The 42,215-nt window shown below is 40.7% G+C and carries 46 protein-coding genes; 27 read left to right on the plus strand and 19 right to left on the minus strand.

All coding sequences use genetic code 11. The features are described 5' to 3' along the window. The coding region (locus AZH43_RS14680) for a citrate/2-methylcitrate synthase (protein ID WP_319822709.1) at positions 1 to 295 on the plus strand (295 nt) is incomplete at its 5' end. Positions 296 to 360: 65 nt separating this feature from the next. Here AZH43_RS14680 and AZH43_RS14685 read toward each other — a convergent pair. Continuing rightward, positions 361 to 981 (minus strand): aminotransferase, encoded by a 621-nt coding sequence (locus AZH43_RS14685; protein WP_067671037.1) that lies wholly within the window; start codon positions 979 to 981, stop codon positions 361 to 363. A 96-nt stretch (positions 982 to 1,077) separates the two neighbouring features. Then, the gene (locus AZH43_RS14690; protein ID WP_067671176.1) at positions 1,078 to 1,563 is read right to left on the minus strand and encodes a CinA family protein; all 486 of its coding nucleotides are present in this window, start codon (positions 1,561 to 1,563) and stop codon (positions 1,078 to 1,080) included. A gap of 248 nt (positions 1,564 to 1,811) precedes the next feature. On the opposite strand from AZH43_RS14690, the gene AZH43_RS14695 reads away from it, so the two are divergent. The 7 genes from AZH43_RS14695 (at position 1,812) to AZH43_RS14720 (ending at position 6,395) form a co-directional block, all read left to right on the plus strand. Continuing rightward, positions 1,812 to 2,045 carry a hypothetical protein gene (locus tag AZH43_RS14695; protein WP_067671039.1) on the plus strand — a complete coding sequence of 78 codons (234 nt, stop codon included), beginning with the start codon at positions 1,812 to 1,814 and terminating at the stop codon, positions 2,043 to 2,045. A 310-nt stretch (positions 2,046 to 2,355) separates the two neighbouring features. Then, positions 2,356 to 2,469, plus strand: coding sequence for a hypothetical protein (locus AZH43_RS18385; protein ID WP_106386947.1), 114 nt, complete (start codon positions 2,356 to 2,358; stop codon positions 2,467 to 2,469). A 312-nt stretch (positions 2,470 to 2,781) separates the two neighbouring features. Further along, entirely contained in the window at positions 2,782 to 3,009 is a 228-nt protein-coding gene (locus AZH43_RS14700; RefSeq protein WP_067671042.1) for a hypothetical protein, read from the plus strand. Positions 3,010 to 3,284: 275 nt separating this feature from the next. Further along, positions 3,285 to 3,722: a putative hemolysin gene (locus AZH43_RS14705; RefSeq protein ID WP_067671044.1), complete on the plus strand. Its 438-nt coding sequence runs from the start codon at positions 3,285 to 3,287 to the stop codon at positions 3,720 to 3,722. A 253-nt stretch (positions 3,723 to 3,975) separates the two neighbouring features. Further along, on the plus strand, positions 3,976 to 5,748 hold the full coding sequence (locus AZH43_RS14710; RefSeq protein WP_227509823.1) for an amidohydrolase: 1,773 nt from the start codon (positions 3,976 to 3,978) through the stop codon (positions 5,746 to 5,748). A gap of 92 nt (positions 5,749 to 5,840) precedes the next feature. Beyond that, entirely contained in the window at positions 5,841 to 6,026 is a 186-nt protein-coding gene (locus tag AZH43_RS14715) for a hypothetical protein (RefSeq protein WP_067671046.1), read from the plus strand. Between the two features lie 144 nt (positions 6,027 to 6,170). Then, complete coding sequence (locus tag AZH43_RS14720) at positions 6,171 to 6,395, plus strand: hypothetical protein (protein WP_067671048.1); 225 nt, start codon at positions 6,171 to 6,173, stop codon at positions 6,393 to 6,395. Positions 6,396 to 6,446: 51 nt separating this feature from the next. Here the strand turns inward: AZH43_RS14720 and AZH43_RS14725 are convergent, their stop codons facing one another. Further along, positions 6,447 to 7,886 (minus strand): cryptochrome/photolyase family protein, encoded by a 1,440-nt coding sequence (locus AZH43_RS14725; protein WP_067671051.1) that lies wholly within the window; start codon positions 7,884 to 7,886, stop codon positions 6,447 to 6,449. A 150-nt stretch (positions 7,887 to 8,036) separates the two neighbouring features. Between AZH43_RS14725 and AZH43_RS14730 the strand changes: the two genes are divergently transcribed. Then, positions 8,037 to 8,405, plus strand: coding sequence for a NirD/YgiW/YdeI family stress tolerance protein (locus AZH43_RS14730; protein ID WP_067671054.1), 369 nt, complete (start codon positions 8,037 to 8,039; stop codon positions 8,403 to 8,405). Between the two features lie 109 nt (positions 8,406 to 8,514). Here the strand turns inward: AZH43_RS14730 and AZH43_RS14735 are convergent, their stop codons facing one another. After that, the gene (locus AZH43_RS14735) at positions 8,515 to 8,952 is read right to left on the minus strand and encodes a DUF2147 domain-containing protein (protein ID WP_406564629.1); all 438 of its coding nucleotides are present in this window, start codon (positions 8,950 to 8,952) and stop codon (positions 8,515 to 8,517) included. A 282-nt stretch (positions 8,953 to 9,234) separates the two neighbouring features. Continuing rightward, complete coding sequence (locus AZH43_RS14740) at positions 9,235 to 9,888, minus strand: TetR/AcrR family transcriptional regulator (protein ID WP_067671057.1); 654 nt, start codon at positions 9,886 to 9,888, stop codon at positions 9,235 to 9,237. A 130-nt stretch (positions 9,889 to 10,018) separates the two neighbouring features. Here AZH43_RS14740 and AZH43_RS14745 point away from each other — a divergent pair, with 130 nt between their 5' ends. Genes AZH43_RS14745 through AZH43_RS14760 form a run of 4 tightly spaced genes read left to right on the plus strand, consistent with a single transcriptional unit; the run spans position 10,019 to position 15,070 of the window. Next, positions 10,019 to 11,035 (plus strand): HlyD family efflux transporter periplasmic adaptor subunit, encoded by a 1,017-nt coding sequence (locus AZH43_RS14745; protein WP_067671059.1) that lies wholly within the window; start codon positions 10,019 to 10,021, stop codon positions 11,033 to 11,035. A 1-nt stretch (position 11,036) separates the two neighbouring features. Next, entirely contained in the window at positions 11,037 to 12,827 is a 1,791-nt protein-coding gene (locus tag AZH43_RS14750) for an ATP-binding cassette domain-containing protein (protein WP_067671062.1), read from the plus strand. Continuing rightward, positions 12,824 to 13,948: an ABC transporter permease gene (locus AZH43_RS14755; protein ID WP_067671069.1), complete on the plus strand. Its 1,125-nt coding sequence runs from the start codon at positions 12,824 to 12,826 to the stop codon at positions 13,946 to 13,948. Before AZH43_RS14750 ends, AZH43_RS14755 begins: the two co-directional genes overlap by 4 nt. A 6-nt stretch (positions 13,949 to 13,954) precedes the next feature. Beyond that, the gene (locus AZH43_RS14760) at positions 13,955 to 15,070 is read left to right on the plus strand and encodes an ABC transporter permease (protein ID WP_406564628.1); all 1,116 of its coding nucleotides are present in this window, start codon (positions 13,955 to 13,957) and stop codon (positions 15,068 to 15,070) included. A 265-nt stretch (positions 15,071 to 15,335) separates the two neighbouring features. Here the strand turns inward: AZH43_RS14760 and yddG are convergent, their stop codons facing one another. After that, positions 15,336 to 16,253, minus strand: coding sequence for an aromatic amino acid DMT transporter YddG (gene yddG / locus AZH43_RS14765; protein ID WP_067671075.1), 918 nt, complete (start codon positions 16,251 to 16,253; stop codon positions 15,336 to 15,338). Between the two features lie 414 nt (positions 16,254 to 16,667). Here yddG and AZH43_RS14770 point away from each other — a divergent pair, with 414 nt between their 5' ends. Next, on the plus strand, positions 16,668 to 18,368 hold the full coding sequence (locus AZH43_RS14770; RefSeq protein WP_067671082.1) for an NAD-dependent malic enzyme: 1,701 nt from the start codon (positions 16,668 to 16,670) through the stop codon (positions 18,366 to 18,368). A gap of 412 nt (positions 18,369 to 18,780) precedes the next feature. On the opposite strand, the gene AZH43_RS14775 is transcribed toward AZH43_RS14770, so the two are convergent. From AZH43_RS14775 to AZH43_RS14795, 5 genes are all read right to left on the minus strand, one after another. Continuing rightward, positions 18,781 to 20,343, minus strand: coding sequence for a sensor domain-containing diguanylate cyclase (locus AZH43_RS14775; protein ID WP_067671085.1), 1,563 nt, complete (start codon positions 20,341 to 20,343; stop codon positions 18,781 to 18,783). Positions 20,344 to 20,742: 399 nt separating this feature from the next. Then, positions 20,743 to 21,075: a hypothetical protein gene (locus tag AZH43_RS14780; protein WP_067671088.1), complete on the minus strand. Its 333-nt coding sequence runs from the start codon at positions 21,073 to 21,075 to the stop codon at positions 20,743 to 20,745. 138 nt (positions 21,076 to 21,213) lie between these two features. Then, positions 21,214 to 22,476 carry a mechanosensitive ion channel family protein gene (locus AZH43_RS14785; protein WP_067671091.1) on the minus strand — a complete coding sequence of 421 codons (1,263 nt, stop codon included), beginning with the start codon at positions 22,474 to 22,476 and terminating at the stop codon, positions 21,214 to 21,216. 328 nt (positions 22,477 to 22,804) lie between these two features. Beyond that, on the minus strand, positions 22,805 to 23,038 hold the full coding sequence (locus tag AZH43_RS14790; RefSeq protein WP_067671094.1) for a DUF2171 domain-containing protein: 234 nt from the start codon (positions 23,036 to 23,038) through the stop codon (positions 22,805 to 22,807). Positions 23,039 to 23,281: 243 nt separating this feature from the next. Further along, on the minus strand, positions 23,282 to 23,812 hold the full coding sequence (locus AZH43_RS14795) for a carbonic anhydrase (RefSeq protein ID WP_081406835.1): 531 nt from the start codon (positions 23,810 to 23,812) through the stop codon (positions 23,282 to 23,284). Positions 23,813 to 24,552: 740 nt separating this feature from the next. Between AZH43_RS14795 and AZH43_RS14800 the strand changes: the two genes are divergently transcribed. The 3 genes from AZH43_RS14800 to AZH43_RS14810 all read left to right on the plus strand — a co-directional run bounded on the left by AZH43_RS14800 (position 24,553) and on the right by AZH43_RS14810 (position 27,968). Continuing rightward, positions 24,553 to 25,137, plus strand: coding sequence for a TetR/AcrR family transcriptional regulator (locus AZH43_RS14800; protein WP_067671101.1), 585 nt, complete (start codon positions 24,553 to 24,555; stop codon positions 25,135 to 25,137). Between the two features lie 108 nt (positions 25,138 to 25,245). After that, the gene (locus tag AZH43_RS14805) at positions 25,246 to 26,439 is read left to right on the plus strand and encodes an MFS transporter (protein WP_067671104.1); all 1,194 of its coding nucleotides are present in this window, start codon (positions 25,246 to 25,248) and stop codon (positions 26,437 to 26,439) included. A gap of 368 nt (positions 26,440 to 26,807) precedes the next feature. Next, positions 26,808 to 27,968: an MFS transporter gene (locus tag AZH43_RS14810; RefSeq protein ID WP_067671107.1), complete on the plus strand. Its 1,161-nt coding sequence runs from the start codon at positions 26,808 to 26,810 to the stop codon at positions 27,966 to 27,968. A 1-nt stretch (position 27,969) separates the two neighbouring features. On the opposite strand, the gene AZH43_RS14815 is transcribed toward AZH43_RS14810, so the two are convergent. Beyond that, the gene (locus AZH43_RS14815; protein ID WP_067671117.1) at positions 27,970 to 29,376 is read right to left on the minus strand and encodes a sensor domain-containing diguanylate cyclase; all 1,407 of its coding nucleotides are present in this window, start codon (positions 29,374 to 29,376) and stop codon (positions 27,970 to 27,972) included. Between the two features lie 308 nt (positions 29,377 to 29,684). On the opposite strand from AZH43_RS14815, the gene AZH43_RS14820 reads away from it, so the two are divergent. After that, positions 29,685 to 30,173: a hypothetical protein gene (locus AZH43_RS14820; RefSeq protein ID WP_067671120.1), complete on the plus strand. Its 489-nt coding sequence runs from the start codon at positions 29,685 to 29,687 to the stop codon at positions 30,171 to 30,173. A gap of 61 nt (positions 30,174 to 30,234) precedes the next feature. On the opposite strand, the gene accC is transcribed toward AZH43_RS14820, so the two are convergent. The 4 genes from accC to AZH43_RS14840 form a co-directional block, all read right to left on the minus strand. Continuing rightward, entirely contained in the window at positions 30,235 to 31,599 is a 1,365-nt protein-coding gene (gene accC / locus AZH43_RS14825) for an acetyl-CoA carboxylase biotin carboxylase subunit (RefSeq protein WP_067671123.1), read from the minus strand. A gap of 17 nt (positions 31,600 to 31,616) precedes the next feature. Beyond that, positions 31,617 to 32,036 carry an acetyl-CoA carboxylase biotin carboxyl carrier protein gene (accB, locus tag AZH43_RS14830; RefSeq protein WP_067671126.1) on the minus strand — a complete coding sequence of 140 codons (420 nt, stop codon included), beginning with the start codon at positions 32,034 to 32,036 and terminating at the stop codon, positions 31,617 to 31,619. A gap of 18 nt (positions 32,037 to 32,054) precedes the next feature. Continuing rightward, positions 32,055 to 32,510 (minus strand): type II 3-dehydroquinate dehydratase, encoded by a 456-nt coding sequence (aroQ, locus tag AZH43_RS14835; protein ID WP_067671129.1) that lies wholly within the window; start codon positions 32,508 to 32,510, stop codon positions 32,055 to 32,057. Between the two features lie 261 nt (positions 32,511 to 32,771). Beyond that, positions 32,772 to 34,058, minus strand: a complete 1,287-nt coding sequence (locus AZH43_RS14840) for a Y-family DNA polymerase (protein ID WP_067671132.1) — start codon at positions 34,056 to 34,058, stop codon at positions 32,772 to 32,774. A 287-nt stretch (positions 34,059 to 34,345) separates the two neighbouring features. Here AZH43_RS14840 and AZH43_RS14845 point away from each other — a divergent pair, with 287 nt between their 5' ends. From AZH43_RS14845 to AZH43_RS14890, 9 genes are all read left to right on the plus strand, one after another. Continuing rightward, positions 34,346 to 34,813, plus strand: a complete 468-nt coding sequence (locus AZH43_RS14845) for a hypothetical protein (RefSeq protein ID WP_227509824.1) — start codon at positions 34,346 to 34,348, stop codon at positions 34,811 to 34,813. A gap of 293 nt (positions 34,814 to 35,106) precedes the next feature. Continuing rightward, complete coding sequence (locus AZH43_RS14855) at positions 35,107 to 35,448, plus strand: immunity protein Imm33 domain-containing protein (protein ID WP_067671140.1); 342 nt, start codon at positions 35,107 to 35,109, stop codon at positions 35,446 to 35,448. After that, the gene (locus AZH43_RS14860) at positions 35,438 to 35,794 is read left to right on the plus strand and encodes a hypothetical protein (RefSeq protein WP_081406834.1); all 357 of its coding nucleotides are present in this window, start codon (positions 35,438 to 35,440) and stop codon (positions 35,792 to 35,794) included. The genes AZH43_RS14855 and AZH43_RS14860 overlap by 11 nt, the downstream gene beginning before the upstream one ends. Positions 35,795 to 36,172: 378 nt before the next feature. Beyond that, positions 36,173 to 36,433 (plus strand): hypothetical protein, encoded by a 261-nt coding sequence (locus tag AZH43_RS14865; protein ID WP_067671147.1) that lies wholly within the window; start codon positions 36,173 to 36,175, stop codon positions 36,431 to 36,433. A 3-nt stretch (positions 36,434 to 36,436) separates the two neighbouring features. Next, the gene (locus tag AZH43_RS14870; RefSeq protein ID WP_067671150.1) at positions 36,437 to 37,189 is read left to right on the plus strand and encodes a zeta toxin family protein; all 753 of its coding nucleotides are present in this window, start codon (positions 36,437 to 36,439) and stop codon (positions 37,187 to 37,189) included. A gap of 354 nt (positions 37,190 to 37,543) precedes the next feature. Next, positions 37,544 to 37,963, plus strand: a complete 420-nt coding sequence (locus AZH43_RS14875) for a YeeE/YedE family protein (protein WP_067671153.1) — start codon at positions 37,544 to 37,546, stop codon at positions 37,961 to 37,963. Then, the gene (locus tag AZH43_RS14880; RefSeq protein ID WP_067671156.1) at positions 37,960 to 38,379 is read left to right on the plus strand and encodes a DUF6691 family protein; all 420 of its coding nucleotides are present in this window, start codon (positions 37,960 to 37,962) and stop codon (positions 38,377 to 38,379) included. Before AZH43_RS14875 ends, AZH43_RS14880 begins: the two co-directional genes overlap by 4 nt. Positions 38,380 to 38,381: 2 nt before the next feature. After that, complete coding sequence (locus AZH43_RS14885) at positions 38,382 to 39,254, plus strand: MBL fold metallo-hydrolase (RefSeq protein ID WP_067671159.1); 873 nt, start codon at positions 38,382 to 38,384, stop codon at positions 39,252 to 39,254. A 155-nt stretch (positions 39,255 to 39,409) separates the two neighbouring features. Then, positions 39,410 to 40,174 carry an alpha/beta fold hydrolase gene (locus AZH43_RS14890; protein WP_067671162.1) on the plus strand — a complete coding sequence of 255 codons (765 nt, stop codon included), beginning with the start codon at positions 39,410 to 39,412 and terminating at the stop codon, positions 40,172 to 40,174. A gap of 15 nt (positions 40,175 to 40,189) precedes the next feature. On the opposite strand, the gene AZH43_RS14895 is transcribed toward AZH43_RS14890, so the two are convergent. The 3 genes from AZH43_RS14895 to AZH43_RS14905 all read right to left on the minus strand — a co-directional run. Then, positions 40,190 to 41,167, minus strand: coding sequence for a M15 family metallopeptidase (locus tag AZH43_RS14895; RefSeq protein ID WP_067671165.1), 978 nt, complete (start codon positions 41,165 to 41,167; stop codon positions 40,190 to 40,192). Then, positions 41,164 to 41,766, minus strand: coding sequence for a hypothetical protein (locus tag AZH43_RS14900; RefSeq protein ID WP_067671168.1), 603 nt, complete (start codon positions 41,764 to 41,766; stop codon positions 41,164 to 41,166). The genes AZH43_RS14895 and AZH43_RS14900 overlap by 4 nt, the downstream gene beginning before the upstream one ends. A gap of 26 nt (positions 41,767 to 41,792) precedes the next feature. Then, positions 41,793 to 42,215: DotU family type IV/VI secretion system protein (locus tag AZH43_RS14905; RefSeq protein ID WP_171254480.1), on the minus strand; the 423-nt coding region annotated here is incomplete at its 5' end.

A 42,215-nucleotide genomic window follows, 5' to 3' on the forward strand; every position in this document is an offset into this window, starting at 1 on the left:
TGTGCTCTTCCGATCTGATACGGTACTTTATCCGGTATCTGTACGCTGTGAAGAAGTGATGTGGCGCGAGAAGAAATTATTCTGCAATGCAGACTTCTTCCATGCCTCGGCATATCACTTCATGGATATTGCGACSAARCTGTTCACGCCAATCTTCGTAATGAGCCGTGTTACGGGCTGGGCCGCGCATGTGATGGAGCAGCGCGCAGACAACCGGATCATCCGCCCGAGCGCGGACTATACCGGCCCGGAACTGCGTAAAGTGGTGCCGATTGCAGAGCGTTCAGCTGCCTAAACCATAGCTGTTGAATAATCAAAAATAAAAGCCTCTTCGGAGGCTTTTTCTGATAAATAGCTTGTTTATTTACTTAACAATACTGGGTCTTCAATATTGTAGCCAGTTTCAAAAGGAATGCCTAAATATTGCACTGCAACTAAAATATAAGGCTGTTTTGGCACTTTATATATTTTTGAAATTTTAAGCCCTTCTTTGTAGCTTACTGCTGTCTGCACATTGCTTTTAAATTTCAGGCTCTTGACTTGATATTGGTAAGTCCATTTATCAATCGATTCATGCGGGTCATACCATGCATTGGCTGTGCCATTAATTGTTGTGATTAATTGGATATCCGCATTGCTGTTGTGTATTGGGGTAAGTTTAATCAATCGGGTTTTAATTTTTGCAATCTCTTTATTAAATTGAGTGCTGTCTTGATCGTAATCTATGCGTTTGGTTTTTGGGTTGATATAGAGGGATTTTACCGAAATTAACTGCTTGGGCTGTTTTGCGTTTAATTGATAATAATAAAGCTGAGGCAAACGTCCGCGGCCATCTTCAAAGTGGCGCATGAGGTAAATTTTTTGATCTTTCTGGTCTAAGCCCAGCACTTCAATATGCTGTGGACCGCCTACTGTTGCATAGACGGGCAGGGAGATGCAAAAGAACGCCAGAGCGCCGGACATAATTCTGAATTTATCCATGGCAACTCCAAAATTTTGCTGATTTAAGCTCAATATAGCGGAGATTACCCCGCTGGCTTGTTAAGAATTATTGTAAAAACGCAAAATAATTGAAAATTATTTTTGTATGGCATGCATTAAATGTAAGATTTCTTTCGCGGTAAATTCTGTCAGCTGATCTAAACGCGCAATTGGGCTGCCATCTAGAAAGTATTTAAAATTATAAGAGTGATCTTTAAATAAAATTGAAATGTAAAAAGTTCCTTCCGGTTTTTCTGCCGTTGCACTGCCGCCAGGCTTTAGCAGGCCAGTACAGGCAACCACAAAATCGGCTTTAGTAAACAGCTTTTTACCATGCTCAGCCATGGCTTGAGTAACTTCCGCTGACTCAGCTGTATGTGTATCAATCAGTGAAGGAGAAATGTGCAAAATAGAAATTTTTATGCTCGGGTCATAGCTGACGAGCCCGCCTAATAAAATATCTGCACCGCTATTTTTATAAATAGAGAATTGGCTGGAGAGATAACCGGAACTGGCGCTTTCTATAAAAGCTATGGTCAGCAGATTTTTTTCAAGCGCATCACAGCATTGTTTTAAAATCATTGTTTTCATGAATGGATTTCAGCTTGAGATATGTATTGTGAACATATTCTAGAATATTTTAAAGGGAAGTCATAAATTATTAAAAAATTTAAAAAAACTGCTATACGAAAATGAAGAATGAAAGCTAATATTGTAAAGCTATAATCAGTTGATTGTTTGGTGCTCGAAAATAGAAAATAAAGGTTTTCTCATTTGTGAAACAATGGTAAAACTAAAAATAAAGTGCATTATGGATATAGGCGGTCACAATGAAAACAACTGTAAAATATGTCGTATTGAAAAGCTTGGATTATCAGCTTGGAACTCCTTTGTTTCAAGAAGAATTGAATGCTGACAGTCAATATTTTGACCGGATTCCCGCAGAAATATCCTATCAAAATCATAAATTTAAAGTTAAGAGCAAAGAGCTGAAAAGATTGTATCTGGCGGAAGAGCATGAAGATAGTCAAACAATCATCGTAAAAGTTGTTGCAGCGCAATAATTAACTGGTTTTAAGAGAACTGTTTTTAAAAAGCCCCAAAGGGGCTTTTTTTATAATTTAAAACAATGATTTGAGTTTTTTGAGTGATACTTGATTGGTTTTAAACGAGCATGTTGAGATTGAGTCAATGTAATAACGCAAGTAATATAAAATTAATGAATGTTTTAAATTGATAAAGGTTGTCTAAAAAATATGCAAACAGTGTGTTTTTTGTTAAAAAAATGTATAATTTTTCTATCTGGTGTGAAGTTGGGTAATAAAAACGAAAAAAAACATTTATAATATGCTAGTAATTAAATGGTATGTGGTTATGGATATTTTAAAATTTATTAAAAGTTTTAATACTGTCGGTACATACTTGGTAGTTGCAATTACACTCTTGGTTTTTTTGATTATTTATTTTTATTTTATCAATCCAGCTTAAGTGTTGCATTGTATTCATACTGAATAAAGCCTTAGCGATAGTAGCCAAAAAAGGAGCAATATTTTTAATATCGCTCCTTTTTTTTAATTACTGGTTTATTTATATAATAGTTTTTTTGATATTTTATTAAGTATTTTTAATAAGTTTATTTATTCTATTTAAAGAAAAATTAAAAAAATCTTTAAATAGGAGTGATAATAATTCTTGTAAATGAGAAAGAAAAATACAAACACACACAATCAGTACTCCCAGAGTTTAAGAAAACTGTCTATAATTGTAGAAATTTTTAACACCTTATAAAAAGGCATATCTATGAAAAATTTAAAAGCAGGTCTCATTATTTTAGCAGCCGCTGCTGCACTAAGTTTAACAGCTTGCGGAAAAAAGCAAGAAGAACAATTGCCTGCCGAGCAATCAGCTTCTGCTGCAGCTGTAGATGAGGCTACAGCAGTAACCTCTATTGAGGTAAGTCCAGATATGATTGATGCGGCGCCATTAGAACAAGAAGGCTCTGCTGCGAGCGAAACTGCCGCCAAATAATAAGCTTTATGCACCGTATAAAAAGGCCCTCAATAGGGCTTTTTTAATATGATTTTTATGAAAAATAATAAAAATATGCGTACTTAATTCTGTGGGTTTCCCGGAAATATTTAAATGTAAATATTATATAAGAATAATGATATGGGTCATGCGCAAGCGAATGTTCAATTTGTATTTAATGGATCTTTAACTTAATATTGAAATTTGCGTTTTTTAGATAATTGCTAAACATACTGTTTACAGATATTCACATTTTTAATGTTGAGGAATAAAGAATGAAAAAAATTATTTTACTTGCAATAGCAGCTTCAGCATTGTCAGCATGTACTTCAATGAGCACGCCGAATGATCATCAAGCAAAAGTAGGAATGGCGAATCCTGCAAGTCAATATTGTGCAGAGCAGGGCGGAAAAATTGAAATAAAAGATGAAAAGAATGGTCAAGTCGGCTATTGCCGTTTAGCTAACGGTAACATCGTTGAAGAGTGGGAATTCTTTCGCTCTAACCAATCGCCCCTTTGTTTACCGGAACAAGCGCAAAAGTTAATTGGCCAATCCGGATTGTCAGATTCACAAATCAAGCAGCTGACGCAGGCTGAAATTGTCCGCCGAGTTGCTCCTGGCCAGCCGGTCACAATGAATTATCGGGATAACCGCATTACTGTCACAGAGCAGCCTGTCACTCTAAAAATTATTCAGGCATCTTGCGGCTAGATTGCTGTGCGGTTGAGTCTGCATTCAGATGCTTAATGTAGATTCAATCGGCAGGCTCTGGCTTTGTCCTTTATAATTTTTAATCCCATGTTTGATCAATACTAAAAATAATTGTGCATTATTTAAGCATCTAGTGTTTAATTTAAATTGAATTTATTCTAATTATTGCCCTATATCGATGGTGCGCAGGAACTCGTGTTTTATATCATCTTAATAAAATTACATTAATTATATTCAGCTAGGAGGATTTGCCATGCAAAACCCGATGCACGTGTCATTTTCCAAAGCCATAAAAATTGCTGCAAGTATGCCGGTTTTATTTCTTGTATCCTGCGCATCTACGTCTGTAATTTCGGAAAATAATTCCTCTGACTTAAACAAGAATCCGGCTGATCTTTTGGTCTATGGCGGATCTATTTTAACTATGGCGGGGGATCAGCCYGCTTTTGTGGAAGCATTATTGATTCACGATGGCGTTATTCAATTTGCAGGCAATTTAAACGAAGCGAAAAAAATAGCGCCGCATGCAAAAAAACTGAATATACACAATAAAACCGTTATCCCAGGAATCATTGATGCGCACAGCCATGTTAATTCTGTCGGCATGCAGCAAACGGTTGCTAATTTATATGCTCCGCCCGATGGGCAGGTCACTGATATTCCGTCATTGCTTGCCGAATTGAAGAAATGGGCCAAGGCTAATCCTGAGTTTGTTCAGGCAACTTCGGGGTGGATTATCGGCAATGGCTATGATGATGCGCAATTGAAGGAAAATAGACATCCCACAGCAGATGATTTAGATCAGGTTTCTACAGATCAGCCAGTGCTGATTTTGCATCAGTCTGGGCATCTGGCTTCTGTAAATCATAAAGCATTGGAAATTTTAAAGATCACCGCCAGCACGAAGAATCCTGATGGCGGCGTTATCCGCAGAGTGCAGGGCAGCAATACACCGAATGGTGTTTTAGAAGAAAGTGTTGTGATTCAGGCTATGCTGATGGCTTTTAAAACCGTGCCTGCAGAGGTTATGGAGAAAATGGCGCTGAAAGCAATTCAGACCTATATGGCAAATGGATACACTACAGTTCAGGAAGGCCGGGCAGATCATGGCACATCTGAACTGTGGCAGAGTTTGGCCGCACGCAGCAAATTGCCAATTGATGTCGTATCTTATCCTGATGTCAGTTCAGAACAGGCATATATGCTTCAGAATGGCAGCTCGAAGACCTATGCCAATCATTTTCGGATTGGCGGCGTTAAAATCAGTTTGGATGGATCACCGCAAGGCAAGACAGCATGGCTGACACAGCCTTATCTTATACCGCCTGAGGGTTTGCCGAAAACTTACCGCGGTTATCCTGCATTTCCAAAGCAAGAGACTGTGCAGAATTTAATTAATTTGGCTTTTCAAAATAACTGGCAGATTTTAGCCCATGCGAATGGTGATGCTGCGATTGATCAATATCTGACAGTTATTGAAAAGGCCAGCAAAACCTATCCCGAAAAAGACCGCCGCAATGTGATTATTCACGCGCAGACCATGCGTGAGGATCAGCTGGATAAAGCTCAAAAATTGCAGTTAATTCCTTCATTTTTCTCCTTGCATACATATTATTGGGGGGATTGGCACGTTCAGCAGACTTTAGGGGAACCTCGAGCATCGCGGATTTCACCAACCGGTTCTGCCTTGAAGCGCGGCATGATTTTTACAGAACATCATGATGCTCCGGTGATACCTCCTAAAAGCATGATGACGTTGGACGCAACGGTGAATCGAGTCACGCGCAGCGGAAAATTGCTGGGTGCAGATCAGCGGGTGAGCCCATATATCGCGCTAAAAAGCATGACAGACTGGGCGGCTTATCAATATTTTGAAGAAGATAAAAAGGGAACTTTAAGCGCAGGTAAACTGGGTGATTTCGTTATATTAAGTGATAACCCAATGACAATTGAGCATAGCAAATTGAAAGATATCCAAATATTGGCAACATATAAAGAAGGAAAATTGGTGTATGAAAGACCGTAGCCTAGGATGAAAATTAAACCTGAGAATTAAATAGATTATTTATATATCAGGTATATACTGAAATTAAGATCAATGTGAAAAGGTTAATCAAGATGCCGATCAAATTTTTTGGAACATTTTTAGCTTATATTGTGATTGTCATGGCTATTGGCGCACTGTTTATCAATTTTACGTTTGAAAAACCTCTGGTTGAATATTGGATTCTTTTACTGCTTCCATTATTTGGCGTACCTATTTTGTCTACAGTTGCATTGGCTAAAATCGATCAGCAAGCATAAGTTCAATAATGACTGATTTTAAAGCTTTTAAAATTATTTAAGCAAACCGAAAGGCCTTCTAATAGAAGGTCTTTTTTATTGAGCAATAAAAGTGTAACCAATGCCTGTTATAAAAATAATTTCCACAAATTTAAAAGGCTGCATATGAACATCAGCATTAAAGAGATCAACAAGAAGATTGATGAATTTAAGAAAGACCGTGCAGAACCGCAGGCTTTGGTGATGGGCTATAAAACATATTCTAAATTTATGCGTGAAGATAAGTTTGCAGACCAGATAACCAAAGACAATAAAGACCCGATGATCAGATATTACAAAGGTATTCAGGTCAAAATTGTGACCGAAAAACACTATTTCGAGTTGAAATAGTGTGTGTCTGACTGAGGGGGTATGCAGCGAATCCGCTATGCATCGTATTGTCTAAGGGGAAGTGGTGATTTTAAAAGCCTCTATGGCACGTGTTCTTGAATGTTTTAAATCGGCAATCGGCCTTGGGTAGTTCAATGATCGATCATCTGGAAATTTAGAAAAAGGGTCATGTATGCGTGCGGCGTCTAAATCAGCTAACTCAGGCACCCATTGGCGGATATAAGCGCCATCCGGATCGAATTTTTGTGATTGACTGACGGGATTGAAAATACGGAAATAAGGCACTGCATCAGTTCCGGTAGATGCGCACCATTGCCAGCCTCCATTATTGGCAGCCAAATCGCCATCAATTAAATGCTGCATAAACCATTTTTCACCCAATCTCCAATCTATCAATAGGTTTTTGCATAAGAACATTGCGGTAATCATTCTTACTCGGTTATGCATCCAGCCCGTGTGCAGAAGCTGACGCATGCCTGCATCGACAATTGGAATACCTGTTTGCCCTTGCTGCCAAGCATTAAGGTCATGTTCAGCGTCCCGCCATTGCACAGTCAATGTGCTGCTTTCGAAAGGCAAGCGCTTTGAAACAGCTGGATAATGAAAAAGAATGTGCTGATAAAATTCCCGCCAGAGCAATTCATCCAGCCACGTTTGCTGTCCTGCATTGTCGATTTGAAAATAGCCTTGCTGCTTTCTGAACATGGCTTGAAGGCATTGCCGGATAGAAAGTATGCCGGTATTTAAGTAAGGGGACAGCTGGCTGGTGGTATCTAAGTTTGGAAAATCGCGCTGTTCCTTGTATTGATATAAGTGATTTTCAATAAATTGATCCAGCTGTTCTAAAGCATAATGTTCGGATACAGGCCAAAGCTTCTGCAATGGCTGAATTGAAGCATCGGCAATGCATTGGGAAATATCCATATTGCCGTGTTGTAAATCCGAAAGTTTCTCTGCCAGCAGCGGCTGTTGAGCTTTTATCTCGGGGTAGCATTGCGGAAGGGCAATGCTTAACAGTTCATAGCATTGCTTTTTGAATGCACTGAAGACCTGATAAGGCTGATTGGACTTATTCAGTATTGATCCAATCGGGAAAATTGTCCGGTCATGGTACAGTTCAAGCGGAATATTCATTCGTTCTAAGCATTTCTGACTTTGCGCATCTCGCTGCAGTTCATTAAGGCCAATTTCAATATTGGCATGCACAGTATGTATTTTGAGCTGGCAGCATAGCGTTTGCAGTGCCTCAGCAATATCTTTCCATAACGGAATTTGCACAATTTTTAGAGGAATATTCAATTGATTCAGCTGTGATTTCAGTGCATTCAGCTGACGCAGATAAAATGTACTTTTGGCGGCTGATTCATCATGCAATTTGGATTGGGCTGGAGAAATGAAGGCAATTGCGATGCATGGGCCTGCCTGCGCGGCGTGCCAAAGAGCACTGTGATCTGAAATTCGCAAGTCTTGCCGATACCAAATTAACTGCATAAATGATCTGCCTGAAATATTTTAGGGAAAAGCATACAAAGTTTAAAAAAAATTATGAATGATTTGAGTAAAATGACTTGAATATTCGCGCTTCGTCTGCAATATATTATATGAGTAAAAGTTCACTGCAACGAACAGCATAGGAATATTATGATGAAATTGAAAACAGCATGTATTATGGGCAGCTTAATGGCAGTAGTTTCAGCTTCAGCATTGGCTTATGACGCAGAAGATCAGCACATTATTACTGCAGGCGGTAAAAATCTGGTCACAGTGGCTCAGGCGGCCAAAGCGGCGGATGAAACTGCGGTGTCTGTTACTGGTGTGATTGTACGTGAAATTAAACCGGAACATTATGAGCTGAAAGATAAAAGCGGCACAATTACTGTAGAAATTGACCGTGATTTAGTGGTTCCAGCAAAATTAAAGCCGGGTACAAAGGTGCGTGTGTATGGTGAAGTGGATACTCACCGTATCAAGCCAACGGATATAGAGGCTGTTAAAGTGGATCTGTTGTAGTGTTATTCAGTATTCCTGCTTTAATTTAGCATTAAATTTAGAAATGCCATCCTGATCATCAGGATGGCATTTTATTTTGATTCATATTTTGAAAATAAACCCATAAAAATCAGTGAGTGCGAATCCATGTCTGGCTTCGGCCTAATGCTGATACGCATATATAGCCGCGGCCGCTGAGCGTTTTTCCATCTGGAGATAATTTAGCGCTAAAGCTGTACGTCTTGCCATTTTTAGGGTCGGTAATTTTACCGCCGTCATAGGCATTTTTTTCAATGCTTTTTAACCCGGATACAATTTGCAATCCTTCAAGCGGCTTGTTGTGAAACTTCCCTTCGCATTTTGTGCACTGTTCACCTTCGGAGCCTTCTAATACATCTATAATTTTGGCAGAAAGTACGCCTTTGGATGTTTCAGAAAATTGCACAATTGAAAGCGGCTTTTTGGTTTGATCATCAATTGTTTTCCATCTGCTGCCATGAAGCGGATCGGCCGCTATAGCCAGCGTTGAAGCGAGTGAAAGTCCAATTACACTTAATGTTGTTTTTATCATCATTTAACCTCAAATCATCTGAGTTGATTCGTTCAATACCGTGCATTCGTCTGCACAATGCAGAAACGCTCAATGCAGAAACGCTCAATGCAAGAATACATATCTTTACCCTATATCCTGTGCAGTAAAAGGGATTTTCATATGGCTTTTGCATGCGCTTTTGTGAAGATATTTTAAAGAGTGTCCTCTGTTTTGCATGATTGAGCCAGTTTTGACGTAAATTTGCAGCAATGTTTGCAATTTACAGCATCACCTATTCACAGCATTCATCAGGGTAAATTAGTCATTTACGGCAGATTCAGTTGGCTGGGCGGCAATAGCTTGCAAGCCTGCCAGCGAGAACACCTTAAAATGCTGCGCCAGCTGTTTTGACGGCAACTGATTTAAAGCCTGCATTGGGCCAGGCATAGGCATGCCAGTCATCAGCAAGATTAAGCAGGGGGCAATAACACTGAAAATGCAGGGAAGAATTTTAGGGTCATTTGCATTTAAACCGGTAATGCTGGCAATAATGCGGCGGACAATTTGAAATTTTCTTGCACCTTCGTTTTCAAAAAAATTAAAAAGGTGCGGAGAGGGCGTAAATATTTCGCGAATAAATACTTTGCCATGCCATACATCTTTTTCGTGCAATTTTGCAATTAAGGTTTCAAATAAAATGCCTAATTTATCTTCTGCTGCAACATCACTGTCTGCAATTTCACGCAACCGGTCCTCATTCAAATAGTGCGCATGCGCTTCAGTCAATACGGCGCGGTATAGTCCATCACGGCCTTCAAAGTGATAATTGATGGCCGCTAAGTCTGCTTCTGCCATTTTAGCAATGGCCTTATTGGTGGTTTGCGCCCAGCCGTTTTGTGCAATCAATTGTCCCGCAGCATCTAAAATACGTGCTTTAGTGGCATCGCCATCACTGCGTCTTGCTCTTGGCATTCCAATACCTAAACTAAAATATGCGATAGAAGTATATCTTTTATTTGTGAACCTATGTTAATTTAAATTTAAATTGAATTTAAACTAAGCCTTTCAGCATGATAAAAGGCGATAAAAAGGTCTATTCATAATGAAAAAAATGGTCATTGCTGGAATTGCCGTCGCGGTCATTTTAGGGGCTGCAGCAGTCTATTGGCTGTTTCATAAAGACACAGATTCTGGCGATACGCTGGTGCTGTATGGCAATGTAGACATACGGCAAGTGTCATTGGCCTTTGAAGAAGCAGGACGGATTAAAGCGCTGCATGTTCAAGAGGGCGACAGGGTTCAAAAAGGCCAGCTTCTAGCGGTACTGGATACACAGGCCTTGGAAATACAGGCAAAACAAGCCGAGGCGCAATTGCTGGTTCAGCAGCAAGCTGTCAATGAACAGGATGCAGGAACACGTCCAGAAGAAATTGCCCAAGCCAAAGCGCAAGTCAGTTCCGCGCAGGCGCAACTGGATAAAGCGTCTAAAGACCTGCAGCGCTATCAGGCTTTATTCAGCAGCACGGGCGGCCGGGCCATCAGTAAGCAGGAACTGGATGCTGCCTACAGCAATGTGAATACCGCGCAGGCCGGCGTAAAGGAACGTCAGGCCAATTTGGTGCTGCTGGAAAAAGGCGCCCGCAAAGAAGACCGTACAGCGGCGAAGGCGCAGGTAGAAGCAACCAAAGCGAATTTAGAACTGATGAACTATAAAATTGCTCAAAGCCAGCTGATTTCTCCGACCAATGCTGTAGTCCGTGCGCGTTTGCAAGAACCTGGAGATATGGCTGCAGCTCAAAAAGCCGTGTATACCTTAGCGCTAACCGATCCGAAATGGGTGCGCGTTTATGTGAATGAAACAGATTTATCGCAGATTAAAAGCGGGGCAAGCGCTCAGGTGATTCGGGATTCATCTCCTGATCAGCCTATTCAGGGGAAAATCGGCTTTATTTCTTCTGTCGCTGAATTTACGCCGAAGTCTGTGCAGACTGAGGATATTCGAACCACACTGGTGTATGAAGTCCGTGTGTTGGTGGAAGATGAAAATGATCAGCTGAAGATGGGCCAGCCTGTTACTGTCAAAATTGCGAAATCAGCTGCGCATTCAGGATCAAATTGAGATGACAGCCTCCAGCACTATTGTCAGCGCTCAGCAGCTGTTTCAGACGTTTCCTGCTGAAAGTAAAAGCATGCCTGAAATTCGTGCGCTGGATGGCTTGAATCTTGAGATTAAAGCAGGAGAGCTGACGGCTTTGGTAGGTCCTGACGGGGCCGGAAAAACGACATTTTTACGTTTAGTTGCAGGGCTTTATCGCGCGACAAGCGGCCAGCTGAATGTATTGGGTTTTGATGTCAGTAAAGATCCGCAAAGTGTACAGGACCGCATCAGCTATATGCCGCAGCGTTTTGGCCTGTATGAAGATTTAAGCGTGCAGGAAAATTTAGATCTTTATGCCGATCTGCATGGTGTTCCCAACGAAATTCGTCAGCAGCGTTTTGAACGGCTGCTGAAAATCACCGATTTACAGCATTTTAAGCAACGCCCCGCAGGCAAGCTTTCTGGCGGAATGAAGCAGAAATTAGGTTTAGCTTGCACGTTGGTGCGCTCGCCGGAACTGCTGCTGCTGGATGAACCCAGCGTTGGCGTAGACCCTTTATCACGCCGTGATTTGTGGATTATTATTGAACAGCTGGTTCATGAAGAAAACCTGAGCGTGATCATCAGCACTTCCTATATGGATGAAGCAGAACGCTGCGCGCAAGTATATGTGATGTATGAGGGCAAAGTGCTGAAGCAAGGCACGCCCGCCCAGCTGCGTGAAGATGTCCGCGGATTAACTTGGGAGGCTGTCCCGCCGAAAGAAATGAAAGCCCGCATATTGCAGGCTAAATTGCTGGAAAATACGCAATATATTGCGGACGCTGTACCCAAAGGCAATAGTGTGCGGTTTATGACCACCCGCCAGAATCCGCAATTGCCGCACGCTGAAATACCTGAAGGCATAACCGTTCAGGCGCGGGAACCGGATATGGAAGATGCCTTTATGCTTTTGCTCCATGAGCGGCAAAATGGCGGTCAGCGTTATAGTGCCGACAATCTGGGCTTAAACGGTCAATTGACCGAGGAGAATAAGCCGCTGGCGCCATCCAGTGAACCTGCAATTTCTGTAAAAGAATTAGTCCGGAAGTTTGGAGATTTTACAGCCGTTGCGAGTACGTCATTTGATGTGCAGCGAGGGGAAATTTTTGGCCTGCTGGGGCCGAACGGTGCCGGAAAAACCACCACGTTCAGAGTGCTGTGCGGCTTGCTTCCGGCCAGCAGCGGCACTTTGCAAGTGGCGGGCTTGAATTTACGTCATGCCCGCGCAGAGGCGCGCGCGCATATTGGCTATGTCTCGCAGAAATTCGCGCTGTACAGCAATCTGACAGTATTGGATAACTTGAAATTCTTTGGCGGCGCGTATGGCTTATCTGGCAAGAGGCTGAAAAGTCAGATAGACAAAGCGCTATTGCAGTTTGACTTAAAGCCGAATGCAATTAGCGGAGATTTACCCGGCGGCTATAAGCAACGCCTGTCCATGGCAGCCGCTTTATTGCATGAACCTGAAATCATCTTTTTAGATGAACCGACCAGCGGAATTGATCCTTTGGCGCGGCGGTCGTTCTGGTACACCATTGGCGAGCTGGCCAATAAAGGCATTACTGTCATCATTACGACGCATTTTATGGAAGAAGCGGAATATTGTGACCGCATCGCCATTCAGGATGCCGGAAAACTGCTGGCGCTGGGAGCGCCAAACCAAGTGCGGCAGCAGGCAGGCATGGATCATGCCTCCGATATGAACAGCGCATTTATTGCTATTGTCGAGCAGTCGCGTGAGAGCGTCCTGAAGCAGGAGCAAGCCGTATGACATCTGCATTTTTTATCCGGTTTCTGGCACTGTTGAAAAAAGAAAGCAACCAGCTGATGCGCGATAAAAGCAGTCTGGGTATTGGACTGCTGCTGCCGATTGTACTAATTCTGCTGTTTGGTTATGGGCTGAGTTTAGACCTCAGCAATGGCCGTGTCGGGGTTGTTGCTGAACAGCCATCACCGCAAAGTCAGCAGATGATTGCAGGGCTGCAAGGTTCAAAATATATCAGCATTAGCCAATATACCAATTATCCGGAAGCCATCCATGCAATCCAAAATGATGATATTGATGCGATTTTAGTAATTCCTGCGACGTTTGCAGCTGACAGCGCCCAAGGTAATGCAACGGTACAGCTGCTGTTGAATGGACGCTCAACCAGTATCGCTGCGGCATTGCAGGGCTATGTCAGCGGAGCAATCAGTACTGCTGCGGCCATTCAGGCTGACCGGCAAAATGCTGCGTCTGCGGCAGCCATGGTGACTGTAGAGCAGCGCATGTGGTTTAACGAGTCTTCCAATAGCACGTGGTATTTGGTACCGGGCCTAATTGTGCTGATTTTAACTTTAATCGGGGCTTTTTTAACTGGATTGTTAATTGCCCGGGAAAGAGAGCGCGGTACGCTGGAAGCGCTTTTTGTCTCGCCGGTACGCCCGTTTGAAATTATTTTGGCTAAGCTGACGCCGTATATTGTGATTGGCATGATAGATATCACAATATGCCTAGCGGCTTCTTATTGGCTGTTTGAAGTGCCAATGCGCGGTTCATTGCTGTCTATTTTTAGCGCTTCATTCATGTATTTGCTGGTTTCGCTGCTGCTTGGGCTGACGATTTCCGGCTTTGCCAAGAGTCAGTTTCAAGCCAGTCAAATTGCGCTTTTGGCGAGCTTTATGCCCGCAATGATGCTGTCAGGTTTTGTATTTGATACACAGAATTTACCCGCTGCAGTTCAGGTCATCAGTAATATCTTGCCCGCAACGCATTTTATGACCCTCATTAAAACCTTGTTTTTAGGCGGAGACGATTGGGCTCTATGGCTGAAGGAATGCGGTATTTTATTGGTCTATGCCTTGCTGCTGATGGCGGCATCAACGCATTCTTTAAAAAAGCAGCTGAGGTGATCCCTGATGAATTCAATCCTATCTTGGTTCAGCTATTTAGGCTGTTTGGTGAAAAAGGAATTTTTAACCATTTTCAGCGATCCGGCCAACCGGATTATTCTGATTGCGCCAGCACTAATGCAGGCGCTGATTTTTGGTTATGCGGCCAGCTATGACGTAAACCATGTTGATTACGCCGTGCTGGATCTAAGTAAGGGGCAGGCATCGACGGCCTTAATTGCGAAGCTGGACGGCTCTGGAATTTTCAGGCGGGCGGAAACGCTGCAAAATACAGATCAGATTAAGCGCGCGGTTGATGACCGGACCGCATTGGCAATCATTACTATTCCTGCAGATTTTGAACAGAAGCTGAATCAGCAGCAGGCTTCACCTATTCAGGTTATTTTAGATGGACGCAACTCTTCAACAGCGGGCGCCGCCGGTTCATATATCGCGGCTGTTGTGAGTCAATTTAATCAGCAGCAATACGGCACGGCAGTGCCGGTTCGTATTGAAACACGCATATGGTACAACCCGAATCAAGAATCACGGTGGGGTCTGATGCCGTCTTTGATTGCTGCGCTCAGCATGATGCAGACCCTGCTGCTGTCGGCATTGTCTGTAGCGCGTGAGCGCGAGCAAGGTACTTTTGATCAGCTGCTGGTAACGCCGTATACGCCTATGCATATTATGATTGGTAAAGCGCTTCCGCCGATTTTTGTGGGTCTGCTGCAGTCCACAATTATTTTATTGATCATTCTGTTCTGGTTTCAAATACCGATGAATGGTTCATTGGGGCTGCTGTATTTTGGCCTGCTCAGTTTCAATATTGCGGTGGTTGGCGTGGGATTATCAATTTCAGCAATCTCATTAAATATGCAGCAGGCGATGCTTTGGACTTTTTTGCTGATTATGCCGTTAATGCTGCTGTCTGGGCTGTTGACTCCTGTACAGAACATGCCTGAAATTTTACAGATTCTGACCTATATTAACCCTTTGCGTTTCGGTATTGATCTGGTGCAGCGCGTGTATTTAGAAGGCGCGCATTTTAGCCAAGTGAAATATGACTTTGTGCCTATGCTTGTATTGGCTTTGGTGACATTGCCTCTGGCGGCTTGGCTGTTCCGTAACCGCCTGTCTTAAACTGTTATTCAGGCTGCGCAAAATTCTTCTATATGAGAAATATTTATAATCAGGTAGATGATTTATAACTGAATCAGTTTAGTGATATAAATGGCCAAAACTGAAATATGCAGATTGCTCATAGGGCTTTGCTTATATGTTATTGGATATATTCTGAATTTATCTGCAACTGAGTTAAAGCCTCTCCGCAAGAAAAAATAGTCTTTAAGATTTATAAGCGGTTTTGAAATCAGGTAGAGGCAATTGCAAATTGCCTATTAGTCGGTTATTGCGCATGCCTGATTTTTTCTTTCAAATGCGGCCAATTGGTCGAGATCCAGCAGATAAACGAGCCAACGGTGACTAAAATTGCGCCATGCCAAAATGAAGGGGCTAGACTTGTCTGTAAAATCAGCATGGAAAATACAGAAGAAACCAGCGGGCTGAAATATGAAAGCGTCACCAATAAGGTAATGTTGCCTTTAATGATGCCGATATTCCATGCGGCGTAACCTAATGCTGTAACAAACGATACCATTAGCATGCAAATGGCTGTTTCAGCCTGTATCGTCGGCAAAGCAGGAATGCCGTGCAAAAAGTACATTTTTGCCCAAAGTACTACGGTAATGACAACAAAAAAGAAGGCAATGGGATTATGCCCATTGCTGTATTTTCTGGTGATCACGCAGTATAGCGCCCAGAGTGACGCGCCAAGAAAAGCCAAAAAATAGCTGACTGGATTGGCGAGAATATTATTCAATACCGCCGTGCTGCTAAATGCGCCATTCCCGGTTTGAATCAGGACAATGCCGCTTAAACTGACAGCTAGTCCCAATACTACAAATATGTTGAATTTAAGTTCTTTGAATAGGATTAGAGCGGCGACGGTCAGGCTGGGCCACAAATAGTTCACTAAGCTGATTTCAATTGCCTGCTGCGGAGTTTGTGCCAACGCGATGGCATATGAAAAACATAATTCATAAACCACAAATAACGCCGTAGCAAAAAACAGATATTTTTTTGGAATTGCTTTTAAATTTGGAATACGGAAGAGAAGCAGTAAAATAATTGCACTGATGCTGTACATAAAAGTGACGGCATAATCTGCACCGATACTGAAACTGATGCGTTTAAGCAGGCCGACAATTGCTGACCACTGTAAAATTGCACTTAAGCCAATGAGTGTTGCAAGATTTTTAGACATGTGAAGCTCAACTCGCCTAAGCAAAGACGGCATAAATAGGCGCTGTGGAACGAGGTCAATTGAAATATTTGCCACATCTGCTGCGTCTAATTTAAATCAAGGCTTAAGCAAAGTTTGAATTGAGCAAAGCACAATTATTTGAATAATCAAATTTTTCAATAACGACAGCATTATACGGGATTTGATATTAAAAACATCTAAATACAGGCCATTTTTTAAGGCTGCAGAACAGGTGCGAGAATGTGATTAAAACTGCATCAGGCCAAAAACCGCATTATAAGACTACAAAATGTAAAATATATCACTATTAATTTTATAAATAACCTATTTGCAATAAATAGGTCTAAGCTATTAAAACAGAAATGAAAAGTAGTCCTTTCAGCCAATTTTATAAATAGGAATAGAGATAATCCAATGCCTGCAGATAATTTGAAATCTAAACGCCCGCTGTATATCCCTTATGCAGGAAATACGCTGCTGGAATTGCCGCTTTTAAATAAAGGTTCAGCTTTCACTGCAGATGAGCGTAAAAATTTTAATTTAAACGGTCTTATTCCTCATGTAACGGAAACCATTGAAGAACAGAGCCAGCGTTCTTATCAGCAGTACTGCGCTTTCAATGATGCAATCAATAAACATATTTACCTGCGCAATATTCAAGATACAAATGAGACTTTGTTTTATCACTTAATTGAAAATCACTTAACTGAAATGATGCCAATTATTTATACCCCCACAGTGGGTGAGGCGTGTCAGCGTTTTTCAGACATTTACCGCCGTCACCGCGGTATATTTATTTCTTATCCTGACCGGGATCAAATAGACGATATCCTGCACAATGTTAACCGCCGCAATGTCAAAGTGATTGTCATTACAGATGGCGAACGCATTTTAGGCTTAGGCGATCAGGGTATTGGCGGGATGGGCATTCCAATTGGCAAGCTGTCGCTTTATACGGCTTGCGGCGGCATCAGTCCAGCTTATACTTTACCGATTACGCTGGACGTTGGCACCAACAACCAGCAGCTGCTGAACGACCCGATTTATATGGGCTGCAGACAGCCGCGTATTTCAGGCGAAGAATATTATAATTTTGTCGATATGGTAATTGAGGCAATTCAGCGCAGATGGCCAGAAGCGTTAATTCAGTTTGAAGATTTTGCGCAGAAAAATGCAATGCCTTTACTCGAAAAATACCGCGACAAAATTTGCTGTTTTAATGATGATATTCAAGGCACGGCTGCAGTATCGGTCGGCAGTCTCATCGCCGCTTCACACGCCGCTAAAAAGCAATTAAAAGATCAAGTCGTTGCCTTTTTAGGTGCGGGATCAGCTGGCTGCGGTATTGCCGAGCAAATTATTGCGCAGATGACCGCAGAAGGTTTAAGCGATGCTGAAGCGCGCAAACGTGTATTTATGGTAGACCGCTTTGGCTTGATTACTGAAAATCAGCCGAATCTTCTGGACTTTCAGCGCAAGCTTGCGCAAAAACCAGAGGATGTCATGAAGTGGGGCAATGCAGATGAAATTATTTCCTTGCTGGATGTTGTCAAGAATGCCAAGCCGACAGTTTTAATCGGCGTATCTGGTCAGCCTGGTCTTTTCACTAAGGATGTGATTGAAACTTTGGCAGAAAATTGTGAATATCCAATTGTAATGCCGCTGTCTAATCCGACATCCCGTGTAGAAGCTGTTCCTGCTGATATTATTGAATGGACGAAAGGCAAGGCGCTGATTGCAACTGGCAGCCCGTTTGCACCCGTCATCTATCAAGACCGCATTTACAATATTTCGCAGTGCAATAACTCTTATATTTTCCCGGGTATTGGATTAGGGGTGATTGCATCGGGCGCGCATCGGGTCACTGACAGCATGCTGATGGCTTCAAGCAATGCTTTAGCGGATTGTTCACCAAAATTGCAAAATCCTGAGGCAGATTTATTGCCTGACTTGAGTCAAATACAGCAAATTTCTAAGGTGATTGCTGTTAAGGTTGCGCAGGCTGCCATGCAGGATGGTGTTGCGCCTGTGATGAGCCTTAAAGACTTGGAAAAGAAAATTGAAGATAACTTTTGGAAACCTGAGTATCGCCAATATCACCGTGTGCCATTCTAAGTTCATAGCTATTCATTCTTGACGAGTTTTCATGAATTAGCTGAGCGAATAAATGATAAAAGCCGTTTTATTTAAAACGGCTTTTTCTTGTAAATGACGCTGTAAAACCAGAGGAATATCTGTGAAAAATTTAAATAATGGGGCAGATTTGAACTAAAAATAATCGAATCTGTTTTAATTTAAATTTTTAGCTGCCTTTAAAATGCAAATAATTAAAACAGAGATCAGCAGAGAAAGATAAAACTCACTGCTGCCTGCATCAGTATTTTGCAAGCGGTAGCGGTAGAGAATGCAAATTAAAATCATAATTCCGATTGCATAGAGCATTATTTATCATCTCAAATAGAGCGGGGCTTTATTTTCATAATTGCTTTAAGGCGGTGAATTTCAAATTAAAGAATGCGTTATTTATTTAGCACACACGGTTTCGACCTTCATTTTTAGCTTGGTAGAGGCGGTTATCGGCTTGTTTGAAGACCTCTTTAATATCTTGAGAATCCTGCGGCCAAAATGCGATGCCAATCGAAATGGTAATGGGTGTCGGCAAGCTGGAAGTAATCTCTTCAATACTTTTGCGCAGGCGTTCAGCCGCTTTAAAAACAGCATCAGGGTCGGTTGCGCCCATAAGTACAGAAAACTCTTCACCGCCCATACGGCAGCAGACATCATTGTCTCTAAAGCTTTTCTTCATCTGTTCAGCCACAATTTTTAGCATATGATCACCTTGGTCATGTCCAAAGTTGTCATTTACAGTTTTAAAGAAATCGATATCAATCAGCAAAACGGCAAAATCAGCACCCATATTTTGCAATTCTTCTAAAAATAACTGCATGCCGCGCCGATTGTGAAGCCCAGTCAACGGGTCTGTGTTGACGTGCAGATTCAACTCTGAAATTTTATCTTTGAATTTTTTAGAGCTGAACAGTAAAGCCGTCCGGAAACGCATGACTTCAAAATACCATGGATCAATATTCTGAATTTCCTGTTCTGTTTCGGGTTTATTCAGCATGCCAGCCATTTGCGCAAGCCCATGTAGCGGCGAAGAAATGTATTGGGTGATTTTCCAGATAATAAAAAATAGAATCAGATAGAAAATAAAAATACCGAAAGCTACTTTGGTAATAATCGCATTGGCTTGTTCAAACAGCTCATCCGTAGGCTGTTGAGAAACGACCAGCCAATTTACACTCGGAATATGCGCAAACCCTGCAAGATTGGTCACGCCTTTGCTGTTAATTAGCTGAGTATGGCCGCTTTTTTCATGCGCCATAAAGGCCATACCCGTATTGGTATTCACGGTTTCACCAATACGTTTAGCATCGGGATGGAAAATAATCCGTCTGTTGCTGTCAATAACGTACATATAGCTGTTTTTATATGAATATGATGTCGACAGAAGCTCACTGATGAGGTTTTTTTTCTGCAAATACAGTGAACCTGTAATCGTGCCCAGATATTTGTGATCTGGGCTATAGATTGGCTGCGACATAAGCACAATCAAATTATTGGCCATAGAATAGTAAGGTGCAGAGATATACGTTTTTTTAAGTTTTAGTGATTCTATGATGCCAAAGGTTTTGTAAGCGGTATTGGCATCAAATTTTAAAGTCTGGGGTTCCAGAGAGCGAATATGTGCTGTGCTGTCTATCACTGTGACAGAGTTGAAATTGTTGGACTGATATTTTAAGCGGTGGGCTTCTTGCTGGACCAGAGATGCATTTGCATTATTTTGACCAATGCTGTCTGCGCTATATTTGAGCTCTTGCAGCATATTCTTGAAATATTGGTCGCTGCTTAATGCCACTTTAGCGGCGTACTTTTCATTAATTGAAAGTGAATTTTCAATTAATTGCGCCTTAATCACATGATTAAGAATAAAAACAGAAATCGTGAAAAGACAGGAAACACAGACAATGATTAAAATTAGGATGAGTCTTTGCAGATCTAATTTCATTAACATCGCTAATTGTTTCAAGTGACTGATTCTCTCAATTTATTCTTTATAGATCCGCATGGAATAAGCATATGTTATTTTAAAAAGTATGCCTACGGCTTATCTCTTTATAATCTGCATATTAGATCATATAATTTTAAAAAAAGTTGCTTCAAATCACGTTAAATTTAATCTTTTTTATTAAAAAATAACACTTTGCCGCTATTGGTGTTTTTTATGTGATGCATTGCAAATTTTTTGCATGCGTTATCATTGAAATTCTAGAAAATTTTACGTTAAAAGTTCATATAGAGGCATTGCTGTACTAATTTCTAAAAAATTATGCAGTTCTTGATATGGCATAACAGCAGGCCTGCCTATATTAGCGCAACTGAATAAACAATATTTTTAATAGAAGTGAATAGGATTGCATGCAGGCATCTATTTTTTAATTAATGAGTCAGCTTCTGTAATGAATGCTTTCTGTTTGGCTCTGTGCCAGAGACAGAGTTCCCGGCCTAAGCGATTCTTCATGTGCGCTTGTGGATAATGGCCCTCAAGGACAACAGCAGAATAGCCGACTCGGTCATCAAACAGCATAATATCGCTTGCGATTTTCGGGCTTTTTAACTGGCTGGCTTTAAAGCAGGCAGTTTTAAGATTTTGATTATTTTTTTTCCATGATTCAGATGAGCTTGCATACGCTGGGTTTAATGAAAAAAACAAAGCAACCAGCATTAAACCGATTGTTTTATATTGGGTTAATATTTTCATTTAGTGCACCTTAATCTAAATATATACGTTAATTTTTCGTTGAAAAATTAATATTCCTCTGTGTGTTATTCAGCCTGATTAAATTAATAGCCTTAGTAAATTGTCAAAGTGCTGCAGTAATTCAATCAGGCCGAATCATCATTCATTAGACTCAATATTTTGATGAGCCTGCATTGCCAATTGCTTAAAATCTGCACCTGATGGCGCTTGGTATAATTTTAAACCAAACTCAGGAGTAATGGCGATTAAATGATCAAAAATATCAGACTGGATATTTTCATAATCTTTCCAAGCAGTTGTTTTTGTGAATGCATAAATTTCAATGGGCAGGCCCTCGCTTGTTGGCTGCAGCTGTCGAATAATTAAGGATTGCGAGTTGCTGATGCCTGGATGCTGTTTTAAATAAAACTCTATGTAAGCGCGGAAAGTACCTAAGTTGGTTAAGCGGCGCTGATTGTATTTAGATTGATTGGCGAGCTGCTGATTAAACTCTGCAATTTCCTCTTTTTTGCTGTTGAGGTATTGATCTAAAAGCAAAAAATCTTTTAGCTTGCTTTGTTCCGCTTCTGTCATAAAGTGAACAGAATTTTGGTCAATCAGAATGGCGCGTTTAATGCGCCTTGCCCCAGCTTCCTGCATTCCGCGCCAGTTTTTAAAAGTGTCTGTAATGAGTTTATTGGTTGGAATGGTGGTAAAGGTTTTATCAAAGTTCTGTACTGTGACCGTATGCAATGACATATCGATGACATCGCCATCAGCATTTAAAGAGGGCATTTCTATCCAGTCACCGATACGCAACATGTCATAGGATGAGATTTGGACTGAGGCGACCAAAGACAGAATAGTATTTTGGAATACCAGCATCAGCACAGCGGCCATCGCGCCAAAACCTGCCAGTAAAGTGAAAACATCTTTTTTAAGAAATGTGCCAATAATCATTAAGGCGCAAACCAAATAAATAATCAGCTTGATCAATTGCAAATAGCCTTTAATTGGCTTGTTGCGTGATTTGGGGTTGCGTTGATAAACCAAATTGAAAATATTTAAAAATTCTGAAATTGCCAAGGCAATAGTCAAGAAAATAAAGGCCTGAGCAGCCATTTGAATAAGTGTTTCAACTTTATCTGACAAATGTGGAACAGTAGTGATTCCATTCATAATCACCAAGGCAGGCACAATATTGGCAATACGCCGGATCACGCTATGCTGGGAAATAATTTCACTATTGGCAAAAGTCATTTTTGAAATGAGTTTGCGTATGCCTCGAACAACGACTTGCTTGGCAATAAAGTTAGCGAGAATTGCAAATAAAATCACAATACTCAAAGAGCTGAGCATTTCTAGCCAAGGATATTGATCCGACCATTCTTGAATTTTTTGGATAATTTCAAATTGCTGCAAAAGATCCTCTCTTTTATATGAAGTATTTCATGTGCTGGATAAATCAAATAAATTGATAAGTTTGAATAAAATTCAATCAAAAATAAACAACTTGTTATAGTGTATCGTTTAAGGAGTAAATGTTAAGCGTGCGTAACTTTTTGCTGCATTTCAAAGATTTGCTGCATTTATTTTTTGATTAATGGCTGTTTGGCTGGGCGTACACTGCTGCGCTTGCAGCAATATTGGGCGGTGCTATTGCCTTAAATACTAATAAATAGATATTAAATGGACAATTAAAAAGCCCGAAGGACGGGCTTTTTAATTTGCGTTTCTATAAATTGAATTCCTAGACTTGAACCCAGGTATCTTTAACCTCTTGCGAGTCTTTTATGAGCATAATTTTATTATCAGTAATCTCGCCAACCCAGGATACGGGGATTAAATGATGATGGCCATCACCATGTTTGGTCAATTTAATTTGATCATTTCCTTCTAAATGGTCAACTTCACCGACTTTGGTGCCACATGATGCAATAACATCAGCATGGCTTTTAATATTTTCAACATTAATAGCAGTCATTTGATACTTTCCTATTGAAATGTGATTTGAATATTTACCGTATAGGAAACGGGCCTTAAAGTCCCAAAATGTCATGAAAGGGATACAAACAAGCCCAAATCATTACGTAATGTTGGAAATTTTATACATATGCAGAGTGGGTTGTTTTAGTGAATAAATCGCGGCGCTTTGCTTTGTTTTTTAATATTTTTCAGATTGCTAAATATACATATAAGCATAAATAGTCAGTCCCAAAAGCCGTATCTAAATAGCGAATAAATTCGGTGCGGGAATCACGTCTTTATCTAAATCCAGCCAAGATATATATCCGCTGGCAATATCATAAATGGCAGGAATTACTTGGGTTTCCTGCTCAATTTTAGCCTGATGCTTTTCTAGAGCTTTATTCAGTGTTCTGGCTGTGGCAAGTATATGATTTTTGATGGAATCTTCGGCATTTCCATTGAGAATAATGTTCTCATCAATTTGTGCAATGATATTTTGCAAAGGGCCATTCATTTTTTTATTTTCATGCGCAGCTGTAACGGCGCCGCAGCAAGTATGGCCAAGAACAATAATCAATGGTGTTTTTAAATGCTGAATCGCATATTGAATACTGCCGAGAACAGATGTGTCACTCACATTTCCGGCATTTTGTATAATAAATAAACTGCCAAGACTCTGATCGAAAATGATGTCAGGGGAGACTCTAGAGTCTGAGCAGCAAAGAATAACAGCGAGAGGATGCTGGGATTCAGACAGTAACTGCAGGTCATGGTGCAAAACATGATTCATTTTATTTTGAATAAAACGCCCATTTCCCTCTTTTAAAACAGTTAATGATTCTTGCCATGTTTTCAAGTGATAAACCTCTTATGCTGTAAAGCACTCCGAAATGCAGTATTTAATATTGTTGCATAATTAAACTTTATTGATTTACCAGTAACGTAGCATTTTTGCTGTGAATATTAAATGATGCATATTGTCATCTGCTGTGTTTAGCATATTGAATATTCTATGCTTTGAGCGCTTATCATTTGTAAGCCAGTAGTCTTATAGATGACAGTTTAAAAATAAATTTAGCGGGCTCCAAAATTTCTTAAATTGAATATCTTGAAAAATTCACAAGCAAACTATATAGAGTTATTGATTTCAAATTATTCACAAAAGGAGAAAGCTATGATCTATTTCCTGCGTAAATTATTTTGCCTTCATGCTTTTGAATTTGATTATGATCCTGACCTTGGATATACGAAAGAATGCCGTAAATGCGGAAAAAATGATTAATTGATTCTGCTATTTGCCGGATGTATTGCGGCACATAAACCCCCGCTGCATTCTCAATGTTGGCGGGGTTTTTCTTTTCGTATATGCGGAGGTATGGTCATAAGTAGAATGACGCTAGATTTTTATATTTAAAGCAGGACTTAAATGGGGGCTATTTCGTATAATCACCATTCTGTTAAATGAAAGTAATTTGACATATAAGAATACATTGTATAAATTAATAGGAACGATTGTTCCAGTATGAATTTATGCGTGTGAAAGAATTTGATCTAGAAGAAGTTACTGAGTCTGCTATGGACGTCTTTTGGCGTAAAGGTTTTGCTGCTACTTCTATTCAGGATCTGGTTGAAGAGACTGGTTTATCACGTAGTAGTTTATATAGTACGTTTAGAAATAAAGAAGAGTTGTACCAAAAAGCTCTACATCATTATCATCAAATCAAGACACAAGCTAATATTGAATTATTATCGAGTTCAGGTTCAGTCAAAGATTTAATTAGCCAACTTTTATTTCAAATTATTGAAGATGAATTAATAGATTCTCAACATCGTGGCTGTCTCATTGCTAATGCTAGCTTAGAGCTAGCAGGACAAGATGAAAAAATTTCTAAAACAATAATTTATAACTTTGAAAGACTAAAAAAAGCATTAGAAAAATTAATCGTAAGAGGACAGGAAAGTGGTGAAATTTCTACACATCATTCACCGCTAGCATTAGCTCTTTTTTTTGTGAATACAATTCAAGGGATAAGAGTTTTAAGTAAGGGTTGTAGTGAAGAAACGCGTCAAGAATATCTGACCAATGTCGCTAAAGTCGCTTTAAATACATTGTAATTATTATTTATCACTCCTTAGCTTGTACTGATAATAGCTAAGGATTTTATTTACCTTATATTGGAATGATCGTTCCTTTATAAATGAATACTTAGAGATATTTCCGATATGAACAGCGTCAATAACCTCCCAACAGAGCACTTACCAATTGGGAAATTACTAGCATTCACACTTGCTGGCTTTATTACAATTATGACTGAAATTATCCCAGCGGGTTTATTACCTTTGATAAGTAAAGACTTAGGTGTTTCAGAGTCTTTAACGGGACAATTAATTTCAGTATATGCTTTAGGATCTGTCGTTACAGCAATCCCGATCGTTTTTGCAACACGCAGTTGGTCAAGAAAATCACTATTCTTATTGGCAATTAGTGGCTTACTTATTTTTAATAGTCTTACAGCGATATCCTCAAACTATATAGTCATATTATTTCTAAGATTTCTCGCAGGAATGTCTGCTGGAGTTATATGGGGAATTTTGGCTGGTTATGCCCGTAATATGGTATCTGGCAATCTACAAGGTAAAGCTATGGCAATCGTTGGTGTTGGTCAACCCATTGCTTTATGCATGGGAGTGCCTATAGCAACATGGCTAGGGAGTATGTTTGGTTGGCGTGGAGTTTTCTTTATGATCTCTAGTTTAACTTTGTGTTTAATTATTTGGGTACAAACAAATTTACCTAATATTCAAGGACAGTTTGTTGATAAAAGAACATCAGTAAAAGAAGTTTTTTATTACCCTGGAATACGTCCAATTTTAGCTGTTCTTTTTCTATGGATGTTTGCTCATAATATTCTGTATACCTTTATTGCGCCTTATATTATTTCAGTTGATCTTGATAAATTTCTTGATTTTATACTCTTAGCATTTGGTTTATTTTCAATTTTAGGCATTTGGTTTACAGGTATTTTTATTGATAGAGCATTAAGAAAACTAGTTTTAATTAGTTTATTAGGTTTTGCTGTTGCCGCTATTTTAATGGGGCTATTTAGTGGTCATGCTTTGATGGTCGTAATAGGTATAGCCTTATGGGGAGTTACATTCGGTGGTGCTCCAACACTATTGCAAACGGCTATCGCAGATACTTCAGGGAATGATGTTGATATTGCTCAGTCAATGTTAGTCACTGTATTTAACTTAGCTGTTGCAGGTGGCGGTATTACAGGTGGAATTCTTCTCAAAGAAATAGGCATCAGTTCTTTTTTTATTAGCATGACCTTTTTATCCTTGATAGGGCTATTTATTGTATTTTTAGCACATAAAAATGGGTTTAAATCCGGTTCTCGACTTAGTATTGAGTAAAAACCGATACTTATTAAGTAGTTCTAAAATCAACATAATACACGTCATACGAAGTATTTGGAGTTTATTTGTAAGTATCAATGTTATATATGAAACCATGACGGGGTTCAGCGCACTGTCATGGTTTCATTGTGATTGCCGCTTCTACTGTAAGGCAAAGCATAGTGCAATTGAAAATCCCTTAAGTGAGAGTTTTTTACTTTTGCAAAATTTAATCATAAACTAATGCTTTGAAGTGCAGTCTACAAATTTTCTGACAATTTATTGATTTTTGTAGACTAATGAACCGCGGTTTTGCCAAATCAGTATACGTTTATATTATTCTGTAAATCTCTTAACTTGTTATAAATACACAGGAATATCACTCGATGCTAAGTTTCCCAATTCAGCATAGGCTCGGTGGATTCTACTTTTTCTACTATGCAATAGTCGGCACTTTTATGCCGTTCTGGAATTTATATCTAGAAAATCAAGGATTTAATTATCAAGAAATAGGGGTTCTTTCTTCCATTGCCATTGTCACACGCTTCTTTGCGCCGTTTATTTGGGGGTGGATTGCAGATAAGTCTGGCAAACGCATGCTGCTGGTCCGTATCGCGACATGGATGGAATGCTGTATCTGGTTCATGATTTTTATCATTCCAAATACCTTCCAGTCCATTGCCTTGCTTATGCTGATTTTCAGTTTTTTTCAAAATGCAATTTTGGCGCAATTTGAAGGTGTTACACTTTTTTGGCTGGGCGATCAGCGCGCTGAGTTTTATGGCAAAGTCCGCAAATGGGGATCTGTCGGTTTTATTGCGGGGGTATTCAGCATTGGCGCGCTTTTGGAAGTTATATCAATTGCACTGCTGCCAATACTGCTTCTTACCGTTGCCTCTTTAGCATTTATATGGTCATTCAGCATCAAGGAGCCTAATGCAGCGCCACAGCCGCAAAAGCAGCTGGAACCTTTATGGCCCATTTTAAAACGGCCCGCAGTCGCATGCTTTTTTAGCATCGAATTTCTACTGTTATTTTCACATGCGCCTTTTTACAGTTTTTATAGTAATTATTTGCACCAGATGGGGTATACCACAGGGCAAATAGGTTTGCTTTGGTCTGCCGGGGTGATTGCTGAAATTGTTATGTTTGCATTTGCCAATCTTTTTTTAACCCGATTTTCATGGCGGTCATTGGTTTGTGTGTGTCTGCTTTTGACAGGGCTGCGCTGGGTGATGGTGGGGCTCTATCCTCATGAAATACTTGTTCAGTTTATTGCGCAGACCATTCATGCATTCAGTTTTGGTTTATTTCATATGATTGCCATGCGGATTATTTTCCAGAATTTTACTGCAGGCCAGCAAGGCCGAGGGCAAGCACTATATAGCACGATGTGGGGCTTGGGTGTAGCCAGTGGCAGTATGCTAGCTGGTCATTATTGGGATCAAATTTCTGGGCAAATTATTTTTATGCTGGCTGGCGCATCGACCTTGGCCGGGTTGTGTTTTATTGGGGGTTTACCAAAGCGCAATCAGGCTGAAAATTAAATCAATTGAATGAGACGACTTGGTTGCGGCCATGTTCTTTGGCATGATACAGAGCATCATCGGCATTATTGATTAGGCTTTGAATTGTTGGATGTTCAGCCGTATCAAAAGCATCCTGATGCGTAATGCCGATACTGACAGTAATATGCAAAGGCGCCTTACCATGGATGCTGATGGGCGAATTTTCAGTGACATTGCGAATGCGTTCGGCAATATTATAAGCTTCCTGATATTTCACGTTCTGTAAGAATATAACAAACTCTTCTCCGCCAATCCGGCCGAATAAATCCTTATTGCGTAAATTGTGCTGCACCGTCCGGGCAAAATGCTGCAGAACCAAATCTCCAGCATAATGACCATGTTGGTCATTCAAATTTTTGAAATGATCTATATCCAGCATAATGATTGAAAATGGCTGGCGTTTTATATTTTGCAGCAGCTGTTCACTTTGCTGGAAAAAGTATCGGCGTGTCATGGCGCGGGTCAAGCTGTCATGGTTGGCCAAATATAAAACTTGCTTAAACAGTTCGTGGCGGTTTTGGCTGATGATACAGAGGATCAGCGGCGCCAAGCTCAGCATACATAGACCGATGCGCACTGAAATCGCTGTAGATAAATAAGCATCGGAAGATTCCGATAAATAAAATTGATTCAAGCTGTGATAAGTTGCCAGCAATACAGCAAAATTGATGACGGCCACAGAAAACAGCCGATAACTCAAGGCTGCCCAAATTAGAGCTGCAAGCGGGTAGAGAAGCGCTCCAGGCCCTGAAAGCAAATATGTCATCAGCACACAAATGAAAATCGCAATGAGTGGAAATATATGGCTAATCGGATACTGCTTATGTCTTCTATCGTAAACAGCATGCTTGAATTCTGTCCATGTCGGCATGGCTAAGATTAAAGGAATAATTAAAATGGCATTCACCAATTCACTTGTCCACCACATGCCAAAATCTATCCAAAGGCGGTCAGTCGACATAAAAGTATTGGGGACATGCGGAATAGTAAATACAGCAAATACAGCGCCGGCTAAACAGCCTGCAAATGCGCAGATTGCAAATAAATAGAGAAAGGTGAAGCCTTTGTTGTAATTTCGGTAATTAATTTTGAAATAATTGATAAAAAATAAAGAAACTGCAACTGTCAGCAAATTTGACAGCGTCAAGAACAAAGTCAGTTCAAAATAATTGCCAGTCAGCAGATCTGCCATCATATAAGCAATAAAAGCGCCTAGCCAGCCACTGAAAACATTCAGTTGGGGAAAGCGCATAAATAATGCCAGCAGTGCCGCATTTGCTGGCCAAAAGAAAGCTAAAAAGGAGAGAGGACGGGTTACGATTCCGAGCAGGCAGCATATAAAAACGACTGAGGTAACAATTGCAAAAGCTTTAGTCTGTGTAGTCATCGGTGCAGATGGATAATCTAGAGAATGCAAGCGGATGAATCCCTTCCTGTAAATAGCCTAAGCTAAAGCGATGCTTTAGACTAAAGTTTAATCAATTTATTATTTTAATCGATAAATTGGCGATGAATGTGGAGAAATTATGAAAAAAAGGATTTTTTTTGAAAAAAGATAAGAAAATTATAAAAACGGCAGTAAATCAGCAGTGATTTATTCAGCTTTAAAAAATTGTTATAAAATGGTGATAAATAAATGTTTTATAAAAAAATGTGGTAATTTATTACACATGGTTTATATGACTGAATAAACGTATGAAAAAAACATATTTAACTGTTTTACTTATGATATTTGCTTCTGGTGCAATGGCCGCTGACAATAAAAAATTAACACAAAATCAAAATGCTGAAGATCAGGTTCAGGCAAATGCTGTTAATAATTTCCGCGTGACTACACGTCCGGAAATTGTCGGGCTATGGGGAATGGAAATACCAAATAACCGCAAATGTATCGAATATTATAATTTTAAAAGCAATAATGATGTTGTGATTAAAAGCGGCGCTGAGTGGTCTTCTGGTTTATATGATTATCAGCCGCCGCAAGATCAAGACACGCAATTGCCGGCACTGGTTTTACAAGTAAAATATGACAATAACGAGCCCGACTGTTCTGGCAATAAAACGGATCAGACAGGTGAAATTTCACAATATTATGTACAGTGGGAAAATGCCAGCACAATTAATTTTTGCGCCAATGAAAAAGCTGAGCAGTGCTTTGCCACTTTGCGCCGTGTACTGCCATAATTAAGCTTTGCAATATGCAATAAAAAAACCGCTCATTGAGCGGTTTTTTATTCAGTCAGGCTTATGCTTTGTCTTCATGGCCTTCAAGCTGTTTCAGCAAATGTTTTTCCAGATAATGGATGTCCATTGCATGCTTCGTGAATTTTTTATCTTCAAGAATCAAGTCCTTATGAAGCGGAATATTGGTTTTAATGCCTGTAAGGATCATTTCTTCCAAAGCTTGCTTCATACGGGCAATTGATGTTTCCCGGTCTTTGCCGTGAGCAATCAATTTCGCAATCATAGAATCGTAGTAGGGCGGAATGCTGTAACCTTGATAAATATGAGAGTCTAAACGGATTCCTGCACCGCCTGGCGCATAGAAATGTTCGATTTTACCCGGTGACGGCATAAACGTAGTCGGGTCTTCAGCATTGATCCGGCATTCAATGGCATGGCCTTTGCAAACCACGTCTTCTTGCTGAATGTCCAAGCCTAAGCCTGCCGCAATAAGAAGCTGCTGCGCAATAATATCGACGCCAGTCACCATTTCAGTCACTGGGTGTTCAACCTGAACGCGGGTGTTCATTTCAATAAAGAAGAATTCACCGTCTTCGAATAAGAACTCAAATGTTCCTGCACCGCGGTATTGCATCAATTTACATGCGTTGACGCATGCCTCTAAGATGTCAGCACGCGCTTCTTCAGGCAGGCCTGGCGCTGGCGCTTCTTCCAAAACTTTTTGGTGGCGGCGCTGAAGCGAGCAGTCACGGTCATAAAGATGGATAGCATGGCCGTTGCCATCGCCCAGAATCTGAACTTCGACATGACGCGGTTTTTGCAGGAAGCGTTCCATATAAACCGTATCATCGCCAAACCACATTTCAGCATCCCGCTGTGCGGCTTGAACAGATTCAAGCAACGTGTCTACACGCTCAACAATACGCATACCGCGTCCGCCGCCGCCAGAGGCTGCTTTGACAATCAGCGGAAAGCCGATTTCTTTGGCTTCTGCAAGGGCATTGTGAATAGTTACAGCATGGTCACAACCGGGAACAGTCGGAACGCCAGCTTTTTTCATGGCAATAATGGCGGAAACTTTGTTCCCCATTAAGCGGATATGTTCAGGACGCGGGCCAATAAAGATAAAGCCTGAGCTTTCTACAATTTCAGCAAATTCTGCGTTTTCAGATAAAAAACCATAGCCAGGGTGAATGGCGTCCGCACCTGTAATTTCTGCAGCGGTAATAATCGCTGGAATGTTCAGGTAACTTTCACTGCTTGCACCAGGACCAATACATACCGCTTCATCACAGAAACGTAAATGCATAAGGTCTTTATCTGCATCGGAATAAATACCAACGGTTTTAATTCCTAAAGTTTTGCAGGCCCGGGTGATGCGCAAGGCAATTTCACCGCGATTTGCAATTAAAACTTTTTGCAACATTATTTATCCCCGAGGTCTTAGGCGCGGTAGCGGAACAATGGTTGGCCAAATTGGATGACATCGCCGTTTTTCACTAAAATTTCTTCAACTACACCGCTTTGAGTGGCTTCAATCGGGTTCATGATTTTCATTGCTTCAATAATGCCCAAAGTTTCACCTGCTGAAACAGTTTGGCCTACTTTCACAAATGTCGCTTCACCCGGACTTGGAGCCGCATAGAACACCCCAACCATTGGCGAAGTTTCAACAGCGCCGCGAGGCGTTTTGGCAGCAGGAGCCGCTGAAGCTGCTGGCGCCGGCATTGCAGGAACTGCTGCTGCAACCATTGGACTGCGACGCGTTAAAGCAATCGATTGATCGCCTTCTTTAACTTCTATCGCCTGTAAGTCAGATTCAATCATCAAATCGATGAGTTTCTTGATTTTACGGATATCCATGAGACAGTATTCCTAATTTTAAGATTGTAAAGATGGCTGGATTTTTTCGATAGCGTAGTCAAGTGCGGCGAAATAGCCTTTTGCACCTAAACCGCAAATTACGCCAACGGCTTTATCCGACAAATATGAATGATGGCGGAATGCTTCACGCGCATGTACATTTGATAAGTGAACTTCAATAAATGGAATCGCTACGCCAAGAAGGGCATCGCGCACTGCAACAGACGTATGTGTCAATGCCGCAGGATTGATAATGATGAACTGTACGCCGTCAACCTGTGCTCGATGAATGCGGTCAACAATTGCGCCTTCCCAGTTGCTTTGGAAAGTATTTAAAGAAATTGATGCTTTTTGCGCTTGTACATTGAGCTGCTGATTTATATCCTCAAGGGTGAGGTATCCGTAAACTTCCGGTTCTCGCTGTCCCAGCAAATTTAGATTCGGTCCATGAATGACCAATATGGTCGAACTCATTCAGCTTGCTCCAATTAAAAATTGCAAAAATACTTTGCAAGATATCAGCAAAGTTTGCTCATTATGGCATAAAATTCTACATTTCTTTTATAATTTCTTTGATTTGACGTAGAAAGTATGTGCCAGAATTGAACAGTATAATGAAAACTTTGCAGACAATTGGCAATGTTAAAAGATTACATTTTTTAGAATTATCTGTTTTTTTTTATTTTAAACCCAATTGGCGAAAACTGTTCATATCATTTGTGTAACGGCCTGCAATCAGTGGACGCTTAACAGTTCATTCCAGCAGGTTGTATAGTGCGGTGAGCGGTGTTCCTGCTTCATTTTCCAGGTTTGCTGTACAGATGAAAATCCAGCTTGAATGCAGTCGGGGCCATATCTGTTTTTCATGTCGGATAATGTATTCATCAGCTGATCGCGCTGCTGAATTTTGTCCAGCGGCTGCCATAAATCATAAGTATGAAGCTTTTTCTCATACAGTGCGCTGAACATCACGGCAACTTTAACATATCTAGTATTTTCTTTAAATAAAACATCTATTTGATGCAGGCATGCACGGTTGATGGTAAGCAGGTCGTCAGTTGCATACTCTAGGCCGATCGCGTGTGAAAGGCTCTTTTTATAGGGCGGATAGGGAACTTTTTCATACAGGGTGATATGCAGCGCTGCACAGAGCTGCTGCTGTTTGGACAATCGTTTATGGGCACGGTTCACATGAAAGATCATTGCTTGTTTAATGATCTCTTTATCTGTTAATGGTTTAGCAAAACTTCGTGAAGAGAGGATTTGCTTAGATGGAATGCCGGGGTCATCCAGAGCAATGCAGGATTGACCTTTTAGTTCACGGATGGTGCGGGCCAGCAGTACAGAGAACTGCTTTGCGAGATGATGTTCATTGGCAAAAGTTAAATCATAGCAGCTGCGGATATTATAGCTTTCCAGTTTTTTGCCAATTTTCCGCCCGATCCCCCAAATTTCAGAGACGGGCGTATGCATCATTAAATGCTCTGTATCGCATAAATCCATGTCAATCATGCTGCAGACAGAATGAAAACCATGATGGGTTTTCGCAAAATAATTTGCCAGCTTTGCCTGTGTTTTACTGCGGCCAATACCGATACAGCAGGGCAGTCCTATCCATTTTTGAATGGTTTGCACGATTTGCCTGCAGTGCTGTTCCATATCGAGAATGCTGCGGTAACTGCTAAGGCGGATAAAGCATTCATCTATTGAATACGGCTCTAGATCATCAAGGCTAAAATGCTGTTCCAAAATTGTAAAAAAGCGCTGCGACATATCAGCGTATAATGCGTAGTTGCTGGAAAAGACCTGTACACCTGCCTGCAGGGCATTATTTTGTACTTCATGCCAAGGCATAGCCATGCCGATGTTCAGCGCTTTAGCTTCGCTGCTGCGGGATACTACACAGCCATCATTATTAGACAGAACCACTACCGGTTTGCCATTGAGGGATGGATTAAAAACCCGCTCACAGCTGACATAGCAGTTATTGATGTCAATTAATGCGAAAATCTCTTCAGGCATGATTGAATTTTCTATTTTGTTACAAAATCAAAATAAAGCATAGATTGATTCTGCTGAGAGATCAAACCGTGCGGAAATAAATCAGATAAAAGGCAAGTGAAAAGCAGAAAAACCATTAAATTGGATAGATTCTCTGAGATTTCGTGAAGATGAGCGCATATTGCTGCAATTAATGATTTTCCTTTATAGAAAGGTGTAGTAAGTTCTTGCTCAGAAGAGTTCATTAGAACGAAAAAAATGAAATGCGCTTAATTCATTAATTGACAGAGGGTAATATGAAAAAGTTAATGAGCTTAATGTTAGGTACGCTGTTGGTCTCAGGCTGTGCATCGTTGCCGGAAAGCGAAAATGTTGGAACTCGAGGTTTGCCGCTGTGTGAAGCGAATGAATTATGTCCAACGGTGATGGTCAGCTGGAATGAACAGAAAAAAGATGTTCTTGATATGACAATCAGCCTAAACAGCGTCAGCCATTACTATAATATTAAGCATGTCAGCTTCAGCAATGGTCAAAAGACTTTAGGCTTTGATCCAGCTGCGGCTACTGAACAGGAGCCGATATTAGGCATGTACCGTTCACGCACTTCAGTGACGGTTCCTGTAAAACTGATGGCAGCGCTGAAAGTGCAAGGGCCAAAAGAAGCTCAGTCAATTACAATGAGCTTAGAGACCGATAAAGGAACAATAACCCGTTACGTGCTGAAGAATGGCCAAGAATCTTTACTGTTTCAGCAGTTTAAGACGGTATATAAATAATCGGATTCTTTATTGAAAGCGAAATTAAAGCATTGGGCAAATCCAGTGCTTTTTTTATGCAGAATGCCATTCCTGTTTTTGCAGAAAATACACTGAAAAATGCGATCTGCAGTTTGTACTGAAACGGTTTTATTCCATAAAAAATTGCGGCTATCACTTAGTTTGCAATTTAGTTTGAAATTAGGATTTTGTCCTAGCAGAACTTGTTTTTTGTTTTTGAAGTGAAATTGGCTATCTGACATATTGATCGGATACAATAGCGCTTTCAAATCCACAATGAATGCCTGAGAACTATGGATCGAGAGCTGATTGAAGAACAAAAACTGGTATGCGAGGAATTTGGCTCTGCATATTTGCCTGTTAATGAAAGTGATGTTGTTGCCATTGCACTGCAGACTTTAAATAAAGAGCCAATCGTCGGTTTACGTAAACTGCCGGATGAAAATAAAGTCTCATGGTTTATCTACGGCGGTGAGCTGGGCGACAATGAAGAGTTTTTTGAAATTATCACGGTAAAAGCGCTGGAAAAAGAATTTCCAGATGCACTGCCGTATCTAGCGCTCGATTCGGGCTATCGCTTTATGATTGACGCTGATGATTATGAAGATGTGTGGAAAGAAGGCGATGAAGCTTAATCTTGCCATGCTTCTTTTTTGTGCCATGAATTTTGCGCATGCAGAAACTTTGACACAGCAGAATTATGATCAGCAGATCAAACACTACACAGAGATTATTCAGCAGACTAAATCTATTTTAGATGAGCCAAACTCAAAGGCCGATGCAAAAATGCAAAGTCAGGCTTTTTGTGACCGTTTAGATGCGTATGAACAAATCGCAAAACTGTCTAGAGAAAATGCAAATTTAGAATTGGCATCTATTATGCTGATGGCGTCAGAGTCCTATTTAAATAGGCAGCAGGACAGTTTAAGTGGTTCAGGTATGACCTCTGCGGTGTTTTGTGCTGGAAAAATTAAGCAATAAATCATTCTGAAAATAGAAATTGTCAGAAAATGACAGAAAATAGGCCGGTAATGATAAGCAGGTCAAATTATCATAGCTATTGTTAGAGAAGATAAGTTCAGCATCCCTGGCTGAGCAATTTTTTCTTTAATGCATCATGTTGATGCCGGTCCCTGATAGCCACTGAAAAGTGGCTTTTTTTATTCAAAAAAGACAGTTGGAATATGCGTATTTCTAATGTCCGCTAATTTTAAGGGCTTAGAAAAATAGCCGTAAGATTCAGCACATCGCTTGGGTTAAAGATTCTTAATAACTGCGCTGCTGTTGAAGAAATAGACAAATGAAGCCAGTATGCTAAGATAGATTCAACACAGGGTGTTTAATTTCAGGAGTTGTTGAATGACAGCTTACACTTCAGTCATCAAAGCCGGCAAGTATGAAGATGATATGATTCCTAAACTGGCAATTCATGCCTTCCGTCATGCCTTTGAACGCGCCTGCGCGTCTTCGGAAGTTGTATATGCCAAGAATCAGCAACTGATGCGCCGTGATAAAAATGGCCAAGAAACCGCTGTGAAAGATCTCTCACAAGCTTATGTCGATGCAGAGCATTTACCTAAAGTACTCAAGCGCAAGAAGAAATTTGAGGGAACTGCATAATACATGCCCCGGCAGCCTCGCATCAGGATGTTTGCAGGGCCTAATGGTTCTGGAAAAAGCACCGTCAAAGAATATTTACTGCCCCAGCATATTGGGGCATATTTAAATGCGGATGAACTGGAGCAGCAGCTGAATCAAACCCAGTGCATTGATTTAATGAGCTACTATCCTGCTTTAAATTCGCATGAATTGCTGAATTTTCTGAAACAAAAGAAACGCCCCAAAGCAGGGGAATACAGACCGCTGTTATCCAAAGAGCCCGCCATATTAGATGAATGGAAAATTCTGTTTGAAGCCAGTGAAATAGACTCTTATCTTTGCGCTAGAATTATTGATTATATCCGGCTGGCATTTTTAGATTTAAAAGTGAGCTTTACCTTTGAAACAGTTATGCCGCATGTTTCAAAGGTCGAGTTTTTAAAGACCGCTAAGCATAAAGGCTATCAGACATATTTGTATTTTGTGTCTACGGTAGATCCTCTGATTAATATTGCCCGCGTCAAATATCGGGTACAAACAGGCGGTCATGGTGTGCCTGAACAGAAGATTATTGAACGTTACCAACGCAGTATGGATTTGCTCATGCAAGCTATAGAAGCGGCAGACCGCACCTATATTTTTGATAACTCTGCGGATGGACAGGTTGCCTCATTTATTGCAGAGATTGAATCAGCAGAAATTCTGAAGATGAACCAAAGTTTAAAAGTGCTTCCGAAATGGTTTGCAGAAAAAGTCCTAAAGGATTTTGAAGCATAAATGTTGCTATATGCAGGATGCATGGCAAGAGATGTGTTATGGAAAATTAGTTTAGAAAATCTAACTAAAAAAATAGAAAGTTAAAAAATCCTCGGGGAAATAATCAAACGTATTTTTTAATTATTAAATTCACATAAACAATCAATTATTGAAAGAAGATAAATTAAATGATTATTCAGTAGTTTCAAGCATTAAAATAAATCTAGACTTCAGTATCACCATGCTCGATGAGGCAAATTGAAGCTAAATCTCAAGTTTGTGCTAGAGGGTAGAAAAAAGGAAAAGAAATAGCACTTGAATTTTGCTGAAAAAAACATATTATAAAAACATATATTGTTTTGTGGGAAATAATGAATGCATGATTTCATACTAGCTTTCATTGGGGGGGCCATGCTGGGAGTATCGGCTGTTGGCTATTTATATGTGCATGGAAAAATTGCCGGTATCAGCGGTTTGGTCGGGCAGCTATTTAATGCTAATCATTTGATGCAGCGTCCCGCGACTTGGTTTTTGCTTGGGCTCTTCACGGTTCCATTCATATACGGCATTTTTGTACAGCCTGAAATTACACTGAATGCAAGTCCATGGATGATGATCATTGCAGGCTTGCTGGTTGGTTTCGGCACACGCCTAGGTTCAGGCTGTACCAGCGGACATGGCATCTGCGGCATCAGCCGCCTTTCAAAACGCTCAGTAATTGCGACAGCTGTTTTTATGGCAGCAGGCATGCTTACGGTCTTTGTTATGCGTCATGTACTGGGAGTTTCAGCATGAAAAATTTCCTCGCATTTATTTTTGGCGGATTATTTGCAATAGGCTTGATGGTTTCAGGCATGGCCAATCCTGAAAAAGTACTCAACTTTCTAGACATTGCTGGCTCATGGGACCCTAGTTTGGCGTTTGTGATGGCAGGCGCAATTGCAGTGGCCTTTATTCCATTTCAGCGCGCTGTCCGTCATACAGAAATAAAAACGGTCTATGGTGAGGCGATTGATTTACCTAAAAACAAACATTTAGATGCTAAGCTGATGGCTGGCAGCTGTTTATTTGGTATTGGATGGGGGATTGCTGGAATTTGTCCTGCGCCCAGCTTTAGTTTAATTGGATTAGGTTACTATCAAGCGCTTTATTTTATTGCTGCAATGTTTATGGGTGTATGGCTGCACCGTATTTTGACCAGAGGAAATTAATCATGACAAAACCGTGGGTGCAGGATTTTTTTGATAAAAATACCAACACGTTCAGTTACGTGGTGACAGATCCAATAAGCAGAAAATGCGCTGTGATTGACAGTGTTTTAGATTACGATGCACCTTCGGCCACTACATCAACAGTGCATGCAGATCAAATTCTTGCTTTTATTCAGGAAAATAGCCTAAGCATAGAATGGATTTTGGAAACCCATGTGCATGCAGATCATTTGACTGCAGCCCAATATATAAAAGAGCAGGCGGGCGGCAAAATTGCCATTAGCCACAATATTGCCGCTGTACAGCAAGTATTCAGCGCTATCTATAATTTTGACATAAAGTACTTCAACTCAAATCAGGTGTTTGATTATTTATTTGATGATCATGACGCTTTTAAAATTGGTGAAATGAATGCCTTTAATATCCCAACACCAGGCCATACACCGGCTTGTCTCAGCTATGTGATCGGAGATGCTGTATTTGTCGGCGATACATTGTTTATGCCGGATTATGGAACAGCGCGGTGTGATTTTCCAAAGGGCAGTGCAGCGGCATTATATGATTCTGTGCAGCTGCTTTATGCGCTGCCTGAACAAACCCGGATATTTTTATGTCACGACTATTTGCCCGAAGGACGTCAGCAATATCATTGTGAAACCTCAATTCACGCGCAGAAAACGGAAAATATTCATATACATGACGGTGTTCAAAAAATCGAATTTGTCGAAATGCGTAACCGCCGTGACGCGTCCTTGAGCATGCCTAAACTGATTCTGCCAGCAATTCAAATTAATATGAACGCCGGACGAATGCCGAATGCTGAAGAAAATGGCATCCGCTACTTAAAATTGCCTCTTAACTATTTTTACCGATAAAAAACAGCTCAGCGGTCTGGCATTTTAATCAGGCCGCTTAATTTTTTACATTCTAAAATAGCCTAAGCAAAATAATAAATTTATAAAAGGCAATTGATTAAATAATTACGAGCAATCATTATTCAATATCTATACAAGTAACCAGCCCACTCAGCATGATTCTTAATTACGAACTACAGATAAATTCAGACTCAAAAAATACCCCAATTGTATTCATTCACGGCTTGTTTGGAAGTTTAAGCAATTTGGGTATGCTGGCCCGCGCATTTATGAAAACCCACACCGTTTTACAGCTGGATGTGCGGAATCATGGGAAATCAGGACATTCCGCGGAAATGAATTATGGCTTGATGGCACAGGATATTGTAGAAACATTAGATCAAATAGGATTGCCGCAGGTCAGTTTAGTCGGGCATTCCATGGGAGGCAAAATTGCGATGCGTACAGCGCATCTTGCACCAGAGCGTATCGAGTCTCTGGCAATTTTAGATGTTGCGCCGTTTGCCTATCAGCAAAACCATCATGATCAGATTTTTAAAGCGTTAATTGCCGTAGAACAGGAAAAACCTCAAACACGTCAGCAGGCTATTGAAATAATGAAAAAGTTTGTGGCTGATGAAATGGTGATTCAGTTTTTGTTAAAATCCTTTTCTAAAGGCCAGTGGCTGTTTAATGTGCAAGCTCTATATAAGCACTATGCAGATATTTTGAGCTGGGAAGAACAGCCGGCATGGCTAAAACCAGCATTATTTTTACGTGGAACTGCATCACCGTATATTGGAAAACCGGAATATCTAGAGGCAATTTCACGCCAATTCCCTTTGGCGGAAATTCAGGATATTCAAGATGCCGGGCATTGGCTGCATGCAGAAAAAACAGCGGAAGTCTTGGAACAGCTGCATAGGTATCTCAATAACTGAATCACTGATATGACTCTATGGCGTATTCGCAAAATTTCCAGCCTGCAATTGGCCTTCTGACGTCAGCTGTTCCGCCATTTCTTGCGTTTTTTTCAGACCGGGCATACGGTATTCCGTGTGTCCATAGTCCTGTATAGATGTCCAGCGTCCGCCCCAGGTTAAGCCGACGGATTCAGATACTTGGCCATACAGCTGATATCCGCGCATTGCCCAAGGATCGCGTTCTGAAATGACAACTTTTCCATTACGCTTAAATGCTGCATCTGCAGCTAATCCAAATTGATGATAGCTTTGATAGCCGCGCGCACGGGTGGTATTTACATTCAGCGCCAGTGAATTTTGACGCTCTGGGCTGCGGTAGCCTTCCAAAAGCACCATCTCATAACCATGCTGTTCGCGCATAATTTTAAAGACCATCAGCAGGCGCTGCTTGTAGCGCGGATTGATTTTATTCCATTTACGGTCGGCTAAAGCAATATCTGTATGATTATGCTCAAATAGATTTTCATCTGATGAATTTGTTTCAAAAGAGGGTGAAATTTGAGACGCTTTAATAATAGAATCCGAAGTTTCTAAAGCCATCGCATCATTAATGGCTTCCTGCACCAGAAGATCATCCACCTCTGGCGGGATATCCAGCAATTGGCCGTCCAGCATGGCATAAATTTGCGGATCGGTTTGTTTTAAATAATCTGTTTCAATGGTAGATGCAGTAATGGGGCGGGTGAATGCGTACAGCAAGATACTGGAGAATAGGAAAAAACCGGCAATTAAGATCCACCACTGCTGCAAGTGCCAATGTGACTGAATTTGATCAGGTGAAGCTGCCGTATTGAGCTGCTGTGCGAATTGCTTTGCCGTTAACAGTTGAGATTTACTGCGTGAACATATGGTCTTTATCGTTTGCTGAAGCCAGTTTCTGCATTCATACGATACCCAAAGCGCCATAGCGCATGCAGCAATTAAAAAGCTGCAGCTCAGCAAAATAATCATGGAATAATGGCAGGCTCTTTCATGGGAGCCAGTGTTTTCGTCACAGTTACTTGTACGGAACCTTGTGGGCTGATGGTTTCCTGTTCTGCCGCCATCGATGCTTGGACTTGAATAGCTGAAGTCACAGCTATAGATTTTGTTTGGTTTATCTTTTTTACAGAGGCTTCTGGCTTGGCCTTTAAGTCAGATGGTATGTTTTTTACTGCAGCGGGCGCTGGCGGATGCAGCTTGGTTTTTTCAAATGGAGAACCATTTTGAATCAATGGCTTTTCTTCTTTTTCATGCTTAAAGGCATTCATTAAATCGCCATCATAATGCTGACCATATTTAATTTCATTTTCCTTGTCTTCGTCTGCGGAGAATACTGACGGAGCAGCATGTTCAGAATTTATGGATGACTGAGCCGCTTGCTCTTGCGGTAAATGAGTTTGAGGCAGTGCTGAATTACCGTCATTATTTTTTAAACTTATGTACATTAAAACGGCGCCAATAAATGCAATACCGGCAAAAAAACCGAGAACCGCATGAGCGATTGGAGGAAGCTGCTTTTTTTGAGTCGATTGCAATATGCGTACGTTATTTTGTTTTTCGTTTGCCATTTTTATGGTTCTTACAGTAATTATTATTATGGTAAATGGATAATGATATAAGCCTGTTCTGCAGGTGCAACAATAATATTTTGGAATTTAGCAAACGACTTATCGCTTTGACTGTCTAGCATAAAATGTAAGGCTGTAAATGCAATCAATGAAAAAGTAAGCCAGAAAATTAAAATCCACAAGAAAGGCAGCTCGCGGTGAATGATGTGTTTAATTTGATCAGGAAGGGCTGCAAAGGGTGAAAATGAATCTTTCTTGCCTTTTAAATAGTCAATTTCATCACCGACCCGCGAAGCAAGAACATTCAGGTTTTCTATTGATTCTAAACGGTATTTGCCATGGAACCCCAATAGCATGCAATAGTGGTAGACCTCAAGCGCCGGCAGCCGCTCTTTACCTTTGCTTCGGATCTCATCCAGCTGTTCAAAAAAGCGGTAGCCTGCCAGCTG

Source organism: Acinetobacter pragensis, assembly GCF_001605895.1.
Lineage (GTDB): Bacteria > Pseudomonadota > Gammaproteobacteria > Pseudomonadales > Moraxellaceae > Acinetobacter > Acinetobacter pragensis.

Bases quoted from the DNA above. Each gene is read 5' to 3' on its own strand.
- aroQ (WP_067671129.1), bottom strand. From the start codon at position 32,510: ATGAGTTCGACCATATTGGTCATTCATGGACCGAATCTAAATTTGCTG.
- AZH43_RS14820 (WP_067671120.1), top strand. From the start codon at position 29,685: ATGAAAAAAACATATTTAACTGTTTTACTTATGATATTTGCTTCTGGT.
- AZH43_RS14875 (WP_067671153.1), top strand. From the start codon at position 37,544: ATGCATGATTTCATACTAGCTTTCATTGGGGGGGCCATGCTGGGAGTA.
- AZH43_RS14845 (WP_227509824.1), top strand. From the start codon at position 34,346: ATGAGCTTAATGTTAGGTACGCTGTTGGTCTCAGGCTGTGCATCGTTG.
- AZH43_RS14720 (WP_067671048.1), top strand. From the start codon at position 6,171: ATGAACATCAGCATTAAAGAGATCAACAAGAAGATTGATGAATTTAAG.
- yddG (WP_067671075.1), bottom strand. From the start codon at position 16,253: ATGTCTAAAAATCTTGCAACACTCATTGGCTTAAGTGCAATTTTACAG.
- AZH43_RS14740 (WP_067671057.1), bottom strand. From the start codon at position 9,888: ATGCCAAGAGCAAGACGCAGTGATGGCGATGCCACTAAAGCACGTATT.
- AZH43_RS14725 (WP_067671051.1), bottom strand. From the start codon at position 7,886: ATGCAGTTAATTTGGTATCGGCAAGACTTGCGAATTTCAGATCACAGT.
- AZH43_RS14700 (WP_067671042.1), top strand. From the start codon at position 2,782: ATGAAAAATTTAAAAGCAGGTCTCATTATTTTAGCAGCCGCTGCTGCA.
- AZH43_RS14855 (WP_067671140.1), top strand. From the start codon at position 35,107: ATGGATCGAGAGCTGATTGAAGAACAAAAACTGGTATGCGAGGAATTT.
- AZH43_RS14750 (WP_067671062.1), top strand. From the start codon at position 11,037: ATGACAGCCTCCAGCACTATTGTCAGCGCTCAGCAGCTGTTTCAGACG.
- AZH43_RS14760 (WP_406564628.1), top strand. From the start codon at position 13,955: ATGAATTCAATCCTATCTTGGTTCAGCTATTTAGGCTGTTTGGTGAAA.
- AZH43_RS14730 (WP_067671054.1), top strand. From the start codon at position 8,037: ATGATGAAATTGAAAACAGCATGTATTATGGGCAGCTTAATGGCAGTA.
- AZH43_RS14755 (WP_067671069.1), top strand. From the start codon at position 12,824: ATGACATCTGCATTTTTTATCCGGTTTCTGGCACTGTTGAAAAAAGAA.
- AZH43_RS14790 (WP_067671094.1), bottom strand. From the start codon at position 23,038: ATGACTGCTATTAATGTTGAAAATATTAAAAGCCATGCTGATGTTATT.
- AZH43_RS14810 (WP_067671107.1), top strand. From the start codon at position 26,808: ATGCTAAGTTTCCCAATTCAGCATAGGCTCGGTGGATTCTACTTTTTC.
- AZH43_RS14870 (WP_067671150.1), top strand. From the start codon at position 36,437: ATGCCCCGGCAGCCTCGCATCAGGATGTTTGCAGGGCCTAATGGTTCT.
- AZH43_RS14890 (WP_067671162.1), top strand. From the start codon at position 39,410: ATGATTCTTAATTACGAACTACAGATAAATTCAGACTCAAAAAATACC.
- AZH43_RS14705 (WP_067671044.1), top strand. From the start codon at position 3,285: ATGAAAAAAATTATTTTACTTGCAATAGCAGCTTCAGCATTGTCAGCA.
- accC (WP_067671123.1), bottom strand. From the start codon at position 31,599: ATGTTGCAAAAAGTTTTAATTGCAAATCGCGGTGAAATTGCCTTGCGC.
- AZH43_RS14885 (WP_067671159.1), top strand. From the start codon at position 38,382: ATGACAAAACCGTGGGTGCAGGATTTTTTTGATAAAAATACCAACACG.
- AZH43_RS14715 (WP_067671046.1), top strand. From the start codon at position 5,841: ATGCCGATCAAATTTTTTGGAACATTTTTAGCTTATATTGTGATTGTC.
- AZH43_RS14795 (WP_081406835.1), bottom strand. From the start codon at position 23,812: ATGAATCATGTTTTGCACCATGACCTGCAGTTACTGTCTGAATCCCAG.
- AZH43_RS14815 (WP_067671117.1), bottom strand. From the start codon at position 29,376: ATGACTACACAGACTAAAGCTTTTGCAATTGTTACCTCAGTCGTTTTT.
- AZH43_RS18385 (WP_106386947.1), top strand. From the start codon at position 2,356: ATGGATATTTTAAAATTTATTAAAAGTTTTAATACTGTCGGTACATAC.
- AZH43_RS14880 (WP_067671156.1), top strand. From the start codon at position 37,960: ATGAAAAATTTCCTCGCATTTATTTTTGGCGGATTATTTGCAATAGGC.
- accB (WP_067671126.1), bottom strand. From the start codon at position 32,036: ATGGATATCCGTAAAATCAAGAAACTCATCGATTTGATGATTGAATCT.
- AZH43_RS14780 (WP_067671088.1), bottom strand. From the start codon at position 21,075: ATGAAAATATTAACCCAATATAAAACAATCGGTTTAATGCTGGTTGCT.
- AZH43_RS14865 (WP_067671147.1), top strand. From the start codon at position 36,173: ATGACAGCTTACACTTCAGTCATCAAAGCCGGCAAGTATGAAGATGAT.
- AZH43_RS14695 (WP_067671039.1), top strand. From the start codon at position 1,812: ATGAAAACAACTGTAAAATATGTCGTATTGAAAAGCTTGGATTATCAG.
- AZH43_RS14895 (WP_067671165.1), bottom strand. From the start codon at position 41,167: ATGATTATTTTGCTGAGCTGCAGCTTTTTAATTGCTGCATGCGCTATG.
- AZH43_RS14770 (WP_067671082.1), top strand. From the start codon at position 16,668: ATGCCTGCAGATAATTTGAAATCTAAACGCCCGCTGTATATCCCTTAT.
- AZH43_RS14900 (WP_067671168.1), bottom strand. From the start codon at position 41,766: ATGGCAAACGAAAAACAAAATAACGTACGCATATTGCAATCGACTCAA.
- AZH43_RS14860 (WP_081406834.1), top strand. From the start codon at position 35,438: ATGAAGCTTAATCTTGCCATGCTTCTTTTTTGTGCCATGAATTTTGCG.
- AZH43_RS14800 (WP_067671101.1), top strand. From the start codon at position 24,553: ATGCGTGTGAAAGAATTTGATCTAGAAGAAGTTACTGAGTCTGCTATG.
- AZH43_RS14685 (WP_067671037.1), bottom strand. From the start codon at position 981: ATGGATAAATTCAGAATTATGTCCGGCGCTCTGGCGTTCTTTTGCATC.
- AZH43_RS14745 (WP_067671059.1), top strand. From the start codon at position 10,019: ATGAAAAAAATGGTCATTGCTGGAATTGCCGTCGCGGTCATTTTAGGG.
- AZH43_RS14840 (WP_067671132.1), bottom strand. From the start codon at position 34,058: ATGCCTGAAGAGATTTTCGCATTAATTGACATCAATAACTGCTATGTC.
- AZH43_RS14690 (WP_067671176.1), bottom strand. From the start codon at position 1,563: ATGATTTTAAAACAATGCTGTGATGCGCTTGAAAAAAATCTGCTGACC.
- AZH43_RS14805 (WP_067671104.1), top strand. From the start codon at position 25,246: ATGAACAGCGTCAATAACCTCCCAACAGAGCACTTACCAATTGGGAAA.